The organism is Streptomyces sp. SID5643, assembly GCF_009872555.1.
GTDB classification, from domain to species: domain Bacteria; phylum Actinomycetota; class Actinomycetes; order Streptomycetales; family Streptomycetaceae; genus Streptomyces; species Streptomyces iakyrus.
Genome location: NZ_WWIC01000140.1, coordinates 1 through 49,699, shown reverse-complemented (window position 1 = coordinate 49,699; position 49,699 = coordinate 1). Strand labels below are relative to the sequence as shown.

Here is a 49,699-nt window from a genome sequence, read left to right as displayed (position 1 = left end):
GCCCCGTCGTGCAGGTCCCGCTCGATGCGCCGCAGGTCGGCCGCGGCCGTGTCGACCACGACCCCCCGGTCCGACTCCAGCTCGGCGATCCGCCGCTCCAGCTCGTCGGAGGGCGACAACAGCGCCCGCACCATGGCCCGGTCGGCGTTGGACAGCCCCCGTGCGATGAACGGCAGCACCGGCCACAGCACGAACAGCGAAACCAGCGTGACGGTGAAGGTGAGCACGCCCCACGGCAGCCGGATGAACTCATACAGCACCGTGCGCCAGCCCACCGGGTCCTTCAGCTGCATCCACAGCCGCTGGAAGAAGCCGCCCCCGCCGCGCAGCCGCAGCCGGCTCGGCTCCTCGATCCGCACCCCGAGCAGCGCCCGGGCCCGCGCCCGCTCCATCCTGCCCAACTGCCGCGCACCCACGAGTCCGGCCGCGAGCAGCGGGAACCCGACCACCGTGACGGTCAGCCCGAAACCGATGGACATCATCGTCACGACGTAGGTGAAACCGAGCAGCGCGACCGGCAGGTTGGCCAGCAGGTGCGCGATCTCTTTCCAGGTGTGCCGGTCATAGGCGAGCCGGGCGGGCGGCGGACGGTCGTCCGGCCCGGCGGCCCCCCGGGCCGCCGTCGTCCCCGGGGACGTGATGCGTTGGGTCATATGCGTTAGCGTGCCCGGCGGCGGACGACGGCGCCATGAGGTGGGCCGCCAGGATCAACTGAGGAAAACCCCACCCTCGCGTGCAGGGCCGGTGACGGGCTGCTTACCCTGCCTTTATCAGGGCCTAGACTCCCGTGCGTACAGATCGTCGAACGGCGGCGTCCCCGTGAGCCGCAGCATCGTCGCAGGATCCAGGTCCGAGTTTCAGGGAGCGAGGGACGGACGTGCCGGAACCGACCGTCGTCACCACGACCGTCGTCGCGGCTGACTACTTCCAGTCCTACTCGGTCGTCGGACTGCTCGCCGTCGTCGGTGTGCTGTTCGTCGCCGTCGCCTTCGGGGCCGGACGCCTGCTGCGGCCCGTGGTCCCCACCCCCGAGAAGCTCCTGACGTACGAGTGCGGCGTCGACCCGGTCGGCGAGGGCTGGGCCCACACCCAGGTCCGCTACTACGTCTACGCCTTCCTCTACGTGATCTTCGCCGTCGACTCGATCTTCCTGTTCCCCTGGGCGACCGTCTTCGCCGCCCCCGGCTACGGCGCGACGACCCTGGTCGAGATGTTCATCTTCCTCGGCTTCCTGGCCGTCGGCCTGCTCTACGCATACAAGAAGGGCGTCCTGACATGGACGTGAACCCCTCGGCGCCCGAGCCCGTCCTGCTGCCCGAGCCCAAGCGGCTGGGCGCCCTGGCCCGCCTCGCGCCCGAGCCGATGAAGGTCGTCCTCAACTGGGGCCGCCGCTACTCGCTCTGGGTCTTCAACTTCGGCCTCGCCTGCTGCGCGATCGAGTTCATCGCCGCGTCGATGGCCCGCCACGACTTCATCCGCCTCGGCGTCATCCCGTTCGCCCCGGGCCCGCGCCAGGCCGACCTGATGGTGGTCTCCGGCACCGTCACGGACAAGATGGCCCCGGCCGTGAAGCGCCTCTACGAACAGATGCCGGAACCGAAGTACGTCATCTCCTTCGGCGCGTGCAGCAACTGCGGCGGCCCCTACTGGGACTCGTACTCCGTCACCAAGGGCGTCGACCAGATCATTCCGGTGGACGTCTACGTGCCTGGCTGCCCGCCGCGCCCCGAGGCACTGCTCCAGGGCATCCTCAAGCTTCAGGAGAAGATCGCCCGCGAGTCGCTGGGGGAGCGGTACGGCAGCGGCGCCGGCCGGCCTTCCGCGGCGGCACTGCAGAGCGGACTGGTGCAGCCGCCGGCCCCGGAGTCGACCTCGGGGGAGGGGCGATGACCGCCGTCGGCTGGCTGCCCGCCACCGCCGAGGAGCTCTTCGGCCCCGACGCCACGGCCGAGGAGTCCTACGAGGTCCTGACCGTCGACGTACCCCCGGCCGCCTGGATCACCGCCCTGGAGACCGCCCGGGACCGCCTCGGCTGCACCTACTTCGACTGGCTGAGCGCGGTCGACGAACCGGGCACGGGGTTCCGCGTCTCGGCCCACGTCGCGGCCCTGTCACCGCTGCGGCGCCTCCTCCTGCGTACGACGGTCCCGCACGAGGCCCCCGCTCTGCCCTCCGCCGTCGGCGTCTACGCGGGTGCCGCCTGGCACGAACGCGAGACGTACGAAATGTTCGGCATCACCTTCGAAGGCCACCCGGCGCTGGACCACCTGCTCCTGCCGGAGAACTTCGAGGGCCACCCCCTGCGCAAGGACTTCGTCCTGGCCGCCCGCGTCGCCAAGGCCTGGCCCGGCGCGAAGGAACCGGGCGAGTCGGAACACGGCGGCCCCAAGCGCCGCCAGATGCTCCCGCCCGGCGTCCCCGATCCCAACGAATGGGGCCCCCTCAAGGGGCAGCTCCCCCCGGCCCCCGCCCGCCCGGCCCGCGGCGCGGCACGTGCGGCCGGCGCGGCGGGCGAACGCCCCGCCCGAGGCGCGGCCCGCCCCGCGGGAGAACGTCCGGTACGGCGGACCCGCTCGGCTTCGGAGGGCTCGGCAAGCCAGTCCGGTGCGTCCGGTGCGGGGGAGGGGACCTCGGCTGCCGGGCCGGGTGCTGCGGGTGCTGGTACGGAGACGCCGGCTGTTGGTGCGGGGACGCCGGCTGTCGGAGCGGAGGCTCCAGGCGCTGGTGCGGAGGCACCGGCCGCGGCACGGCGCTCGCGTACGGCGGCGGAGGGTTCCGCGAGTCAGTCCGCCGGTGGTGCGGAGGCTCCGGCCGCGGCACGGCGCTCGCGTACGGCGGCGGAGGGTTCCGCGAGTCAGTCCGCCGGTGGTGCGGAGGCTCCGGCCGCGGCACGGCGCTCGCGTACGGCGGCGGAGGGTTCCGCGAGTCAGTCCGCCGGTGGTGCGGAGGCTCCGGCCGCGGCACGGCGCTCGCGTACGGCGGCGGAGGGTTCCGCGAGTCAGTCCGCCGGTGGTGCGGAGGCTCCGGCCGCGGCACGGCGCTCGCGTACGGCGGCGGAGGGTTCCGCGAGTCAGTCCGCCGGTGGTGCGGAGGCTCCGGCCGCGGCACGGCGCTCGCGTACGGCGGCGGAGGGTTCCGCGAGTCAGTCCGCCGGTGGTGCGGAGGCTCCGGCCGCGGCACGGCGCTCGCGTACGGCGGCGGAGGGTTCCGCGAGTCAGTCCGCCGGTGGTGCGGAGGCTCCGGCCGCGGCACGGCGCTCGCGTACGGCGGCGGAGGGATCGGCGAGCCGGACCCCGCCCGACGAGCCGACCGCTCCGGCCCCGACGGGACCACGGCGCAACCGCTCGGCGTCGCAGGGCTCGGCGTCGCAGGGCTCGGTGTCGCAAGGGGCGGCGCAGCAGCAGCCCGGCGGCGACCGGACCTCCGAGCCCCCGACGCCCGGGGCATCGGCTCCGTCGCCGGGACCGCGCCGGTCGCGCAGCGCGTCGGAGGGCAGTGCGAGCCAGCAGACCCGGTCCGACCGTGGCGCCAGCCGGCCGGGCAGGGCTTCCACCACCCCCCACAGCTCGGACGCCCCCTGGCACCACGCCCGTCCGGCCTTCGGCGAACCGGCTCCCGAACGGTCGCCGGAGGCAGCGCAGTTGCCGGATCCAGAACCGTCGAACGGGGCACAGCCCTCCGACCCCGCGGACACCCCGGAGCCCTCGGACGACTCGAAGGCGGCCTCGGACGTTCCCGACAGCCCGGACACGGACACCTCCGACAGCCCAGACATCCCCGAGGACCCCGCAGGAGGCCCGCGGTGAACGACGTGCTCGACGTCGCCCTGCGACTCCTGATCGTCTTCGTCGTCTTCCTCACCTTCCCCCTGGTCATCGGCCAGACCGAACACAAGGTGATGGCCCACATGCAGGGACGCCTCGGCCCCATGTACGCCGGCGGCTTCCACGGCTGGGCCCAGCTGATCGCCGACGGCGTGAAGTTCGCGCAGAAGGAGGACGTCGTCCCCGCGGGCGCCGACCGCCGCATCTTCCAACTGGCCCCCGCCGTCGCCCTTCTGCCCTACCTCCTCGTCCTGCTCGCCATCCCCATCGGCCCCGGCGAGGGAGCCGTCGGCCAGGTCGTCGACGCGGGTGTCTTCTTCGTCCTGGCCGTCATGGGCGTCGGCGTCCTCGGCTCGCTCATGGCCGGCTGGGCGTCCGCGAACAAGTTCTCCCTGCTCGGAGGCCTGCGCACCGCCGCCCAGCTCCTCGCCTACGAACTCCCGATGCTGCTGACCGCGGCCTCCGTGGCGATGGCGGCCGGCACCGTGTCCCTCCCCGGCATCCTCGACGCCTTCGAGTGGTGGTGGCTGCCCTGGCAGATCGTCGGCGCCATCGTCTTCTTCGTGGCCGGTCTCGCCGAACTCCAGCGCCCGCCCTTCGACATGCCGGTCGCCGACTCGGAGATCATCTTCGGTGCCTACACCGAGTACACCGGCCTACGCTTCGCGCTCTTCCTCCTCGCCGAGTACGCCGGAATCGTCGTCCTGTGCGGACTCACCACCGTCCTCTTCCTGGGCGGCTGGCACGGCCCCTGGGGCGCCGAGGGCCTCGGCTGGGTCTGGACCCTGCTGAAGACCGCGGTCCTCGCCTTCCTCGTGATCTGGCTGCGCGTCACCTATCCCCGGCTGCGCGAGGACCAGCTCCAGAAGCTCTCCTGGACCCTCCTCGTCCCCCTCTCCCTCGCCCAGATCGCCCTCACCGGCGTCGTCAAGGTGGTGATCCAGTAACCATGGCCGAGTCGCTCCCGCCCACCCGGTCCCGCTTCCCGGGCTCCGGGCTCGCCAAAGGCCTGGCCGTCACCCTGCGCACGATGACGAAGAAGTCCGTCACCGCGCAGTACCCGGACGCCCAGCCCGACCTCCCGCCCCGCACCCGCGGTGTGATCGGCCTGTTCGAGGAGAACTGCACGGTCTGCATGCTGTGCGCCCGCGAGTGCCCCGACTGGTGCATCTACATCGACTCCCACAAGGAGACGGTCCCGGCGGCGACCCCGGGCGGCCGCGAGCGCAGCCGCAACGTCCTCGACCGCTTCGCCATCGACTTCTCCCTGTGCATGTACTGCGGTATCTGCATCGAGGTCTGTCCTTTCGACGCGCTGTTCTGGTCCCCCGAGTTCGAGTACGCCGAGACCGACATCCGCGAGCTCACGCACGAGCGGGACAAGCTCCGCGAGTGGATGTGGACCGTCCCGGCCCCGCCGGCCCTCGACCCCGGCGCGGAGGAACCGAAGGAACTGGTCACCGCCCGCAAGACCGCCGACAAGCTGGCCGCCCAGCAGGCACCGCCGGTCACCGAACCGCACGCCGACGAGCAGGCCCGCGCAGCCGAACAGCCCACCCGCCCCGAGGGCGACTCCCAACAGCAGACCGACCAGCCCGAGCCGGGGCAGGAGGGCTCGGAATGACCCTCGCCGCAACCGCCGCCCACCTCGCGACCGGCCCGGCCACCGGGGCCGCCAGCGGAACCCACGGCTTCCTCTCCCCGACCGGCGTCGAGATCGCCTTCCTCCTCGTCGGCCTGGTCACCCTCGGCGCCGCGCTCGTCACCGTCACCACCCGGCAGCTGGTGCACGCCGCCCTGTGGCTGGTGGTGACCCTCGGCGGCCTCGCCGTCGAGTACCTCCTGCTCACCGCCGAGTTCATCGCCTGGGTGCAGGTCCTCATCTACGTCGGTTCCGTGGTCGTCCTCCTCCTGTTCGGACTGATGCTCACCAGGGCCCCCATCGGCCGCTCCCCGGACGCCGACTCGGGCAACCGCTGGGCCGCCCTCACCGTGGCCGTCGCCGCCGCGGCCGCCCTGGTCTGGGTCGTCGTGGACGCGTTCCGCACCACCTGGATCGACCTGGACGGCCCCGCCGCCGGCTCCACCGAGGCCACCGGCGCGAGCCTCTTCCAGAACTGGGTCCTCCCCTTCGAGGCTCTCTCCGTCCTCCTCCTCGCCGCCCTGGTCGGGGCGATCGTCCTGTCCCGCAAGGCGAAGGCCGACGCCGCCACCCCGGCCGGCCAGGACACCGGGCGTGACACGGAAGGGGCCCGCTGATGCACCTCGCCTATCCCGCCGTGCTCTCCGCCCTCCTCTTCTGCACGGGCCTGTACGGCGTCCTCGCCCGCCGCAACGCGATCCTGGTCCTGATGTCGGTCGAGCTGATGCTCAACGCCGTCAACCTCAACCTGGTCGCCTTCGACGTCTGGCTCAGCAGGACCGCCGAGGAGACCCTGCACTCCGGACAGGCCCTGACCCTGTTCACCATCGCCATCGCCGCCGCCGAGATCGGCATCGGCCTGGCGATCGTCCTCGCAGTCCACCGCAACCGCGGCACCGCGGACATCGACAGGCTCCGCGACACCTCTGAACGGCACGACCCCGACGGCACCGACCACGACGCCCGCGCGGCCGAGCCGTCCGACGGGGCCCAGAAGGCTGAGGCCACCGCGTGACCACGACCACCCTCGCCGTCCTCGTCCCCCTCCTTCCGTTCCTCGGTGCCGTCGCCGGGCTGCTCCTGGGCCGCACGGCACCCGGCTTCGTCCGCCCGCTCGCCGTCCTGCCGACCCTCACCTCCCTCGTACTCGCCGCGCTCGTCGCCGTACGCCAGGGCGGCGACGCGGCCGTCGACCCGGCCACGGAACTCACCCCCACCGGCTCGGTCCCGATCGAGCTCGCCCTGCACATCGACGGCTTCGCCGCCCTCGTCGCCGTTCTGGTCGGCCTGGTCGCCTCCTGCGTGCAGATCTACTCGACGGGTTATCTGCGCGACGACCCGCGCTACCCCTCCTACGCCGCCCTGGTCTCTCTCTTCACCTCCGCGATGCTCCTCGTCGTCTACTCGGGCGACCTGATCGTGCTGCTGGTCGGCTGGGAGGTCATGGGCATCTGCTCCTACTTCCTGGTCGGCCACTACTGGGAGACCCCGGAGGCCCGCGCCGCCTCCCTCAAGGCCTTCCTGGTGACCAAGCTCGGCGACGTCCCCTTCCTGATCGGCCTGTTCGCCCTGGCCACCGACGCCGGATCGTTCCGCGTCATGCGGATCCTCGGCACCGTCGCCGGCGGTGGGCTCGACCACCCGACGCTGATCGCCCTGCTCCTCCTCGCGGGCGTGGCGGGCAAGTCGGCGCAGTTCCCGCTGCACACCTGGCTCCCCGACGCGATGGCGGGCCCCACACCGGTCTCCGCGCTGATCCACGCCGCGACGATGGTCGCCGCCGGTGTCTACTTCATCGCCCGGCTCCTCCCGGTCTTCGAGGCCTCCCGGGCCGCGATGGTCGTCCTCGCCGTCATGGCCGCCGTCACGATGGCCGGCTCGGCGCTCGCCGCGCTCGCCCAGGACGACATCAAGCGCGTCCTGGCCTATTCGACGATCGGCCAGCTCGGCTACATGACGGGCGCCCTCGCCGTCGGCGACCGCGGGGCCGCCGTCTTCCACCTCCTGTCCCACGGCGCCTTCAAGGCGCTGCTGTTCCTCGCGGCGGGCGTGATCATCCACGCCGCCGGCACCAACTCGCTCGCCGCCATGTCCCGCATGCGGAACCTGCGCGACCGCATCCCGGACGCGTACTGGACGATGACGGTGGCGCTGCTCGCGCTCGCCGCGATTCCGCCGTTCAGCGGCTTCTTCTCCAAGGAGGCCGTCCTCGGTGTGGCCGAGCACGTCGTCACCGGCCACACCGAGCACGCCCCCGCCGCGGCGGGCTGGATCGTCCTCGTCGCCGGCCTGCTCACGGCCGTGCTCACCGCCGCCTACGCCATGCGCCTGTGGCTGCTGGCCTTCCGGGGCCGGGGCACCGAAGCCCCCGACCACGGCAGGCAGCCACTGACGATGACCGTCGTGCTGTGGGTGCTGGCCGTGCCGTCGCTGGCCCTCGGCGCATTCGCCTTCCGCCTGCTGCCCGACTGGTTCGACGGCCGGGACCTCAGCCCGACCCTGACCACCTCCGTGCTCGGCACGGGCGTGGCCCTGGTCGGCGGCATCGTCACCTACGCGGCCTGGCGGCACACCACCGCGCTCACCGCCCGCGTCCCGCTCGGCGCGGTCGCGGCCCACCCCGAGGGCGACGCCGCCCGGGTCGAGGCCGAGGCCATCGCCAGCCACGAGCCGGCCTACGGCGACATCGCCTACGCGCCCGACCCCGCCGACCCCGGACGGCTGCTGCTCGGCCCCCTGCACCGGCACGCGGCCGCGGGCTTCCACCTGGACGCCGTGTACACGACCCTCTTCGTCCGCCCGGTCCAAGCCGGAGCGAGCCTCGTCCGGTTCCTCGACCGGGAGGTCGTCGAGACCTATGTGCGGGGCGCGGGTGCGCTGCCGCGCTGGCTCGGCACCGCCGTACGGCGCGCCCAGACCGGCAACGTCCAGACCTATGTGAGCGCGCTGCTCGCCGGCACCGTCGTCCTCGCGGTCGCCGTCGTCCTCGTCGCCACGGGAGCGTGAGCAGGCGTGATCGATATCAGCGAGTCCGTGATGCAGTTCCTTCTGGCGTTCATCGTCGTCGGCCCGCTCCTCGGCGCCGCCGCGGCCCTCCTGCCGGCCCCTCCTGGGCTGAAGGGGAAGTCACCCGAGCAGGCCGTGCTCCGGCACGGGGTCACCGTGACCGGCGCGGTCCTCATCGCGGCGATCGTCCTCGCGCTCGGCTTCGACCACGACCAGCCGTCGAAGATGCAGGCCAGTACTGACATCAGCTGGATCCCCGCACTCGACGTACGCATCCACCTCGGCATCGACGGCATCTCCCTCCCCCTTCTGGTCCTGACCGCGCTGCTGACCTTCCTCTGCGCGCTCTACTCGTACTTCAAGATGCCTGCGGGGCCGACTCCCAAGGCCTTCGTCGCCCTGCTGCTCGTCCTCGAATCCGGCACCCTCGCGACCTTCGCCGTCCTCGACCTGCTGCTGTTCTTCCTGGCCTTCGAGATGGTCCTCATCCCGATGTACTTCCTGATCGCCCGCTGGGGCGGCGAGGGCCGGAGCCAGGCCGCCTGGCGGTTCATCCTCTACACGCTGCTCGGCTCCGTGGTCATGCTGCTCGGCCTGCTCCTGATCGGGATCAAGGCGGGCACGTTCGACATGATGGCACTCGCCACTGACAACGGCCGGTCGCTGACCGCATCCGTGCAGGTCATCGCCGTTCTGGCGATCGGGATCGGGCTCGCGGTGAAGACGCCGATGTGGCCGCTGCACAGCTGGCTGCCCGACGCCCACACCGCAGCGCCGACCGTCGGCTCGGTCCTCCTGGCCGGCGTCCTGCTGAAGATGGGTACCTACGGGTTCGTCCGGATCCTGCTCCCCATCGCGCCGGACGGGTTCCGCACCTTCGCGCCCTACCTCGCCGCCCTCGCCGTCGTGGGCATCATCTACGGATCCCTCGCCTGCCTGGCCCTCGCCAAACAGGGCGCGAAGGGCGACCTCAAGCGCCTCATCGCCTACTCCTCCGTCGGCCACATGGGCTTCGTGCTGCTCGGCATCTCGACGATGACCCCGACCGGAGTGAACGGCGCCCTCTTCGCCAACATCGCCCACGGTCTCATCACCGGCCTGCTGTTCTTCCTGGTCGGCGCGCTCAAGGACCGCACCGGCACCACCGACCTCGACACCCTCGCCGAGGAAACCGGCGCCGCCCTCTACGGCAAGGCCCCGCGCCTCGGCGGCCTGCTCGCCTTCGCCGCCGTCGCCTCGCTCGGCCTGCCGGGCCTGGCCGGATTCTGGGGCGAGATGCTGGCCCTGTTCGGCGCGTTCCAGCCCGCCGCGGGCCTCAACCGCGCAGCCTTCCTCACCTTCATGGCGATCGGCGCGTTCGGCACGCTGCTGACGGCCGCGTACCTGCTGATCGTGGTCCGCCGCGTCTGCATGGGCGCCCTGCCCCACGACGCACCCGGGCTCACCGACGTCCGCTCGTACGAGTTCGCGGCGTGGACGCCGCTCGTCGTTCTCACCGTCGTCGCGGGCCTGTGGCCCAAGGCTCTCCTCGGCCTGAGCGACCCGGCCGTCCAGCAGCTCCTCGCAGGAGGCACCCGATGAGCTCCCCGGCCCAGCCCCTGGCCGCCTCGCTGGTCCAGTCCGTCGACTGGCTCGCGATCGCGCCCCCCACCATCGCGGCGGTCGCCGCACTCGTCGTCCTGGTCGCCGACCTGTTCCTTCCCGAGCACCGCAAGTCCCTGCTCGGCTGGACGTCGGTGGCGGGCCTGGCCGCCGCGACGGCGATGCTGCTGCCCCTGCTGGACGGCGACCGCAGCACCTTCTGCCTGACCGGCGACGCCGCCGTGTGCAGCTACACGGCCGACCGCTTCACCCTGGTCATCCAGTTCCTGGTCCTCGGCGGCGCCCTGCTCTCCGCGCTCCTGTCGGTCACCGCCCTGAGGGACGCCCGCAAGGAGCTGCCCGAAGGGGAGTACTGGTTCCTGCTGCTGTCCTCCGCGGCCGGGGCCGCCCTCCTGCCCGCCTCCCGCGACCTCGCGACCCTGATCGTCGCCCTGGAGGTCGCCTCCCTGCCCGCCTTCGCGCTGGTCGGCCTGCGGTACGGCGACCGGAAGTCCTCCGAAGCGGCCCTGAAGTTCTTCCTGTCCTCGGTCACCGCGACCGCGGTCAGCCTCATGGGCATCAGCTTCGTGTACGCCACCACGGGCACCCTCTACCTGACCCAGGTCGCCGACCGTATCCAGGACGTCGACGGGCAGTTCCAGACGCTCGCCCAGACCGGCGTCGTACTCACCCTCGTCGGCTTCGCCTTCAAGACGGCCGCCGTGCCCTTCCACTTCTGGGTGCCCGACACCTATGTGGGAGCGCCCCTGCCGATCGCGGCGTACCTGTCGGTCATCGGCAAGGCGGTCGGCTTCAGCGGCCTGATCCTGGTCACGGTCGTGGCCCTGCCGTCCTACGCCGACGTCTGGGGCCCCGCCCTGGCGGCCCTCGCCGCGCTGACCATGACCGTGGGCAACGTCGGAGCCCTCCGCCAGCAGGCCACGCGCGCGTACAGCGCGGTACGCCTCCTCGCCTGGTCCTCCGTCGGCCAGGCCGGCTACCTCCTGGTCCCGATCGCCGCCGCCGCGTACTCCGGGGACGCCGAGAAGTCGATCGGCTCCACTGTCGCCTACGCCTTGATGTACGGCGCCGTGAACCTGGGCGCCTTCGCCGTGGCCGCCCTCGTCGGCCGGACCAAGTCCCTCAACCGCGTCGCCGACTACCGCGGCCTGTACGCCTCCAGCCCCCTGTCCGCGCTGCTCCTGGGGTTCTTCCTGCTCTGCCTCGCCGGGCTGCCGCCGGGCATCATCGGCCTCTTCGCCAAGGTCACCGTCTTCTCGGCGGCCGTCGACGCCGGCCTCGGCTGGCTGGCCGTGATCATGGCTGTCAACGTCGTCATCGCGCTGTTCTACTACCTCCAGTGGACGGCCCTGCTCTTCCGCGCCCCCGAAGGGGAGCCCGAGAAGCACCGCGTCCCCGGCCCGGTCACCGCCGCGATCGCCCTGACCGGCGTCCTCGGCATCGCCCTGTCCGGCGCACCCCAGCTGGTCCTGCGCTTCACCGACACCGGGCTCTTCTGAACGAGCCCGTCTTCCCCGAGAACCGGCCGCTTACACACCGCGCGCGTGGGGCACTCGATCCCACGCGTGCGTGCCGCGGCCGGTTGCCGTCACCCGGACGGTCCGCCCACGCCGCCGCGCGCACCAGGGAACTTGAGCCTCCCGCCTGGCGTTGACCAGTACGGGAAGGTCCACTGGACGTGAGGACGCGGCACCAGTGGCACCGCAGATTCGACAAGCAAGGGTCCCCCTGCCGCACCACTTGGAGGGCGCACCGTGCACCGCCGGCACAACGGGCTCAGGACAGCGATCCTCCTGGGTGGACTGTCCGCACTCATCATCGTCATCGGCAGCTTCTTCGGCCGCATGGGGCTCGTCATCGCCGTCCTGGTAGCGCTGGCCACCAACGCGTACGCCTACTGGAACAGCGACAAACTGGCCCTGCGCGCGATGCGTGCCCGCCCGGTGAGCGAGTTCGAGGCGCCGGCGCTCTACCGCATGGTCCGCGAGCTCTCCACCCAGGCTCGCCAGCCCATGCCGCGCCTGTACATCTCCCCGACGGAGGCCCCCAACGCCTTCGCCACGGGCCGCAACCCACGCAACGCCGCCGTGTGCTGCACCGACGGCATCCTCCGCCTGCTGGACGAACGCGAGCTGCGCGGCGTCATCGGACACGAGCTGAGCCACGTCTACAACCGCGACATCCTCATCTCGTCGGTCGCGGGCGCCCTGGCCTCCGTCATCATGTTCCTGGTCAACTTCGCCTGGCTGATCCCCATCGGGCGCTCGGACGACGATGACGGCCCCGGGTTGCTCGGCATGCTGCTGATCATGATCCTGGGCCCGCTCGCAGCCTCGCTCATCCAACTGGCCATCAGCCGCTCCCGGGAGTACCAGGCGGATGCCTCCGGCGCCCAGCTCACCGGTGACCCGCTCGCCCTGGCCAGCGCCCTGCGCAAGCTCGAAATCGGCACGAAGCAGCTCCCGCTGCCGCCCGAGCCGCGCATCGAGACCGCCAGCCACATGATGATCGCGAACCCGTTCCGGCCCGGGCAGGGCCTCTCGAAGATGTTCTCCACACATCCGCCGATGGCGGAACGCATCGCCCGGCTCGAGAAGATGGCAGGTGGGAACCAATGAGGACCGTACTCAACGTCATATGGCTCGTGCTGAGCGGCTTCTGGCTGTTCCTCGCCTACATGCTCGCGGGCCTGCTCCTCTGCATCACCGTCATCGGCATCCCGTTCGGCATCGCGGCCTTCCGCATCGGCGTCTACGCCCTGTGGCCCTTCGGGTACACGACGGTCGAGCGCCACGACGCCGGCGCACCGTCCTGCGTGGGCAACGTGCTCTGGCTCGTCCTCGCGGGCTGGTGGCTCACCCTCGGCCACATCGCCACCGGCATCGCCCTGTGCGTGACGATCATCGGCATCCCGCTGGGCATCGCCAACTTCAAGCTCATCCCGGTCTCGTTGCTCCCGCTCGGCCGCGACATCGTGCGGACGAACGAGCCGTTCGCGGTGCGCTGACGCGAGGGAGCCTCTCCTCCCGCGCTGTCCACAGGCCCGTGGTTGTCCACAGGTCCGCCCGGCTGTCGGCGGCGGTCTGCATGATGAACCCATGACCGCGATCGAGCAGTTGCCGACCCGAGTGATGGCCGAGCCCTGCAACTCCCGCTTGCGGGCCCGACCGTCGCGTTCGGGCCCCGGCCCTGTCGCGCCCGTGAGAAGCGGCGAGAGACCTGAGCCGAGAGGTCCCGACAGCTCCGAGCCGAGATGCTCACGCAGGCCACGGGCCAAGGCATGGACGGCGGCGTGGTGGTGGTTGGGGAGCCGGTAACGGGCTCTATTTCCTCGCTGTCCCGCCCTCCACCCGCCGCCGCACCGCGTACGCAACCGCCCCCGCCACCAGCACCCCCGCGCCCACGACCACCGACACCCCGGGCAGCGAGAAAGCCAGCACCACACACCCGGCCAGCCCCACCGCCGGCACCATCCGCGCCGCCGGCGCCGAAGACAGCGTCCACGCCGACGCGTTGGCCACGGCGTAGTACGCCAGCACACCGAAGGAGGAGAAGCCGATCGCGCCGCGGACATCCACCGTGGCGGCCAGAACCGCGACCACCGCACCCACGGCCAGCTCCGCCCGGTGCGGCACCTGGAAACGCGGATGCACCGCGGCCAGCACCCCCGGCAGATGCCGGTCCCGGGCCATGGCCAGCGTCGTTCGTGACACCCCCAGGATCAGTGCCAGCAGCGAGCCCATCGCGGCCACCGCAGCACCGATCCGCACCACCGGCACGAGCCAGGGCGCTCCCGCCGCCCGCACCGCGTCGGCCAGCGGCGCCGTCGCGTCTCCGAGCCTGCCCGGCCCGAGCACCGAAAGGACTGCCACAGCCACACACGCGTACACCACCAGCGTGATGCCCAGCGCCAGCGGGATCGCGCGCGGAATGGTGCGCGCCGGATCCCGCACCTCCTCGCCGAGGGTGGCGATCCGGGCGTACCCGGCGAAGGCGAAGAACAGCAGACCGGCCGCCTGCAGCACGCCGTCCGCACCACCCGAGGCTCCGATGTCCAGCCGCCCCGCGTCGGCCTCACCGGAGACCAGACAGACGACCACCACGAAAGCCAGGACAGCCAGAACCAGCGCCACGATCACCCGCGTCAGCCACGCGGACTTCTGGACACCGCCGTAGTTCACCGCGGTCAGCGCCACCACGGCCCCGACCGCCACCGCGTGCGCCTGCCCCGGCCAGACGTACGTGCCCACGGTGAGCGCCATCGCCGCACAGGAGGCCGTCTTCCCGACCACGAACGACCAGCCCGCGAGATACCCCCAGAACTCCCCGAGCCGCTCCCGGCCGTACACGTAGGTGCCGCCCGAGGCGGGATACAGGGCGGCGAGGCGAGCCGACGACATGGCGTTGCAGTACGCGACGACGGCGGCGACGGCGAGCCCGATGAGCAGCCCGGTTCCGGCCGCGTGCGCGGCCGGCGCGAGGGCGGCGAAGATCCCGGCCCCCACCATCGAGCCGAGTCCGATGACGATGGCGTCACCCACGCCGAGGGTGCGGCGCAGGCCGGGTGCGGAGGCTGTCATGCGTCGCACCCTACTGATCAGTGCAACCAGCGGGTGCAGCCTGTACGTCCTCCCCACCAACAGGGCGTGAAGGAGCGCGGCGAGGAGGCCGCGCGCGGAACGCCCGACGTACGACGCACGGGCACGGCCTGCCGGGAGCAGGATCACAGGGCCGGGACAGTGCGGGCACAGCGTGAAAGGGCAGGTTCACGGCATGACCATCATCAGCTGGATCATCCTCGGGCTGTTGGCCGGAGCCATCGCGAAGTTCCTGCTGCCGGGGCGTGACCCGGGTGGCCTCATCGGCACGACCCTGATCGGCGTCGCGGGCGCGTTCATCGGCGGCTGGATATCCGCCCGCTGGATGGACCACCCGATCACCAAGGACTTCTACGACGGTGCGACCTGGGCGGCGGCCATCGGCGGATCGCTCGTCCTGCTGATCGCCTACCGCCTGCTGTTCGGCAACTCGCGGGACTGACCGCGCCCACCGACGGCCGACCGGCCGACCGGCCGACCGGCCGGCAGCCGGCAGCCGAGGCGATGGCGGCAGGTGGGCGACACATGGGCGGCCGCTGGCAGCCGGCGACGAGCCCGATAGCGGCAGCGGGCGGGACCGACGGCGGAGGCGGGCAGGCGGGGCGAGAAGGGCGGGCACCGGTGGTACCCACCCCTCCCCGTATCCGTACGGGCGGGAGCCCGGGGACCGGACCTACCGGTAGTTCACGAACTGGATCGCGAAGTCGAAGTCCTTGCCCTTCAGCAGGGTGATGACGGCCTGCAGATCGTCACGGCTCTTGGAGCTGACCCGCAGCTCCTCGCCCTGCACCTGCGCCTTCACGCCCTTGGGGCCCTCGTCGCGGATGGTCTTCGCCACCTTCTTGGCGTTCTCCTGGGAGATCCCCTCCTTGATCGAAGAGAAGATCTTGTACTCCTTGCCGGAGAGCTGGGGCTCGCCCGCGTCCAGAGCCTTCAGCGAGATGCCCCGCTTGATCAGCTTGGACTGGAAGACGTCGAGGATGGCCTTCACCCGGTCCTCGGAGTTCGCCTCCATGAGGATCTGCTCGCCGGACCACGAGATCGAGGCACCCACGCCCTTGAAGTCGTAGCGCTGCGAGATCTCCTTGGCGGCCTGGTTGAGTGCGTTGTCGACCTCCTGCCGCTCGACCTTCGAGACGATGTCGAAACTGGAGTCGGCCATGTCCTGTGGCTCCTTGTATCGGGGTGCGTATCGTGCGTACCGGCGTATGCGGGCGGTCGCAGGGCCCGTTCAGGTCCCGGGCCGCATCCGGACAAGCCTAGCCACCCCCGGCCCTCCGGGCGCCGATCAATCGAGTGGCGGAGCACCCCTCCACATCAGGTATTGTTTACGTCGTTGCCACGGAGCGCCGCGGAAGAGCGGCTCACCAGGCAGCAACCCCGGCGGTGTGCCCGAGCGGCCAAAGGGAGCAGACTGTAAATCTGCCGGCTCAGCCTTCCCAGGTTCGAATCCTGGCGCCGCCACACTGGGGAAGACCCCCTCTCACCTGCGGAGACGCAGCTGAGAGGGGGTTTTTCATTGTCTCCATGCGTGTCCCCCGGGATGCCCCCGCCTCCCGGTCGTCCCCCGCCGGGCGCCCCCGAGGGGGTGAGCATGATCACTCCACCTCGCGGCCATCACGTGGCACGTACGGACCTCCACCCACGAGCCCACCGCGAGCCCACCCGAGTAAGCACGCCAACGACTGCTCACCGATGGGTGGTTCACACCTACTGCGGGGAGCTCGTCGAGGGGCATGAACTCGTCAGATACGCTGCCGCCTCTTGTAACGGCATTCTCCTGATGAGGTGTGAAGGAAAACAGGCAGACGAACCGTCGCGGTGGCCACGCTCGTGGGGGCGTTGGGGCTCTCGGTGCTGAACGCGCCGGCGGCTCAGGCGGCGGACACCGGCATCACCGTGTCGGGCATCGTCATCAACAAGGGCAAGCCGATCGTCGTCGGTACGACGCACACGGTGGAGCCGCCCATCAGTTTCAACATCGCGTTGCCTTCGGGGTACAGCACCTCCGACCCCTCCCGCTACGACGCTTATCCCTTCCTCTACCGCGGCACCATCAAGACGGCGGCCGACACGGGAGAGAACTTCATCGAGCCGGGCGGTTACACCTGCTACGAGACCGACTCCAAGCACGCTCGCTGCGAGGGCAACCTCTACATCGACCCGCACCCTGGCCAGGAGCACGTCGACTCCAACAGCGACGCCACGACCTGGAAGGCCGGCGTCTCGCTGCGGCTGTGGAAGGCCGACGGCGGCCTCAAGGCCGGGGAACTGGAGACGCGGTCCGCGACCGCCCAGCTCAAGCGTGCGGCCAAGGTCGCCACCAACGCCTCGCCGGAGCCGGTCACCAAGGGCAAGCCGATCACCGTCACGGGCAAGCTGACCCGGGCGAACTGGAGTACGAAGAAGTACGACGCCTACAGCGGCCGTACAGTCAGCCTCCAGTTCCGCGCCAAGGGCACCGACACCTACAAGACGGTCAAGAAGGCCACCACCAGCAGCACGGGGGTCTGAAGACCACGGTCACGGCCTCGGTCGACGGCTACTACCGCTGGGTGTACTACGGCAATTCCACGACCGGCGCGGCCACCGGCGCGGCCGACTACGTCGACGTGAGCTGACGGCGATCTCCCGGTTCCGCCGGTTCTGCCGGTTCTGCTGGTGCTGCTGACTCAGGCGGCTGCCGAGATGGCCCGGAACGGCAGTCCGCCGAAGGTCGTCGTTTGGCCGGTGTGGGGGGTACCGCCGTGGCGCACCCCCACACCCGATGAACCGACTAACGGACCGCGTCTCCGTCCCGCCGTGGCTGAGCTCGATTCGTGCTCAGCCACGCCGGTGTTCAAGAGCGTGAGCTGTACCGCTCGGGGCGGGTAGCCGGCCGCGATGACCGCGTACGCGCCGGTGTCCAGGTCGGAGAAGGCGTATGCCCCGTCGGCGCCGGTGCGTGTCGTGGCAGCCGCGTTGCCCGCCGCATCCATCGAGTCACCAGCAACCTGATGGAGGTGCGCGCACGGCGAGCGCGGCACACTGGCCCCATGTCCTCCCGTCGCAGAGTCTGCCCCGAGTGCCGTCGCGAGATCGCCGTCGTCGCCGGGCGGTACGCGCGCCACGACCCGCCCGGTGCCCGTGAGCACGGCGAACTCACCTCGTGCCCGGGCTCCCGCCGTCAGGCCCGCCCGGGCCCCGAGCAACCGTCCCTGGACGGCTACACGGTCCCGGACTTCCCCGGCCAACTGCCCCTGTTCTAGGCCCCGACCGCACGGCCGGCAGCGAACCTCAGTTCCCCGCCACCGACTTCACCGCCACCGAGACCGGCACCGATCCGCTGATGAGTTCCAGAGTGAGCCCGGCCGTCGCCGGGGTGTCCACCAGCTCGGCCAGCACGGCGGCCACGTCGTCGCGCGGGATCGGGCCGCGGCCGGTGCCGGCCTCCAGACGGACCAGACCGGTACCGGCGTCGTCGGTGAGCTGTCCGGGGCGCAGGATCGTCCAGTCCAGGGCGTCCAGCCCGCGCACGTATGCGTCCGCCTCGCCCTTGGCACGCAGGTAGACGTCGAAGATCTCGTCGCCCTCGTGGTGCGGATCGGCACCCATGGACGACACGATCACGAAGCGCCGTACGCCCGCCTGCACCGCCGCGTCCGCGAAGAGGACCGCCGCGGCCTTGTCCACCGTGTCCTTGCGGGTCGCCCCGCTGCCCGGGCCGGCGCCCGCCGCGAAGACCGCGGCGTCGGCGCCCCTCAGCCGCTCCGCGACCTCGTCCACGGACGCCGACTCCAGGTCGAGCACGACCGGTTCGGCACCGGCCTGCCGCAGGTCGTCCGCCTGCTCGGCCTTCCGGATGATTCCCGCCACCTCGTCCCCGCGCGCGGCGAGCAGCCGCTCCAGCCGCAGCGCGATCTGACCATGACCACCAGCGATGACAATGCGCATGCCTTCGACCGTACGCCTCGACAGCACCGTCCGCCGCACGGCCTGGGCCACGCCGACCGGGCTCGCGGAACACCCCACCCCAGGACTTACGGCACCTCATCACGCACCACCGACCCGCCCCAGCCGCGGCAGGCCCAACGCACCTCACCGGCCTCGCACCAGCAGGCCCCACGGCACCTCTCCGGCCCCTGCAACAACCGCAGCTCCAACGGCACCTCTCCGGCCCCTGCACCCGCAGGCCCTACGGCACCTCCCCCCGCCCCTGCCGCGGCAGCCCCAGCTCGACCGAAGCCGCCGAGCTGCAGTACTCCCGTACCGCGCTGGTCCGCGCCACCACGCGCCCCTGGTGCACGACGATCCGGCTGTACGCCAGGGACAGCACCCCGGCCAGCCGGTCCCCGCGCACCGCGAGCAACTCGGCCGGGAAACCCGCCTCCACCCGCACCTCGGGCAATCCCAGCACCGCGCGCGCCGACGAGCTCACCGCGTCGTACGCCTCCTCGGGCGGCAGCCCGTAGCGCGAGGCCAGCAGGAAGGCCGCCTCCAGCGGGTCACCGCGCCCCACCGGATTGGACACGTCCCGCAGCGCCCCGCTCCCGGCGGCCACCCGCACCCCGGCCGCGCGCAACAGCCGTACAGGGGCCGCCCCGCGCCGGTCGACCCCGCCGCAGCCGCCCTGCGGCAGGCACACCACCGCCACCCCGGCCGCCGCGAGCTGGTCGGCCGTCCGCGAGGCCACCTCGGAGGGCAGCCGGCCGAGATCGCCGCAGGGGCTGAGGGACACCCCGGGGCGCAGCCCGCCCGCCATGGCCGCCAGCCGGGCCAGCCGCGCCGGATCCCCGGCGTCCGTGTGCAGGTCGACGGGGCAGCCGTGCTCCGAGGCCATCTCCAGGACCGCCTCCACGTACCCGGTCGGGTCGGGGTCGAGGTCCGGCCGGCCGCCCACTACCGAGGCGCCCATCTTCACCGCGTCCCGCAGCATCGCGAGCCCGTCCGCACCGGCCACCCCGGTCAGCACCCGGGGCACCGCCACCGTCGTCAGCTCCGCCAGCCCACGCAGCGCGCGCCGCGCCTGCAACACGGCACCGAGCGCGCCCAGGCCCTGGACGTCCCCCACACGCACGTGTGCCCGCAGCGCCGTCGCCCCGTGCCCGAGCTGGAGCAGTGCGGCCTCCGTCGCCCGGCGCTGCACGTCCTGCGGCTCGTACGAGACCGGCCCCCCGGTGTCCGCCGACAGGGCCGTGTCGGCGTGGGCGTGCGGCTCGGCGGGAGCCGGCAGCAGCAGGTAGCCCCTGAGGTCCACGCGTGTCCCGCACGCGCGCGTGCCGCCCGCCCCCAGGCTGCCGGCCGTGCCGACCGCCTCGATACGCCCGCCGCCCAGCCGTACGTCCACGGTCCTGCCGTCGGTGAGCCGCGCCCCGCACAGCAGCAGCGACGACGGGTCGGCCGGACCCGGCGAGGACGACGGGGGCGGGGGTGGCTGCGGCCGGCTGTCGGGCATCGCACTCCAGGGGCTCGTGCTGACACGGGAGGACGCATGATCACGCAGAGTGAGACGAGCCTAGGACGGCCCCCCGCCCACGGCGGGGAGGAGCGCAATAGTCGTACCGGCGTGGTCCGCTCACGGAACGGGAGGGGTCCACGGGGCCGCCGGGAGGACGGTCCGGGCGCCCGGGGCGAGTGCCTCGAAACGGATTTGGGCGAACGGCGGCGGAGCGTGTAATGTCTTCATCGCTCGCCCCAATAGCTCAGTCGGCAGAGCGTCTCCATGGTAAGGAGAAGGTCAACGGTTCGATTCCGTTTTGGGGCTCTGGTGTGACTGGCTCCCGTCGCAAGACGGGGTCCGGACCACATCAAAGCGGTGTAGCTCAGTCGGTAGAGCAAGCGGCTCATAATCGCTGTGTCACCGGTTCAAGTCCGGTCACCGCTACTGACAGTAGCCGATTGCGGGGTCGGTCCTTCGATCGGCTACTCTTCTTGCGTTAAATGCCCATCCGTTCGTCTTAGGAGCACTCACGTGGCTGCCACCGACGTCCGCCCGAAGATCACGCTGGCCTGCGTGGAGTGCAAGGAGCGGAACTACATCACCAAGAAGAACCGGCGTAACAACCCGGATCGTCTGGAGATGAAGAAGCACTGCCCGCGTTGCAACGCGCACACCGCGCACCGCGAAACGCGATAAATCAGGCTCGTACGCGAGGCCGTTCCCGAGTGATCGGGGGCGGCCTCGCGTCGTTGAGGGACCCGTACCGGTCAGTAGAGCTACCAGGAGGTGCCGAGCCATGGCGCTCGACCAGTCCTTCGTGGGGCGGACGTACCCGCCCACCGCGCCGTACGAGGTGGGCCGGGAGAAGATCCGTGAGTTCGCCGAGGCGGTCGGGGACGCCAACCCGGCGTACACGGACGCGGAAGCCGCCAAGGCACTCGGGCACCCCGATGTGATCGCCCCTCCGACCTTCGTCTTCGCGATCACCTTCAAGGCCGCCGGCCAGGTCGTCCAGGACCCGCAGCTCGGCCTGGACTACAGCCGCGTGGTGCACGGCGACCAGAAGTTCGCCTACCGCCGCCCGGTCCGGGCCGGCGACCGGCTCTCGGTCACCTCGACCATCGAGGCCGTCAAGTCCCTCGCGGGCAACGACATCGTGGACATCCGCGGTGAGGTGCACGACGAGGCGGGCGAGCACGTCGTGACCGCCTGGACCAAGCTCGTGGCCCGCGCGGCCGAGGAGGCGTGAGCGACCCCATGACCGCGAAGATCTCCTACTCCGACGTCGAGGTCGGCACCGAACTGCCCGCGCAGACCTTCCCCGTGACCCGCGACACCCTCGTCCGGTACGCGGGCGCCTCCGGCGACTTCAACCCGATCCACTGGAACGAGAAGTTCGCCAAGGAGGTCGGCCTGCCGGACGTCATCGCGCACGGCATGTTCACCATGGCCGAGGCGATCCGTGTGGTCACCGACTGGACCGGCGACCCGGGCGCGGTGGTCGAGTACGGCGTCCGCTTCACCAAGCCGGTCGTCGTGCCGAACGACGACCAGGGTGCCGTGATCGAGGTCGCCGGCAAGGTCGCCGCCAAGCTCGACGACAACACGGTCCGCGTGGACCTGACCGCGACCAGCGCCGGGCAGAAGGTGCTGGGCATGTCGCGGGCGGTCGTGCGACTGGCCTGAGACAGCAGCGACACGACGTAAGGGGCGTCCTCCATTGCGGGGCGCCCCTTACGTGTGTCTCGGGCACGCCATCGCTTGACGTAGTTAGTGATTGAGTACTAACTTTTCAGGCATGGCAAGGATGAGTGCGGAAGAGCGACGCGAGAGCGTCATCCGGGCCGCGACGACCGAGTTCGCCCGCGGTGGCTACCACGGCACCTCGACCGAGGCGATCGCCCGTCGGGTCGGTGTGTCGCAGCCGTACCTCTTCCGGCTCTTCCCCGGCAAGAAGGCGATCTTCCTGGCGGCGGCGGAGCGCTGCGTGGAAGACACCATCCGCACGTTCGCGGAGGCCTCCGAGGGGCTCGAGGGTGAAGAGGCCCTGCATGCCATGGGGGAGGCGTACACCAAGGTCATCGAGGAGCGTCCCGAGCGGCTCATGATGCAGATGCAGATGTACGTCGCCGTGAAGGCCGCCGAGGAGGAGGGTGACCATGAGTTCGGCGAGTCGGTGCGGGCCGGCTGGATGCGCCTGTGGGACACCGTCCACCTCCCGCTGGGGGCCGACGCCGGTGAGACCACGATGTTCATGGCGTACGGAATGCTCATCAACTGCCTGACGGCCATGGGATTCCCGCCCGGGCACCGCGTCTGGGAGGGCATGTACCCCTCGGCGCGCCGCAAGGCCCAGCCGGAAGGCTGACAGGGAAGGGTGGGGGGCGGGGCATTCTCATGATCACGGAAGTTAGTAATCAATAACTAATCGATCACGGCACACACTCCATGGGGGAGCGATGTCACAGCAGACCGCACGTCCCGGGGGAGCCGCCTGGGCCCTCGTCATCACCAGCGTCGCCGGATTCATGGCGGCCCTCGACAACCTCGTCGTCACCACCGCCCTGCCCTCCATCCGGGAGGACCTCGGCGGCGGGCTGCACGACCTGGAATGGACGGTGAGTGCCTACACGCTCACCTTCGCCGTCCTGCTGATGTTCGGCGCGGCTCTCGGCGACCGTTTCGGCCGCCGACGGCTGTTCATCGCCGGGCTCGCCGTCTTCACCGGAGCCTCCGCCGCCGCGGCCATGGCGCCCGGCATCGACTCCCTCATCGCCGCCCGCGCGGTCCAGGGCGCCGGCGCCGCGGTGATGATGCCGCTGACGCTGACCCTGCTGACCGCCGCCGTGCCCGTCGCCAAGCGCGGGATGGCGTACGGCATCTGGGGCGCCGTCAACGGACTCGCCGTCGCCTCCGGACCGCTCGTCGGCGGCACCCTCACCGAGCACATCTCCTGGCAGTGGATCTTCTGGCTGAACGTCCCGCTGGGGCTGGCCCTGCTGCCGCTCGCCCGCCTCCGCCTCGCCGAGTCCCACGGCACCGGAGCGCCGCTCGACGTCCCCGGCACCCTGCTCGCCAGCGGCGGCCTGTTCGGCATCGTCTACGGGCTGGTGCGCGGCCCCGCCGACGGCTGGACCTCCGCCCTCGTCCTGACCGGGCTGTTCGCGGGCGGAGCGCTGCTCGTCGGCTTCATCCTCTACAGCACGCGCGCCAAGAACCCCATGCTGCCGATGCGGCTGTTCCGCTCCCGGGCGTTCTCCGGCATCAACGCGGCGAGCCTGCTGATGTTCCTCGGCATGTTCGGCTCGATCTTCCTGCTCAGCCAGTACATGCAGGGCGTCCTCGGCTACTCGCCCACCGAGGCGGGCCTGAGGATGCTGCCCTGGACCGGTATGCCGATGCTGGTCGCCCCGATCGCCGGCATCCTGGCCGACCGCATCGGCGGCCGCCCGGTCGTCGCCGCGGGCCTCTTCCTGCAGGCGCTGGGCCTCGGCTACATGGCGGTGGTGGCCACGGCCGACGCCTCCTACCTGTCCCAGCTGCCCGCCCTGATCATCAGCGGCGTCGGCATGGCGCTGTTCTTCGCCCCCGCATCGCACCTGGTCATGTCCAGCGTGCGGCCCTCGGAGCAGGGCATCGCCTCCGGCGCCAACAACGCCCTGCGCGAGGTGGGCGGGGCGCTCGGCATCGCCGTCATGGGGTCGATCTTCGCGGCCCAGGGCGGCTACGAGACCGGCCAGACCTTCGTCGACGGCATGCGGCCGGCCCTGGTGACGGGCTCCGCGGTGGTCGCCGTCGCGGGCATCGCCGCCCTGCTCATACCGACCCGGCGGAGCACGGAACGGCAGGCGCAGCCGGACGAACCGGCGCCGGTGCTGGAGAAGGCCGCCCACTGACCCCGAAGGACCCGAACAAGGAGAAGCGGCCATGCCCACTCTTCCCTGGACCGTCCCGAACACCCCGCCCCGCGACACCGAGGTGCACGTCTTCGCCTCGCGCTTCGAGACCCGCACGCTCTGGGGAGCCCTGAGGTTCCTCGCCGGAACGCCCGCCGTCTGGCGGCAGGTCCGCCGGAGCCCCGGCGCCTACGGAGCCACCCTGAGGGCGAAGCCCTTCAAACGGACCTTCTGGACCTTGTCGGCCTGGGAGTCCAAGGACGCGCTGCACGCCTTCGTCCGCGCGGGCGCCCACGGCCACTCCTCCCGGGGCCTCGCCCCGCAGATGAAGGACTCGGCCTTCACCACCTGGCAGGTGAGCAGCGACAACCTCCCGCTCTCCTGGTCCGAGGCGCTCCGCCGTCTGCCCTGAGAGGCACCACGCACGCGTGCGGCCCCCTTTCCCCGGCGAAAGGGGGCCGCACCCACACGTGCCCGGAGCCGTCAGTGCCGTCTCGTACTCTTGAGCCCGTGCAGGAACTCCACGACGCCCCCCTCGCCCCGCTGACGACCTTCCGGCTGGGCGGTCCCGCGACCCGGCTGGTCACCGCGACGACGGACGACGAGGTGATCGCCGCCGTCCGCGAAGCCGACGAGGCGGGCACCCCGCTGCTGCTCATCGGCGGCGGCTCGAACCTGGTCATCGGCGACAAGGGCTTCGAGGGCACCGCCCTCGTCATCGCTACGAAGGGCTTCTGCCTCGACGGCACCGGCCTGGAGCTCGCGGCCGGCGAGATCTGGACCGACGCGGTCGCCCGCACGGTCGAGGCGGGTCTGGCCGGCATCGAGTGCCTGGCCGGCATCCCCGGCTCGGCGGGCGCGACCCCCATCCAGAACGTCGGGGCGTACGGCCAGGAGGTCTCCTCGACGATCACCGAGGTCGTCGCCTACGACCGCAGCTCCGGCGAGACGGTCACCCTCGCCAACGAGGACTGCGCCTTCTCCTACCGCCACAGCCGCTTCAAGTCCGACCCCGAGCGCTACGTGGTCCTGCGCGTCCGCTTCGCCCTGGAGGACGCCGAGGGCCTCTCCGCCCCCCTCCGGTACGCCGAGACGGCCCGGGCCCTCGGAGTGGAGCCCGGCGACCGCGTCCCGCTGACGCAGGCCCGGGAGACGGTGCTCAAGCTGCGCGCCGGCAAGGGCATGGTCCTGGACCCCGAGGACCACGACACCTGGTCGGCGGGCTCCTTCTTCACCAACCCGATCCTCACGGACACGGACTTCGCGGCGTTCCGCGCCCGCGTGCATGAGCGGCTCGGCGTCGGGGTGGAGCCCCCGGCGTACCCGGCGGGTGAGGGCCGCACCAAGACCTCCGCGGCCTGGCTGATCGACAAGGCGGGCTTCACGAAGGGGTACGGCGACGGTCCGGCCCGCATCTCCACGAAGCACACGCTGGCGCTCACGAACCGGGGGAGCGCGACGACGGAAGACCTCCTCGCCCTGGCCCGCGAGGTCGTGGCAGGAGTCCGTGACGCCTTCGGAATCACCCTGGTCAACGAGCCGGTCACGGTGGGCGTCAGCCTCTAGTAGGCGAGACCCACGCCCTGCTTCACGGTGGCCGCGTCGCCGACCATCGCCAGCATCGCGTGCGCGACGTCGGCACGTCCCAGGGAGCGGGCCCTGGGCGGAGTCCCCCCGACGGCCACCCGGTACATCCCGCTGACCGGCCGGTTCAGCAGTCTCGGGGGCCGTACCACCGTCCAGTCGGTGGCACTGCGGGCGATCCCCGCCTCCATCGCGCGCAGGTCGGCGTAGACGTCCTGGTAGATCCGCGAGACGACGGCGCGCGCCACCCGGTCGAGCGCCGCGTCGCCCTCGGGCACGGGCCCGATCGGGGCGGCGCTGATCGCCAGCAGCCGCCGCACGCCCTCCGCCTCCATGGCGTCCAGCACCGTCCGGGTCAGCCGGGTCGCGTCTCCGGCGTGCTTACGGCTGCGGGCCCCGAGGCCCGACAACACGGCGTCCCGCCCGGTCACGGCAGGGCGCAACGCCTCGGCGTCGGTCAGGTCCGCCCGGCACACCTCCAGGCCGGCGCCGGTCACGGTCAGCCGGGCCGGGTCCCGGACGACCGCCGTGACCTGGTGGCCCGCCGTCAGCGCCTGCCGCACGATTTCCCGCCCGACGCCGCCGGTGGCACCGAACACAGTCAGCTTCATGAGGTACGTCCCCTGCCGGATAGGTTGGTGGGTGTTCACTCACCTCTGGTCTTCTCCGTAGGGTGAGTGAGTACTCACCCACCCGTCAAGCCATTAAGGATCCGCCATGCAGCCACCGGCCCGGGAGCGCGTCCTGGACGCTGCGCATCAGCTGATGCTCACCGTCGGGCTCGCCCGCGCCACCACGAAGGAGATCGCCCGGGCAGCCGGTTGCTCCGAGGCCGCGCTCTACAAGCACTTCACGAGCAAGGAGGACCTGTTCATCCGCGTCCTCTCGGAGCGGCTGCCCCAACTCGGCCCGCTGCTGCGGGGACTGGCCGCGGAGCCCGGGCAGGGCACGCTGGAGGCGAACCTCAGGGAGATCGCCCACCAGGCGGCCCTGTTCTACGAGCAGAGCTTTCCGATCGCCGCGTCGCTGTACGCCGAGACGCAGTTGAAGCGGCGGCATGACGAGATGATGCGCGAGCTGGGTACGGGCCCGCATGTGCCGATCGCGTACCTGGACGACTACCTGCGGGCCGAGCGGGCCGCCGGGCGGGTGAGGGCCGACGTGGACACGTTCACCGCGGCGTCGTTGCTGATGGGGGCGTGCGCGCAGCGGGCGTTCGCGTACGACGCGGCACCGGGGGGCCGCCCCCCGGTGGAGTCGTTCGCCGCGGGTCTGGCCCGCACGCTGCTGGCGGGTATCGCGAGCTGACCCGCGTCCTGCCGGTGCCGGGGCGGGTCAGCAGCCCGCCGGAGCGGCGGAGGCCGCCGCAGGCACCCGGCACCGGCATACCGCCCCTCGAGAAGCGACCCGCACCCCTAGGACATCAACCAGTCGTCAACGCCCGACAGCAGCTTGGCCTTCACGTCCTCCGGGGCCGCCGAACCCCGGACCGACTGCCGGGCCACCTCCGCCAGCTCGGCGTCCGTGAACCCGTGATGCCGTCGGGCGATCTCGTACTGCGCGGCAAGACGCGACCCGAACAGCAACGGGTCGTCCGCGCCCAGCGCCAACGGCACGCCCGCCTCGAACAGCGTCCGCAGCGGCACGTCCTCCGGCTTCTCGTACACCCCGAGCGCCACGTTCGACGCGGGGCACACCTCGCAGGTCACCTGCCGGTCCGCCAGCCGTTTCATCAGCCGCGGGTCCTCCGCGGCCCGCACCCCGTGACCCACCCGGCTCGCCCCGAGGTCGTCCAGACAGTCCCGCACCGACGACGGGCCCGCCAGCTCACCGCCGTGCGGCGCCGACAGCAACCCGGCCTCGCGGGCGATCCCGAACGCCCGGTCGAAGTCCCGCGCCATCCCCCGCCGCTCGTCGTTCGACAGTCCGAACCCGACCACGCCCCGGTCCGCGTACCGCACGGCCAGCCGGGCCAGCGTCCGCGCGTCCAGCGGGTGCTTCATCCGGTTCGCCGCGACCAGCACCCGCATCCCGAGCCCGGTCTCCCGCGACGTCGTCTCCACCGCGTCCAGGATGACCTCCAGCGCCGGGATCAGCCCGCCCAGCCGGGGCGCGTACGACGTCGGGTCGACCTGGATCTCCAGCCACCCCGACCCGTCCCGCACGTCCTCCTCCGCGGCCTCCCGCACCAGCCGCTGGATGTCCTCCGGCTCCCGCAGGCACGAACGCGCAGCGTCGTACAGCCGCTGGAAGCGGAACCAGCCCCGCTCGTCCGTGGCCCGCAGCCTCGGCGGCTCCCCGCCGACCAGCGCCTCGGTCAGCGCCTCGGGCAGCCGTACCCCGTACTTGTCGGCCAGTTCCAGCACGGTCGAGGGCCGCATCGACCCGGTGAAGTGCAGGTGCAGATGGGCTTTCGGCAGCTCAGAGACATCACGTACACGCTCCATCCAAAGATCCTGCCGTACGTCCCAGCCGTCCCGGTAGCTCTTTCCCCGAACGTGGTCTTGCTCGCACGCGTACACGAGAAAGGCGAGCCGCTCCCCGCAAGGGGAACGGCCCGCCACCGCCTCACGTGAGGCACAGCTCTCAGTCCCTGGCCTCCGCCAGCAGCTTCTGGATCCGGCTCACGCCCTCGACCAGGTCCTCGTCACCCAGCGCGTACGACAGCCGCAGGTACCCGGGCGTGCCGAACGCCTCACCGGGCACCACCGCGACCTCGGCCTCCTCCAGGATCAGCGCGGCCAGCTCGACCGTGTCCTTCGGCCGCCTGCCCCGGATCTCCTTGCCGACCAGGGCCTTCACCGACGGGTACGCGTAGAACGCGCCCTCCGGCTCCGGGCACAGCACGCCGTCGATCTCGTTCAGCATCCGCACGATGGTCTTGCGGCGCCGGTCGAAGGCCTCACGCATCGTCGCCACGGCGTCCAGGTCACCGGAGACGGCGGCCAGTGCGGCGGCCTGGGCGACGTTGGACACGTTGGACGTGGCGTGCGACTGGAGGTTCGTCGCGGCCTTGACGACGTCCTTCGGGCCGATGATCCACCCGACACGCCAGCCGGTCATCGCGTACGTCTTCGCGACGCCGTTGACCACGACGCACTTGTCGCGCAGCTCCGGCAGTACCGCCGGCAGCGACACGGCGGAGGCATCGCCGTAGACGAGGTGCTCGTAGATCTCGTCGGTCATCACCCACAGGCCGTGCTCGACGGCCCAGCGACCGATGGCCTCGGTCTCCTGCTCGCTGTAGACCGCGCCGGTCGGGTTGGACGGCGAGACGAAGAGGACGACCTTCGTCTTCTCCGTGCGGGCCGCCTCCAGCTGCTCGACGGTCACCCGGTAGCCGGTCGTCTCGTCGGCGACGACCTCCACCGGGACACCCCCGGCCAGCCGGATCGACTCCGGGTACGTCGTCCAGTACGGCGCGGGCACGATGACCTCGTCGCCCGGGTCGAGGATCGCGGCGAAGGCCTCGTAGATGGCCTGCTTGCCACCGTTGGTGACCAGGATCTCCGAGACGTCCGGCTCGTAGCCCGAGTCGCGCAGCGTCTTCGCGGCGATCGCGGCCTTCAGCTCGGGGAGGCCGCCGGCCGGCGTGTAGCGGTGGTACTTCGGGTTCGAGCAGGCATCGATGGCCGCCTGCACGATGTAGTCCGGAGTCGGGAAGTCGGGCTCACCGGCGCCGAAGCCGATCACCGGCCGCCCGGCGGCCTTGAGGGCCTTGGCCTTGGCGTCCACGGCGAGGGTGGCGGACTCGGAGATCGCGCCGACTCGGGCGGAGACCCGGCGCTCGGTGGGAGGGGTTGCAGCGCTCATGGGCCCCATCGTTTCAGACCGGAAACGCGCGCGGCACGGGGGTTTCACAGACTGAACAACCTCGGGCAAACCCCTGAACAACAGTGCGGATCTCCTGCACGGCCTGCGCGATCTTCAGCGGATTCCCGTCAGTCCGCCCCCCGCCCCGGAGGCGATCTTCCGCCAACGAGCCTTCCCGCGGCCCCTTTCTGTTCGACGACCGGCCGCGGAGCACGTACACTCTCACCTCGTTGGCCTCTCACAGGCCGCGCCCGTTCGGTGCACACCAAGCATCCGGACGGATGCGGTACGTTGGGGGACACACAAAGGGTCGTAGCTCAATTGGTAGAGCACTGGTCTCCAAAACCAGCGGTTGGGGGTTCAAGTCCCTCCGGCCCTGCTACACACACCTTCGCCAGGATGTGTGCGCATGTACGTACAGCAATGCACCGCCGTGCGGCTCAGACCGGGCGCGGCACGGCCACGACCCGGAATCAGGTGAGGACGAGTGACGGACGCCGTGGGCTCCATCGACATGCCTGATGCCCAGGACGAGGCGCCGGAGTCGAAGAAGACCCGCAAGGGTGGTAAGCGTGGCAAGAAGGGCCCGCTGAAGCGCCTTGCCCTCTTCTACCGTCAGATCGTCGCGGAACTGCGCAAGGTCGTCTGGCCGACGCGCAACCAGCTGACGACCTACACGACCGTGGTGATCATCTTCGTCGTCATCATGATCGGCCTGGTCACCGTGATTGACTATGGGCTCAGCAACGCCGCCAAGTACGTGTTCGGCTGAGCAGTCCGCGAAGAGCGCCGAGGTACCCGGCGCTCCTTTCGCATGTTCCACCCCCTTGTATCCAGGAAGAAGCAGCCACCGTGTCTGACCCGAACGTGAACGACGCCATCGAGCCGGTCGAGTCCGTCGAGGACGAGCTCGACATCGTCGAGGGCGCGGACAACGAGGACACCGAGGCCTCCGCCGAGGTCGAGGCTGCCGACGCCGTCGCGGACGACGCCGCCGAGGCGGAGACCGAGGACGGCGAAGAGGCCGCGGAAGAACTCGTCGAGGAAGAGCCCGAGGACGACCGCGACCCGATCGAGAAGCTCCGCGAGGAACTGCGCGTCCTGCCCGGCGAGTGGTACGTCATCCACACCTACGCCGGCTACGAGAACCGCGTGAAGACCAACCTGGAGCAGCGCGCCGTCTCGCTGAACGTCGAGGACTACATCTTCCAGGCCGAGGTGCCGCAGGAAGAGGTCGTCCAGATCAAGAACGGCGACCGCAAGACGATCAAGCAGAACAAGCTCCCGGGCTACGTCCTCGTCCGCATGGACCTGACGAACGAGTCCTGGGGCGTCGTCCGCAACACCCCCGGCGTCACCGGCTTCGTGGGCAACGCCTACGACCCGTACCCGCTGACCCTGGACGAGATCGTCAAGATGCTCGCCCCGGAGGCCGAGGAGAAGGCCGCCCGTGAGGCCGCCGAGGCCGAGGGCAAGCCGGCTCCGCAGCGCAAGGTCGAGGTCCAGGTGCTGGACTTCGAGGTCGGCGACTCGGTCACCGTCACCGACGGCCCGTTCGCCACGCTTCAGGCGACCATCAACGAGATCAACCCGGACTCGAAGAAGGTCAAGGGCCTCGTCGAGATCTTCGGTCGCGAGACGCCGGTCGAGCTCTCCTTCGACCAGATCCAGAAGAACTGACTTCCGGACTCACCGCTTCCGCGCAGGTCAGGCGATCGCTCCGGCGCTTGCCTGACCTGCTCGGTTTTTGGCCGCGCATCTATACCCGTTATCGTTGTGCGGTATGCCTGCATCCGGGTGGTCCCCGTATGCGGGCAGGACCCGAATCGAAAGGACCCGGAGAGCTATGCCTCCCAAGAAGAAGAAGGTCACGGGGCTCATCAAGCTCCAGATCCAGGCCGGTGCCGCCAACCCGGCCCCGCCGGTCGGCCCCGCGCTGGGTCAGCACGGCGTGAACATCATGGAGTTCTGCAAGGCCTACAACGCCGCGACCGAGTCGCAGCGTGGCTGGGTGATTCCGGTGGAGATCACGGTCTACGAGGACCGTTCCTTCACCTTCATCACCAAGACGCCGCCGGCCGCGAAGATGATCCTGAAGGCCGCGGGCATCGAGAAGGGCTCGGGCGAGCCGCACAAGACCAAGGTCGCGAAGATCACGCGTGACCAGGTCCGTGAGATCGCCACGACCAAGATGCCCGACCTCAACGCCAACGACCTGGACGCCGCCGAGAAGATCATCGCCGGCACCGCCCGTTCCATGGGCGTCACGGTCGAGGGCTGAGCCCCAACCTCCATCAGCAGAAGTGGCAGGGCCTGCTCGGCCCGGACCACGACTCCTAAGAATCCACAGGAGCAGTAGTGAGCAAGCGCAGCAAGTCCCTTCGCGCTGCGGACGCCAAGGTCGACCGGGAGAAGCTCTACGCCCCGCTCGAGGCCGTCCGTCTCGCCAAGGACACCTCCACGACCAAGTTCGACGGCACCGTCGAGGTCGCCTTCCGCCTGGGTGTCGACCCGCGCAAGGCCGACCAGATGGTCCGTGGCACCGTGAACCTTCCGCACGGCACCGGCAAGACCGCCCGGGTCCTGGTCTTCGCGACCGGTGACCGTGCTGCGGCCGCGGAGGCCGCGGGCGCCGACATCGTCGGCTCCGACGAACTGATCGACGAGGTGTCGAAGGGCCGTCTGGACTTCGACGCCGTCGTCGCCACCCCGGACCTCATGGGCAAGGTCGGCCGCCTCGGCCGCGTGCTCGGTCCGCGTGGTCTGATGCCGAACCCGAAGACCGGCACCGTCACCCCCGACGTGGCCAAGGCCGTCACCGAGATCAAGGGCGGCAAGATCGAGTTCCGCGTCGACAAGCACTCGAACCTGCACTTCATCATCGGCAAGTCGTCCTTCGACGACACCAAGCTGGTGGAGAACTACGGCGCCGCGCTGGAGGAGATCCTCCGTCTGAAGCCGTCCGCCGCCAAGGGTCGCTACATCAAGAAGGCCGCCATCAGCACCACGATGGGCCCCGGCATTCCGGTCGACCCGAACCGCACCCGCAACCTCCTCGTCGAGGAGGACCCGGCTGCGGTCTGAGCCTGAGGCTCACCCAACCGGTCACGGGCCCCGCACCTCTTACAGGTGCGGGGCCCGTTCCCTTTTCCGGTACGTACGCCGGTGGCCTGGGTTAACGTGCGGGAACCGGATACGAACGGGGGACGTATGCAGGGCACGACCGTGCGCCGCGTGGGCCTGGTGCTCGCGGCGGCGACCGCGCTGACGGGGGTGGCGGCCTGCACGTCCCAGGACTCCTCCGGCGACCCGGGCCGGGACGACCGCGCCGCCCGTGGCCGCTCCCTGGCGGCCCTGCGCTCCGCCGAGCGCGCGACCGAGCACGCCGCGTCCGCCCGGGTCGAGTCCACGACCACCATGGGCTCGCTGATGTCCATGACCGCCGACGGGATCCTCGGCTGGGGTGACGGCCTCACCGGCACCCTCACCATCACGTACACCGGCGGCACCGTGGGCGACACCATGCGCCGGCTCGGCACCACCTCCATGGAGGCCCGCTACCTGCCCGACGCGTACTACGCGCGCCTGGGCGAGAAGTTCGCCGAGCAGACCGGCGGCAAGCACTGGATCCGGTACGCGTACGACGACCTCCAAGCCCTCGCCGGCAGCTCCGGTCCCCACCTCGGCGACCAGATGCGCAGTACCACCCCCAACCAGTCGGTGAAGCTCCTGCTGTCCGCCGGCGACGTCAGGAAGGTCGGCGAGGAGACCGTCCGCGGCAAGGCCGCCACGCACTGGTCCGGCACCGTGGCGGCGGCCGACGTCGCCGACGCCGGACTGCGCAAGCAGCTCACCGGGGCCGGAGTCACCACGGAGACCGTCGACATCTGGATCGACAAGCGGAACCTGCTGGTCAAGAAGGTCGAGAAGGCGCGGATGACCACGGGCCTGATGACCCAGACCGCGCATTACGCCGACTACGGCGCCGCGGTCCGGGCCGAGCGGCCCCCGGCGTCCGACACCGGGGACTTCGAGGACCTGATGAGGAAGCGGACCGGAACGCCCTGAGGCCTCCGTCAATCCCGATAGATCACTTGTGCCCCGCTGGGATAGGCTCACGGCCTTGCTGTGAAGCAAGCATGTATTCCTTGGGGGGAATCAAATGAGAACATCCATACCTGCCGCCGGGCTGGGCGCTCTGCTTCTCGCCGCCGGCGCTGTCGGCTGCGGCTCCGAGGAGTCGCCCGAGATGACGCCCGCGGCGGCCGTCGCCAAGGCGGCGAAGAACACGGAGGACATCACGTCTCTCCAGTACCGCATGAAGGGCACGGTCCCGGAGTCGGGCCGCGTCGAGGGCGAGGCGGCCATGCGCCTGAAGCCCACGATCGCCATGAGCATGAAGATGCAGGCGCCCGATCAGGCCGCCGGTGAATCCGTGGAGATCCGGCTCGTCGACAAGGCCATGTATCTCGGTGGGGGAGCCGAGATGGCCAAGCAGATGGACGGCAAGCGCTGGCTGAAGTTCGACCTCTCCGGTTCCGACGCGGCCAAGGACCTGGACAAGATGGGGTCCACGAGCCAGGCCGAGCAGAACCCGGCGGCGCAGTCCACCTTCCTCACGGGCGCCAAGGACGTGAAGAAGGTCGGCAGCGAGAAGGTCGACGGCGTCGAGACCACCCACTACACGGGCACGGCCACCCTCGCCGATCTGCGTGCTTCGCTCAAGGACAGCAAGGGCGAGACCCGCGAGCAGCGCGAGAAGAGCCTCAAGCAGTTCGAGAAGCTCGGCGTCGACAAGCTCACGATGGACATGTGGGTCGACGGCGACGAGCACACCAAGCAGTTCCGCATGAAGGGCCAGGCCGACAAGGGCCCGATGGACATGACCATCACCTTCCTCGACTACAACAAGCCGGTCACCGTCAAGGCCCCGCCGGCCGGCGAGGTCGCGGACCTGGGCGAGATGTTCAAGGAGCTGGACCAGGGCTGAACCGCCCCGCGCTGATCAGCCGTACGGGCGGATTTGCTTGACGGCGATCCGTTCCCGTACTCTCCTAACGAAGCCAAAGACCGCTGGTCGTTACCGCGCGCTCATCTGAGGGCGCGGTGGCCGAAGGATCCGCTGAACGGCGGACGACCCGCGCAGGTGACACTGGAGAAGCTCCCGGAAACCGCCCGCCCCGTGCGTGCGTGAGACCGGTCGAGCTACGCCCCGTGCGCTTGCGCCGGGGCGTTTCGTTTTCCCCAGTCCTCCTTCGGGTCCGCGCGGTCCGAATCACCCGGAAGGAGGCCGAGGCTCATGGCGAGGCCTGACAAGGTCGATGCCGTCGAGGAGATGCGGGACAAGTTCCGCAACTCCAACGCTGCTGTCGTTACCGCGTACACCGGTCTCACCGTCGCGCAGCTCCAGCAGCTGCGTCGTTCACTCGGTGAGAACGCTCAGTACCGTGTGGCGAAGAACACGCTGACCAAGATTGCGGCCAACGAGGCCGGGATCACGACGCTGGACGACCTCTTTGCGGGTTCGTCGGCCGTCGCCTTCGTGACCGGTGACCCGGTCGAGGCGGCGAAGGGTCTCCGTGACTTCGCCAAGGACAACCCCAACCTCGTCATCAAGGGCGGCGTCCTTGACGGCAAGGCGTTGTCCGCCGATGAGATCAAGAAGCTTGCGGACCTCGAGTCCCGCGAGGTTCTGCTCTCCAAGCTGGCCGGTGCCATGAAGGGCAAGCAGTCCCAGGCTGCCTCTGTCTTCCAGGCGCTGCCGTCGAAGCTCGTCCGCACCGTGGACGCGCTCCGTGCCAAGCAGGACGAGCAGGGCGGTGCCGAGTAACTCGGCTCGCATCCCGGCCGCCGCTGCCTGAACGCGGCGACCGTCGCGGGCCAGTAGTACGCCCGCCTCACATGTACATCCGGCACCTGCCGATTTAGTGGAAGGACCGCCAATCATGGCGAAGCTCAGCCAGGAAGACCTGCTCGCGCAGTTCGAGGAGATGACCCTCATCGAGCTCTCCGAGTTCGTGAAGGCGTTCGAGGAGAAGTTCGACGTCACCGCCGCCGCTGCCGCGCCGGTCGTCGTCGCCGGTGGTGCCGCTGGTGGCGCCGCCGCCGAGGCCGCTGAGGAGCAGGACGAGTTCGACGTCATCCTCACCGGTGCCGGCGACAAGAAGATCCAGGTCATCAAGGTCGTGCGTGAGCTGACCTCCCTGGGTCTGAAGGAGGCCAAGGACCTCGTGGACGGCGCCCCGAAGCCCGTTCTCGAGAAGGTCGCCAAGGACGCCGCCGAGAAGGCCGCCGAGTCCCTCAAGGGCGCCGGCGCCTCCGTCGAGGTCAAGTAAGACCCTCGGATCCGTCAGGATCCACAACACGTCCCCCTGGACGTGTAACGCGTAAGCGCGGAAGAGCGATCATCCATCCGGGTGGTCGCTCTTCGGCGTTCTCGGGGGTGGGCCACGGTTGCCTGGAAGCCCCGGTGGCGGGGGGTATGGTGATCTTCGTCGTGTCTTCGGGCGGCCCCGGATCGGGCAGAGGGGCCTTGACGAACCGCACGCAGCGCGCAATTCTCAGGACGCGTCGTCACAGGATCCGAATCCGAGGCATGGATCGACGACGAAGAGGGCAGTACTAACGTGCGTTGAGGGCAGCGCCTTGTCGCAGGAGTGGAACAACGAGGGTGAACACGGGTTCCAGGACCCGCACTGGACATCAGTGTGCCAAGTGGCTACACTGACCCTTTGCGCTGCCTGTTAGCTGTCCCCTGCCCGTCACCAGGGGTCTGCCCTCACCCGAGCATCGATGACAAGACATGCCTGACCTGGCCTTTCGGCCCTCAAGGCACAGCTTGTCTCCGTGTACGGGAGAGGGGCCGGTACGCGCGTAGTGAGTCCGAGCCCTCGGAAGGACCCCCTCTTGGCCGCCTCGCGCAACGCCTCGACCGCGAATACGAACAACGCCGCCAGCACTGCCCCGCTGCGCATCTCTTTTGCAAAGATCAAGGAGCCTCTCGAGGTTCCGAACCTGCTCGCGCTGCAGACCGAGAGCTTCGACTGGCTGCTCGGCAACACCGCCTGGCAGAGTCGGGTCGAGGAGGCTCTCGAGAACGGTCAGGACGTCCCCACCAAGTCCGGGCTCGAGGAGATCTTCGAGGAGATCTCCCCGATCGAGGACTTCAGCGGGTCGATGTCGCTGACCTTCCGCGACCACCGCTTCGAGCCGCCGAAGAACTCCATCGACGAGTGCAAGGACCGCGACTTCACGTACGCGGCCCCGCTCTTCGTCACCGCTGAGTTCACGAACAACGAGACCGGCGAGATCAAGTCCCAGACGGTCTTCATGGGCGACTTCCCGCTCATGACGAACAAGGGCACCTTCGTCATCAACGGCACCGAGCGTGTCGTGGTGTCGCAGCTCGTCCGTTCGCCCGGTGTCTACTTCGACTCCTCCATCGACAAGACGTCCGACAAGGACATCTTCTCCGCGAAGATCATCCCGTCCCGGGGTGCCTGGCTGGAGATGGAGATCGACAAGCGCGACATGGTCGGTGTCCGCATCGACCGCAAGCGCAAGCAGTCCGTCACCGTCCTGCTCAAGGCGCTCGGCTGGACCACCGAGCAGATCCTGGAGGAGTTCGGCGAGTACGAGTCGATGCGCGCCACCCTGGAGAAGGACCACACCCAGGGCCAGGACGACGCGCTGCTCGACATCTACCGCAAGCTGCGTCCGGGCGAGCCCCCCACGCGTGAGGCCGCGCAGACGCTGCTGGAGAACCTGTACTTCAACCCCAAGCGCTACGACCTGGCCAAGGTCGGCCGCTACAAGGTCAACAAGAAGCTGGGTGCGGACGCTCCGCTGGACGCGGGCATCCTGACCGTCGAGGACATCATCTCGACGATCAAGTACCTGGTGAAGCTGCACGCGGGCGAGACCGAGACGGTCGGCGACAGCGGTACGGAGATCGTCGTCGAGACCGACGACATCGACCACTTCGGCAACCGCCGCCTGCGCAGCGTCGGCGAGCTCATCCAGAACCAGGTCCGTACGGGTCTGGCGCGTATGGAGCGAGTCGTCCGCGAGCGGATGACGACCCAGGACGTCGAGGCGATCACGCCGCAGACCCTGATCAACATCCGGCCGGTCGTCGCCTCCATCAAGGAGTTCTTCGGCACCAGCCAGCTGTCGCAGTTCATGGACCAGAACAACCCGCTGTCGGGCCTCACCCACAAGCGCCGCCTGTCGGCTCTTGGTCCGGGTGGTCTCTCCCGTGAGCGGGCCGGCTTCGAGGTCCGTGACGTGCACCCCTCGCACTACGGCCGCATGTGCCCGATCGAGACGCCCGAAGGCCCGAACATCGGTCTGATCGGCTCGCTCGCCTCCTACGGCCGGGTCAACGCGTTCGGTTTCGTGGAGACCCCGTACCGCAAGGTGTTCGAGGGCCAGGTCACCGACGAGGTCGACTACCTGACCGCCGACGAGGAGGACCGCTTCGTCATCGCGCAGGCCAACGCGCAGCTGACGGACGACCTCCGCTTCGCCGAGGCCCGGGTGCTCGTCCGCCGTAAGGGCGGCGAGGTCGACTACGTCGGTGGCGAGGACGTGGACTACATGGACGTCTCGCCGCGCCAGATGGTGTCGGTCGCGACGGCCATGATCCCCTTCCTGGAGCACGACGACGCCAACCGTGCCCTCATGGGCGCGAACATGATGCGTCAGGCCGTGCCGCTGATTAAGTCCGAGTCCCCGCTCGTCGGCACCGGCATGGAGTACCGCTCCGCGGTCGACGCCGGCGACGTGGTCAAGGCCGAGAAGCCCGGTGTGGTCCAGGAGGTCTCCGCGGACTACATCACCACCGCCAACGACGACGGCACGTACATCACGTACCGCCTGGCCAAGTTCGCCCGCTCCAACCAGGGCACCTCGGTCAACCAGAAGGTCATCGTCAACGAGGGCGACCGGATCATCGAGGGCCAGGTCCTGGCCGACGGTCCGGCCACCCAGAACGGCGAGATGGCGCTGGGCAAGAACCTGCTCGTGGCGTTCATGCCGTGGGAGGGTCACAACTACGAGGACGCGATCATCCTGTCGCAGCGCCTCGTGCAGGACGACGTCCTCTCCTCGATCCACATCGAGGAGCACGAGGTCGACGCCCGTGACACCAAGCTCGGCCCCGAGGAGATCACCCGGGACATCCCGAACGTCTCCGAGGAGGTCCTCGCCGACCTCGACGAGCGCGGCATCATCCGTATCGGTGCCGAGGTCGTCGCCGGCGACATCCTCGTCGGCAAGGTCACGCCCAAGGGTGAGACCGAGCTGACGCCGGAAGAGCGCCTGCTGCGCGCCATCTTCGGTGAGAAGGCCCGTGAGGTCCGTGACACCTCGCTGAAGGTGCCGCACGGCGAGATCGGCAAGGTCATCGGCGTCCGCGTCTTCGACCGCGAGGAGGGCGACGAGCTTCCCCCCGGTGTGAACCAGCTGGTGCGCGTCTACGTCGCGCAGAAGCGCAAGATCACCGACGGTGACAAGCTCGCCGGCCGTCACGGCAACAAGGGCGTCATCTCGAAGATCCTGCCGATCGAGGACATGCCGTTCCTGGAGGACGGCACCCCGGTCGACATCATCCTCAACCCGCTCGGTGTGCCGTCCCGAATGAACCCGGGACAGGTGCTGGAGATCCACCTCGGCTGGCTCGCCAGCCGCGGCTGGGACGTCTCCGGCCTCGCGGACGACTGGGCGCAGCGCCTCCAGGCCATCGAGGCCGACCAGGTCGCGCCGGGCACCAACGTCGCCACCCCCGTCTTCGACGGTGCGCGTGAGGACGAGCTGGCCGGTCTGCTCAACCACACCATCCCGAACCGCGACGGCGAGCGCATGGTGCTCCCGACCGGTAAGGCGCCGCTGTTCGACGGCCGCTCCGGCGAGCCGTTCCCGGAGCCGATCTCCGTCGGCTACATGTACATCCTCAAGCTGCACCACCTGGTCGACGACAAGCTGCACGCCCGGTCGACCGGTCCGTACTCGATGATCACCCAGCAGCCGCTGGGTGGTAAGGCCCAGTTCGGTGGCCAGCGCTTCGGTGAGATGGAGGTGTGGGCGCTGGAGGCTTACGGCGCCGCGTACGCCCTCCAGGAGCTGCTGACCATCAAGTCCGACGACGTGACCGGCCGCGTGAAGGTCTACGAGGCCATCGTCAAGGGCGAGAACATCCCCGAGCCCGGCATCCCCGAGTCCTTCAAGGTGCTCATCAAGGAGATGCAGTCCCTGTGCCTCAACGTGGAGGTGCTGTCCTCGGACGGCATGTCCATCGAGATGCGCGACACCGACGAGGACGTCTTCCGCGCTGCGGAGGAGCTTGGCATCGACCTGTCCCGGCGTGAGCCGAGCAGCGTCGAAGAGGTCTGACGGGAGTCCGGAGGCCTTCGCGATGAAGGCCTCCGGCCCCAGGACCCCCGTATCAGACCCCATGACTTACAACCCTGAGAGGGATTGACGCATAGTGCTCGACGTCAACTTCTTCGACGAGCTCCGGATCGGTCTGGCCACCGCTGACGACATCCGTCAGTGGAGCCACGGCGAGGTCAAGAAGCCCGAGACGATCAACTACCGCACGCTCAAGCCCGAAAAGGACGGACTCTTCTGCGAGAAGATCTTCGGTCCGACCCGGGACTGGGAGTGCTACTGCGGCAAGTACAAGCGTGTTCGCTTCAAGGGCATCATCTGTGAGCGGTGTGGCGTCGAGGTCACCCGCGCCAAGGTGCGCCGTGAGCGGATGGGCCACATCGAGCTGGCCGCGCCCGTCACGCACATCTGGTACTTCAAGGGTGTTCCGTCGCGCCTGGGCTACCTGCTCGACCTGGCGCCGAAGGACCTCGAGAAGGTCATCTACTTCGCGGCGTACATGATCACGTACGTCGACGAGGAGCGCCGCACCCGCGACCTGCCCTCGCTGGAGGCCCACGTCTCCGTCGAGCGCCAGCAGATCGAGCAGCGCCGCGATGCCGACCTGGAGGCCCGCGCCAAGAAGCTCGAGACCGACCTGGCCGAGCTGGAGGCCGAGGGCGCCAAGGCCGACGTGCGCCGCAAGGTGCGCGAGGGCGCCGAGCGGGAGATGAAGCAGCTGCGCGACCGTGCGCAGCGCGAGATCGACCGCCTCGACGAGGTGTGGAACCGCTTCAAGAACCTCAAGGTCCAGGACCTGGAGGGCGACGAGCTGCTCTACCGCGAGCTGCGTGACCGCTTCGGCACGTACTTCGACGGCTCGATGGGTGCCGCGGCGCTGCAGAAGCGCCTGGAGTCCTTCGACCTCGACGAGGAGGCCGAGCGCCTCCGCGAGATCATCCGTACCGGCAAGGGCCAGAAGAAGACCCGTGCGCTCAAGCGCCTGAAGGTCGTCTCCGCGTTCCTGCAGACCAGCAACAGCCCCAAGGGCATGGTGCTCGACTGCGTGCCGGTCATCCCGCCGGACCTCCGCCCGATGGTGCAGCTGGACGGTGGCCGCTTCGCGACCTCCGACCTGAACGACCTGTACCGCCGTGTGATCAACCGGAACAACCGCCTGAAGCGGCTTCTCGACCTCGGTGCGCCCGAGATCATCGTGAACAACGAGAAGCGCATGCTCCAGGAGGCCGTCGACGCGCTGTTCGACAACGGCCGCCGCGGTCGCCCGGTCACCGGTCCCGGTAACCGCCCGCTGAAGTCCCTCAGCGACATGCTGAAGGGTAAGCAGGGCCGCTTCCGTCAGAACCTGCTCGGTAAGCGTGTGGACTACTCCGCGCGTTCCGTGATCGTCGTCGGTCCGCAGCTGAAGCTGCACCAGTGCGGTCTGCCCAAGGCGATGGCGCTGGAGCTCTTCAAGCCGTTCGTGATGAAGCGCCTGGTCGACCTGAACCACGCGCAGAACATCAAGTCGGCGAAGCGCATGGTCGAGCGCGGCCGCACGGTCGTGTACGACGTGCTGGAAGAGGTCATCGCGGAGCACCCGGTTCTGCTGAACCGTGCGCCCACGCTGCACCGCCTCGGCATCCAGGCCTTCGAGCCGCAGCTGGTCGAGGGCAAGGCCATCCAGATCCACCCGCTCGTCTGCACCGCGTTCAACGCGGACTTCGACGGTGACCAGATGGCCGTGCACCTGCCGCTGTCCGCGGAGGCGCAGGCCGAGGCCCGCATCCTGATGCTGTCCTCGAACAACATCCTCAAGCCGGCCGACGGCCGCCCGGTGACGATGCCGACCCAGGACATGGTCCTCGGTCTGTTCTTCCTCACCACCGACGGCGAGATGCGCGACCTCAAGGGTGAGGGCCGTTCCTTCGCCTCGGTCGCCGAGGCGATCATGGCCTTCGACGCGGGCGAGCTGTCGCTCCAGTCGAAGATCGACGTCCGCTTCCCGGTCGGCACCATCCCGCCGCGTGGCTGGACCCCGCCGGCGCGCGAGGAGGGTGAGCCCGAGTGGCAGCAGGGTGACAGCTTCCGGCTGAACACCACGCTGGGCCGTGCGCTCTTCAACGAGCTGCTGCCCGAGGACTACCCGTTCGTCGACTACGAGGTCGGCAAGAAGCAGCTCTCCGAGATCGTCAACGACCTCGCCGAGCGCTACCCCAAGGTCATCGTGGCGGCGACGCTCGACAACCTGAAGGCGGCCGGCTTCTACTGGGCGACCCGTTCCGGTGTCACCGTGGCCATCTCCGACGTCGTCGTTCCCGAGGCGAAGAAGGAGATCGTCCGCGGGTACGAGGCGCAGGACGAGAAGGTCCAGAAGCAGTACGAGCGCGGTCTGATCACCAAGGACGAGCGCACGCAGGAGCTCATCGCGATCTGGACCAAGGCGACCAACGAGGTCGCCGAGGCGATGAACGACAACTTCCCGAAGACCAACCCGATCTTCATGATGGTGAACTCGGGTGCACGAGGCAACATGATGCAGATGCGTCAGATCGCCGGTATGCGTGGTCTGGTGTCGAACGCGAAGAACGAGACGATCCCGCGTCCGATCAAGGCGTCGTTCCGTGAGGGCCTGTCCGTGCTGGAGTACTTCATCTCCACGCACGGTGCCCGTAAGGGTCTGGCGGACACCGCTCTGCGTACCGCCGACTCGGGTTACCTCACCCGTCGTCTGGTCGACGTCTCCCAGGACGTCATCATCCGCGAGGAGGACTGCGGCACCGAGCGCGGTCTGCGCCTCAAGATCGCGGACCGGAACGCCGAGGGCGGTCTGGTCAAGACCGAGGACGTCGAGACGTCGGTGTACGCGCGCTGCCTCGCCGAGGACATCGTGGTCGACGGACAGGTGCTGGCCCCGGCCGGTACCGACCTCGGCGACGTCCTCATCGAGGAGCTCGTCCAGCGCGGCGTCGAGGAGGTCAAGACCCGCTCGGTCCTGACCTGCGAGTCCGCCGTCGGCACCTGCGCGATGTGCTACGGCCGTTCGCTGGCCACCGGCAAGCTGGTCGACATCGGTGAGGCGGTCGGCATCATCGCCGCCCAGTCCATCGGTGAGCCCGGTACCCAGCTGACGATGCGTACCTTCCACACCGGTGGTGTGGCCGGTGACGACATCACCCAGGGTCTGCCGCGTGTCGTCGAGCTCTTCGAGGCCCGTACCCCGAAGGGTGTCGCCCCGATCTCCGAGGCCCAGGGCCGCGTGCGGATCGAGGAGACCGAGAAGACCAAGAAGATCGTCGTCACCCCGGACGACGGCAGCGACGAGACGGCGTTCCCGATCTCCAAGCGTGCCCGTCTCCTGGTCAGCGAGGGCGAGCACGTCGAGGTGGGCCAGAAGCTCACCGTGGGTGCCACCAACCCGCACGACGTGCTGCGCATCCTGGGCCAGCGTGCCGTTCAGGTCCACCTGGTCGGCGAGGTCCAGAAGGTCTACAACTCGCAGGGTGTGTCGATCCACGACAAGCACATCGAGATCATCATCCGGCAGATGCTGCGCCGCGTGACGATCATCGAGTCCGGCGACGCCGAGCTGCTGCCCGGCGAGCTGGTCGAGCGCTCGAAGTTCGAGCACGAGAACCGTCGTGTGGTCCAGGAGGGTGGTCACCCGGCTTCGGGTCGTCCGCAGCTCATGGGTATCACCAAGGCCTCGCTGGCGACGGAATCCTGGCTGTCGGCCGCCTCCTTCCAGGAGACGACCCGAGTCCTGACGGACGCGGCGATCAACGCCAAGTCCGACAGCCTCATCGGCCTCAAGGAGAACGTCATCATCGGTAAGCTCATCCCGGCCGGTACGGGTCTGTCCCGCTACCGCAACATCCGGGTCGAGCCGACCGAGGAGGCCAAGGCCGCGATGTACTCGGCCGTCGGCTACGACGACATCGACTACTCGCCGTTCGGCACGGGCTCCGGCCAGGCCGTTCCGCTGGAGGACTACGACTACGGTCCGTACAACCAGTAAGCGAGTCGCTTGAGCCAAGGGCGGTCATCCTTCGGGGTGGCCGCCCTTCGGCGTGTCCGCCGTCCGGCCGACACGCGGTGCCCGTTGTGGACGCACCGGTGTCGGAACCGCGGCTTCGGCGCATCATGGAAGGACTCCGGCCCCGGGGAGGTGCTCCGTGTCGCAGCCCTATCCGTCCTGGCAGCCCTGGCAGGGCTCCGGCGCCCCTTCGATGCTCGCGTCGCACGCAGACCGGGAGCGGGCCGTGGACGTGCTCAGAGCCGGGTACGGCGAGGGGCGCCTGGAGCACGGAGAATTCGAGAAGCGGGTCGGGCGGGCGTATGCCGCGCGGACCGTGGGGGAGCTGGCGCTGCTCGTCGCTGATCTGCCCCAGGGGCCGCTGCCGCGGCCGGCCTCGTACGCGCCCGTGTCGGCCTCGTTCCTGCCCGTGCCGCGGCCGCGGACCAACGGGAAGGCCGTGGCGGCCGGGGTGTGCGGGCTGCTGTGCGTGCCCACCATGGGGCTGACCGGGATCCCTGCGGTCGTGCTGGGGCATGTGGCCCGGGCCGAGATCCGCAGCCGGGGAGAGCTGGGGGACGGGCTCGCGCTGACCGGTCTGGTGCTCGGATGGTTGTCGACGGCAGGTTGGGCACTCGTTCTGGTGTTGCTGACGGTGGTGTCCGTCGTAGCATCCTGAAGGTATGCATATCGGACACTCGCCGACGAATTGAAGATCGACAACGGCTGAGGGGCTTGACATGTCCCGCCCGGCGATGCGGGCGGTGCCCATTTGTTTTGACCGCAGCGAATGCGGTAGGTACGCTCAGACCTTGTGCCTGGGGTGTGCCCTGGCCCGCGTGTGTGCCATGAACCGCACGGCGGGCCGACACTGGCCACCGTAATCTGCGCTGTTTCTGCCTCGCGGCGGGAGTCCGCGGGTTCGACACACCCGACCGCGTGGGTCGGAGATGTTCCAGGTTAGCTTCACCATTCGGCACACAGAAACCGGAGAAGTAGTGCCTACGATCCAGCAGCTGGTCCGGAAGGGCCGGCAGGACAAGGTCGAGAAGAACAAGACGCCCGCACTCGAGGGTTCGCCTCAGCGTCGTGGCGTCTGCACGCGTGTGTTCACGACCACCCCGAAGAAGCCGAACTCGGCCCTGCGTAAGGTCGCGCGTGTGCGTCTGACCAGCGGGATCGAGGTCACCGCTTACATTCCGGGTGAGGGACACAACCTGCAGGAGCACTCCATCGTGCTCGTGCGCGGCGGCCGTGTGAAGGACCTGCCGGGTGTTCGCTACAAGATCATCCGTGGTTCGCTCGACACCCAGGGTGTCAAGAACCGCAAGCAGGCCCGCAGCCGCTACGGCGCCAAGAAGGAGAAGTAAGAATGCCTCGTAAGGGCCCCGCCCCGAAGCGCCCGGTCATCATCGACCCGGTCTACGGTTCTCCTCTGGTGACCTCCCTCATCAACAAGGTGCTGCTGAACGGCAAGCGCTCCACCGCCGAGCGCATCGTCTACGGCGCCATGGAGGGTCTGCGTGAGAAGACGGGCAACGACCCGATCATCACGCTGAAGCGCGCGCTGGAGAACATCAAGCCGACCCTCGAGGTCAAGTCCCGCCGTGTCGGTGGTGCGACGTACCAGGTTCCGATCGAGGTCAAGCCCGGTCGCGCCAACACGCTCGCGCTGCGCTGGCTGGTCGGTTACTCCCGCGCCCGTCGCGAGAAGACCATGACCGAGCGCCTGCTCAACGAGCTTCTCGACGCCTCCAACGGCCTCGGTGCCGCTGTGAAGAAGCGCGAGGACACCCACAAGATGGCCGAGTCCAACAAGGCCTTCGCGCACTACCGCTGGTAGTCGCTACCCACATCGAGACCGAGAGAAGACTGAAGCCTTATGGCTACCACTTCACTTGACCTGGCCAAGGTCCGCAACATCGGGATCATGGCCCACATCGACGCGGGCAAGACGACCACCACCGAGCGGATCCTGTTCTACACCGGCGTGTCGTACAAGATCGGTGAGGTCCACGACGGCGCTGCCACCATGGACTGGATGGAGCAGGAGCAGGAGCGTGGCATCACGATCACGTCTGCTGCGACCACCTGTCACTGGCCGCTCGAGGACAACGACTACACCATCAACATCATCGACACCCCGGGCCACGTCGACTTCACCGTCGAGGTGGAGCGCTCCCTGCGTGTGCTCGACGGTGCCGTGACGGTGTTCGACGGTGTCGCCGGTGTCGAGCCGCAGTCCGAGACGGTGTGGCGTCAGGCCGACCGTTACGGCGTGCCGCGTATCTGCTTCGTCAACAAGCTGGACCGTACCGGCGCCGAGTTCCACCGCTGCGTGGACATGATCTCGGACCGCCTGGGCGCGCAGCCGCTGGTCATGCAGCTGCCGATCGGTGCGGAGGCGGACTTCAAGGGCGTCATCGACCTCGTGACGATGAAGGCCCTGGTCTGGTCGGCCGAGGCGACCAAGGGCGAGATGTACGACACCGTCGACATCCCGGACACCCACGCCGAGGCTGCCGAGGAGTACCGCGGCAAGCTGCTCGAGGCCGTCGCCGAGAACGACGAAGAGCTGATGGAGCTGTACCTGGAGGGCACCGAGCCCACCGTGGAGCAGCTCTACGCCGCGATCCGCCGTATCACGATCGCGTCCGGCAAGGGCGGCGGCACCACCGTCACCCCCGTGTTCTGCGGCACCGCGTTCAAGAACAAGGGCGTTCAGCCCCTGCTCGACGCGGTCGTGCGCTACCTGCCCACCCCGCTCGACGTCGAGGCCATCGAGGGCCACGACGTCAAGGACCCGGAGCAGGTCATCGCGCGCAAGCCGTCGGAGGACGAGCCCCTCGCCGCGCTCGCGTTCAAGATCATGAGCGACCCGCACCTCGGCAAGCTCACCTTCGTCCGGGTCTACTCGGGCCGCCTGGAGTCCGGCACCGCCGTGCTGAACTCCGTCAAGGGCAAGAAGGAGCGCATCGGCAAGATCTACCGTATGCACGCGAACAAGCGTGAGGAGATCGAGTCGGTGGGCGCCGGCGACATCGTCGCCGTCATGGGCCTGAAGCAGACCACCACCGGTGAGACGCTGTCCGACGACAAGAACCCGGTGATCCTGGAGTCCATGGACTTCCCGGCGCCGGTCATCCAGGTCGCCATCGAGCCCAAGTCCAAGGGCGACCAGGAGAAGCTGGGCGTCGCCATCCAGCGCCTGGCCGAGGAGGACCCGTCCTTCCAGGTCCACTCGGACGAGGAGACCGGCCAGACCATCATCGGCGGTATGGGCGAGCTGCACCTCGAGGTGCTGGTCGACCGTATGCGCCGTGAGTTCAAGGTCGAGGCCAACGTCGGCAAGCCGCAGGTCGCCTACCGTGAGACGATCCGCAAGGCCGTCGAGCGCGTCGACTACACGCACAAGAAGCAGACTGGTGGTACCGGCCAGTTCGCCAAGGTGCAGATCGCGATCGAGCCGATCGAGGGCGGCGACGCCTCCTACGAGTTCGTGAACAAGGTCACCGGTGGCCGCATCCCGAAGGAGTACATCCCTTCGGTGGACGCCGGTGCGCAGGAGGCCATGCAGTTCGGCATCCTGGCCGGCTACGAGATGACGGGCGTCCGCGTCACGCTCATCGACGGTGGCTACCACGAGGTCGACTCCTCCGAGCTCGCGTTCAAGATCGCCGGTTCGCAGGCCTTCAAGGAGGCCGCGCGCAAGGCGTCCCCCGTGCTCCTTGAGCCGATGATGGCCGTCGAGGTCACCACGCCCGAGGACTACATGGGTGAGGTCATCGGCGACATCAACTCCCGCCGTGGTCAGATCCAGGCCATGGAGGAGCGGGCCGGTGCCCGCGTCGTGAAGGGCCTCGTGCCCCTCTCGGAGATGTTCGGTTACGTCGGCGACCTGCGCAGCAAGACGTCCGGCCGTGCGAGCTACTCCATGCAGTTCGACTCCTACGCCGAGGTTCCCCGGAACGTCGCCGAGGAGATCATCGCGAAGGCCAAGGGCGAGTAACGCACAGCGTCTACACGCCGTAGGCTTGACTCCGGAGCCTTGAGGGGCATTCCACCGCTCTCGCGGTGAGAGTGCCCCGGGGCCCGGGCTTTCCAGCAAAGATCACCTGGCGCCGATGAAGTAAGGCGTACCAGAACCACTCCCAGGAGGACCCCAGTGGCGAAGGCGAAGTTCGAGCGGACTAAGCCGCACGTCAACATCGGCACCATCGGTCACATCGACCACGGTAAGACGACCCTCACGGCCGCCATTACCAAGGTGCTGCACGACGCGTACCCGGACCTGAACGAGGCCTCGGCCTTCGACCAGATCGACAAGGCTCCTGAGGAGCGCCAGCGCGGTATCACCATCTCCATCGCGCACGTCGAGTACCAGACCGAGACGCGTCACTACGCCCACGTCGACTGCCCCGGTCACGCGGACTACATCAAGAACATGATCACGGGTGCGGCGCAGATGGACGGCGCCATCCTCGTGGTCGCCGCCACCGACGGCCCGATGCCGCAGACCAAGGAGCACGTGCTCCTGGCCCGCCAGGTCGGCGTTCCGTACATCGTCGTCGCCCTGAACAAGGCCGACATGGTGGACGACGAGGAGATCCTGGAGCTCGTCGAGCTCGAGGTCCGTGAGCTCCTCTCCGAGTACGAGTTCCCGGGCGACGACGTTCCCGTCGTCAAGGTCTCCGCTCTGAAGGCCCTTGAGGGCGACAAGGAGTGGGGCAACTCGGTTCTCGAGCTCATGAACGCCGTCGACACGGCGATCCCCGAGCCCGAGCGTGACGTCGACAAGCCGTTCCTCATGCCGATCGAGGACGTCTTCACGATCACCGGTCGCGGTACGGTCGTCACCGGCCGTATCGAGCGTGGTGTCCTGAAGGTCAACGAGACCGTCGACATCATCGGCATCAAGACCGAGAAGACCACCACCACGGTCACCGGTATCGAGATGTTCCGGAAGCTCCTCGACGAGGGCCAGGCCGGTGAGAACGTCGGTCTGCTCCTCCGTGGCATCAAGCGCGAGGACGTCGAGCGCGGCCAGGTCATCATCAAGCCGGGCTCGGTCACCCCGCACACCGAGTTCGAGGCGCAGGCCTACATCCTGTCCAAGGACGAGGGTGGCCGCCACACGCCGTTCTTCAACAACTACCGCCCGCAGTTCTACTTCCGCACGACGGACGTGACCGGCGTGGTGACCCTCCCCGAGGGCACCGAGATGGTCATGCCGGGTGACAACACCGAGATGAAGGTGGAGCTCATCCAGCCCGTCGCCATGGAAGAGGGCCTGAAGTTCGCCATCCGTGAGGGTGGCCGGACCGTGGGCGCCGGCCAGGTCACCAAGATCAACAAGTGAGTCTTCGGACTGGCTTGAGGGTCTCATGACCTGAGTGGCTCGAAGGGGCCCGTACGACTTCGGTCGTGCGGGTCCCTTTGCCGTTTCCGGGGGTGGTCACCTGCGGCAGGTCGGTGCGCGGGCGGGCCGAGGTCTGGGGTGTGCTTCCTGTAGTCGGTCAGAAGCCCAGGTACGTGATCTGGACGATGTAGATCCGCTCGCTGCGGACGACGACCTGATACGTGAACATGCCGCCGGGGACGATGATGTCGCCGCCCTCCGGATCGACGGCGTCATGGGCCTTTCCAGCTCACCCGCGGACTGCCTTCATGGCTTCGTCCAGGACAGCGCTCAGTTCACGCAGGGAGTGCCCGGCCAGGCTGTCCCGCTGGGGTCGCGGGGCAGCGAGACGACGTGTGCGGCCGTTGCCCTCCTCATACGGCTTCCAAGGGTTCGGTTCGGCCGGAGCGGCAGTCGCGGCAGTGGCCGGGGTCCGGGGCGCGGAAGGCTCGGTCGCAGCCGTCGCAGGTCTGGAGGGGGTGCCGCGCGGGTGGTCGGGGCGTCGGTGGGGCGAAGGGCGGTGGGGGTGGCAGT

44 protein-coding genes, 4 tRNA genes and 3 pseudogenes are annotated in these 49,699 nt (G+C 69.5%); 42 read left to right on the top strand and 9 right to left on the bottom strand.

The window, feature by feature from the left end:
* Positions 1-653 (bottom strand): annotated as a pseudogene (gene abrC1 / locus GTY56_RS17830) (sensor histidine kinase AbrC1); the annotation flags it as partial.
* A gap of 224 nt (positions 654-877) precedes the next feature.
* Between abrC1 and GTY56_RS17825 the strand changes: the two are divergent.
* The 12 genes from GTY56_RS17825 (at position 878) to GTY56_RS17770 (ending at position 13,081) form a co-directional block, all read left to right on the top strand.
* The gene (locus GTY56_RS17825; RefSeq protein WP_031116983.1) at positions 878-1,285 is read left to right on the top strand and encodes an NADH-quinone oxidoreductase subunit A; all 408 of its coding nucleotides are present in this window, start codon (positions 878-880) and stop codon (positions 1,283-1,285) included.
* On the top strand, positions 1,276-1,890 hold the full coding sequence (locus GTY56_RS17820; RefSeq protein ID WP_161366356.1) for an NADH-quinone oxidoreductase subunit B: 615 nt from the start codon (positions 1,276-1,278) through the stop codon (positions 1,888-1,890). Before GTY56_RS17825 ends, GTY56_RS17820 begins: the two co-directional genes overlap by 10 nt.
* Positions 1,887-3,806, top strand: coding sequence for an NADH-quinone oxidoreductase subunit C (locus GTY56_RS40620; RefSeq protein ID WP_237524905.1), 1,920 nt, complete (start codon positions 1,887-1,889; stop codon positions 3,804-3,806). The genes GTY56_RS17820 and GTY56_RS40620 overlap by 4 nt, the downstream gene beginning before the upstream one ends.
* Positions 3,803-4,771: an NADH-quinone oxidoreductase subunit H gene (locus tag GTY56_RS17810; RefSeq protein WP_161366355.1), complete on the top strand. Its 969-nt coding sequence runs from the start codon at positions 3,803-3,805 to the stop codon at positions 4,769-4,771. The genes GTY56_RS40620 and GTY56_RS17810 overlap by 4 nt, the downstream gene beginning before the upstream one ends.
* Positions 4,772-4,773: 2 nt before the next feature.
* A complete protein-coding gene (locus tag GTY56_RS17805) occupies positions 4,774-5,448 on the top strand; it encodes a NuoI/complex I 23 kDa subunit family protein (protein WP_161366354.1) in 675 nt (224 codons plus the stop codon).
* Positions 5,445-6,083 carry an NADH-quinone oxidoreductase subunit J family protein gene (locus tag GTY56_RS17800; RefSeq protein ID WP_161366353.1) on the top strand — a complete coding sequence of 213 codons (639 nt, stop codon included), beginning with the start codon at positions 5,445-5,447 and terminating at the stop codon, positions 6,081-6,083. The genes GTY56_RS17805 and GTY56_RS17800 overlap by 4 nt, the downstream gene beginning before the upstream one ends.
* Positions 6,083-6,481 (top strand): NADH-quinone oxidoreductase subunit NuoK, encoded by a 399-nt coding sequence (gene nuoK, locus GTY56_RS17795; RefSeq protein WP_161366352.1) that lies wholly within the window; start codon positions 6,083-6,085, stop codon positions 6,479-6,481. Before GTY56_RS17800 ends, nuoK begins: the two co-directional genes overlap by 1 nt.
* Complete coding sequence (locus tag GTY56_RS17790) at positions 6,478-8,472, top strand: NADH-quinone oxidoreductase subunit L (protein WP_161366351.1); 1,995 nt, start codon at positions 6,478-6,480, stop codon at positions 8,470-8,472. The genes nuoK and GTY56_RS17790 overlap by 4 nt, the downstream gene beginning before the upstream one ends.
* A gap of 6 nt (positions 8,473-8,478) precedes the next feature.
* The gene (locus GTY56_RS17785; protein ID WP_161366350.1) at positions 8,479-10,053 is read left to right on the top strand and encodes an NADH-quinone oxidoreductase subunit M; all 1,575 of its coding nucleotides are present in this window, start codon (positions 8,479-8,481) and stop codon (positions 10,051-10,053) included.
* Complete coding sequence (locus tag GTY56_RS17780; protein ID WP_161366349.1) at positions 10,050-11,573, top strand: NADH-quinone oxidoreductase subunit N; 1,524 nt, start codon at positions 10,050-10,052, stop codon at positions 11,571-11,573. Before GTY56_RS17785 ends, GTY56_RS17780 begins: the two co-directional genes overlap by 4 nt.
* Positions 11,574-11,828: 255 nt before the next feature.
* On the top strand, positions 11,829-12,692 hold the full coding sequence (htpX, locus tag GTY56_RS17775) for a zinc metalloprotease HtpX (protein ID WP_161366348.1): 864 nt from the start codon (positions 11,829-11,831) through the stop codon (positions 12,690-12,692).
* Positions 12,689-13,081, top strand: coding sequence for a YccF domain-containing protein (locus GTY56_RS17770; protein WP_161366347.1), 393 nt, complete (start codon positions 12,689-12,691; stop codon positions 13,079-13,081). Before htpX ends, GTY56_RS17770 begins: the two co-directional genes overlap by 4 nt.
* 316 nt (positions 13,082-13,397) lie before the next feature.
* Here GTY56_RS17770 and GTY56_RS17765 read toward each other — a convergent pair whose 3' ends face one another.
* A complete protein-coding gene (locus GTY56_RS17765) occupies positions 13,398-14,654 on the bottom strand; it encodes an APC family permease (protein WP_161366346.1) in 1,257 nt (418 codons plus the stop codon).
* A gap of 193 nt (positions 14,655-14,847) precedes the next feature.
* Here GTY56_RS17765 and GTY56_RS17760 point away from each other — a divergent pair, with 193 nt between their 5' ends.
* Positions 14,848-15,114 carry a GlsB/YeaQ/YmgE family stress response membrane protein gene (locus tag GTY56_RS17760; protein WP_053674488.1) on the top strand — a complete coding sequence of 89 codons (267 nt, stop codon included), beginning with the start codon at positions 14,848-14,850 and terminating at the stop codon, positions 15,112-15,114.
* 231 nt (positions 15,115-15,345) lie between these two features.
* Here GTY56_RS17760 and GTY56_RS17755 read toward each other — a convergent pair whose 3' ends face one another.
* On the bottom strand, positions 15,346-15,834 hold the full coding sequence (locus GTY56_RS17755; protein WP_102910742.1) for a YajQ family cyclic di-GMP-binding protein: 489 nt from the start codon (positions 15,832-15,834) through the stop codon (positions 15,346-15,348).
* A 220-nt stretch (positions 15,835-16,054) separates the two neighbouring features.
* Between GTY56_RS17755 and GTY56_RS17750 the strand changes: the two genes are divergently transcribed.
* The 3 genes and pseudogenes from GTY56_RS17750 (at position 16,055) to GTY56_RS17740 (ending at position 17,920) form a co-directional block, all read left to right on the top strand.
* Positions 16,055-16,136 (top strand) — tRNA-Tyr (locus GTY56_RS17750).
* 357 nt (positions 16,137-16,493) lie between these two features.
* Positions 16,494-17,293: pseudogene (locus GTY56_RS17745) on the top strand (hypothetical protein).
* 414 nt (positions 17,294-17,707) lie between these two features.
* On the top strand, positions 17,708-17,920 hold the full coding sequence (locus GTY56_RS17740) for a hypothetical protein (protein WP_030839769.1): 213 nt from the start codon (positions 17,708-17,710) through the stop codon (positions 17,918-17,920).
* Positions 17,921-17,948: 28 nt separating this feature from the next.
* Here GTY56_RS17740 and GTY56_RS17735 read toward each other — a convergent pair whose 3' ends face one another.
* On the bottom strand, positions 17,949-18,605 hold the full coding sequence (locus GTY56_RS17735) for an NAD(P)H-binding protein (RefSeq protein WP_161366345.1): 657 nt from the start codon (positions 18,603-18,605) through the stop codon (positions 17,949-17,951).
* A gap of 241 nt (positions 18,606-18,846) precedes the next feature.
* Positions 18,847-20,106 (bottom strand): amidohydrolase family protein, encoded by a 1,260-nt coding sequence (locus tag GTY56_RS17730; RefSeq protein ID WP_161366344.1) that lies wholly within the window; start codon positions 20,104-20,106, stop codon positions 18,847-18,849.
* Positions 20,107-20,342: 236 nt separating this feature from the next.
* Here GTY56_RS17730 and GTY56_RS17725 point away from each other — a divergent pair.
* The 9 genes from GTY56_RS17725 (at position 20,343) to GTY56_RS17685 (ending at position 25,553) form a co-directional block, all read left to right on the top strand.
* Positions 20,343-20,415: transfer RNA gene (locus GTY56_RS17725), tRNA-Thr, on the top strand.
* A gap of 47 nt (positions 20,416-20,462) precedes the next feature.
* Positions 20,463-20,535 (top strand) — tRNA-Met (locus GTY56_RS17720).
* Between the two features lie 87 nt (positions 20,536-20,622).
* On the top strand, positions 20,623-20,787 hold the full coding sequence (rpmG, locus tag GTY56_RS40615) for a 50S ribosomal protein L33 (RefSeq protein ID WP_003948671.1): 165 nt from the start codon (positions 20,623-20,625) through the stop codon (positions 20,785-20,787).
* A 100-nt stretch (positions 20,788-20,887) separates the two neighbouring features.
* Positions 20,888-21,340 (top strand): MaoC family dehydratase N-terminal domain-containing protein, encoded by a 453-nt coding sequence (locus tag GTY56_RS17710; protein WP_161366343.1) that lies wholly within the window; start codon positions 20,888-20,890, stop codon positions 21,338-21,340.
* Positions 21,341-21,348: 8 nt separating this feature from the next.
* Positions 21,349-21,777: a MaoC family dehydratase gene (locus GTY56_RS17705; protein ID WP_161366358.1), complete on the top strand. Its 429-nt coding sequence runs from the start codon at positions 21,349-21,351 to the stop codon at positions 21,775-21,777.
* A 112-nt stretch (positions 21,778-21,889) separates the two neighbouring features.
* Positions 21,890-22,459, top strand: a complete 570-nt coding sequence (locus tag GTY56_RS17700) for a TetR/AcrR family transcriptional regulator (protein WP_202510351.1) — start codon at positions 21,890-21,892, stop codon at positions 22,457-22,459.
* Positions 22,460-22,550: 91 nt separating this feature from the next.
* Positions 22,551-23,987: an MFS transporter gene (locus GTY56_RS17695; protein ID WP_161366342.1), complete on the top strand. Its 1,437-nt coding sequence runs from the start codon at positions 22,551-22,553 to the stop codon at positions 23,985-23,987.
* Positions 23,988-24,018: 31 nt separating this feature from the next.
* A complete protein-coding gene (locus GTY56_RS17690) occupies positions 24,019-24,399 on the top strand; it encodes a DUF3291 domain-containing protein (RefSeq protein WP_161366341.1) in 381 nt (126 codons plus the stop codon).
* 98 nt (positions 24,400-24,497) lie between these two features.
* Positions 24,498-25,553, top strand: coding sequence for a UDP-N-acetylmuramate dehydrogenase (locus GTY56_RS17685; protein ID WP_161366340.1), 1,056 nt, complete (start codon positions 24,498-24,500; stop codon positions 25,551-25,553).
* On the opposite strand, the gene GTY56_RS17680 is transcribed toward GTY56_RS17685, so the two are convergent.
* Positions 25,550-26,182: an NAD(P)-dependent oxidoreductase gene (locus tag GTY56_RS17680; RefSeq protein WP_161366339.1), complete on the bottom strand. Its 633-nt coding sequence runs from the start codon at positions 26,180-26,182 to the stop codon at positions 25,550-25,552. The two genes, GTY56_RS17685 and GTY56_RS17680, sit on opposite strands and share 4 nt — an antisense overlap.
* A gap of 106 nt (positions 26,183-26,288) precedes the next feature.
* Here GTY56_RS17680 and GTY56_RS17675 point away from each other — a divergent pair, with 106 nt between their 5' ends.
* Complete coding sequence (locus GTY56_RS17675; protein WP_161366338.1) at positions 26,289-26,879, top strand: TetR/AcrR family transcriptional regulator; 591 nt, start codon at positions 26,289-26,291, stop codon at positions 26,877-26,879.
* Positions 26,880-26,986: 107 nt separating this feature from the next.
* Here the strand turns inward: GTY56_RS17675 and GTY56_RS17670 are convergent, their stop codons facing one another.
* Both GTY56_RS17670 and GTY56_RS17665 read right to left on the bottom strand, forming a co-directional pair.
* Positions 26,987-28,018: an adenosine deaminase gene (locus tag GTY56_RS17670; RefSeq protein WP_161366337.1), complete on the bottom strand. Its 1,032-nt coding sequence runs from the start codon at positions 28,016-28,018 to the stop codon at positions 26,987-26,989.
* A 139-nt stretch (positions 28,019-28,157) separates the two neighbouring features.
* Positions 28,158-29,384 carry a pyridoxal phosphate-dependent aminotransferase gene (locus tag GTY56_RS17665; protein ID WP_161366336.1) on the bottom strand — a complete coding sequence of 409 codons (1,227 nt, stop codon included), beginning with the start codon at positions 29,382-29,384 and terminating at the stop codon, positions 28,158-28,160.
* Between the two features lie 306 nt (positions 29,385-29,690).
* Between GTY56_RS17665 and GTY56_RS17660 the strand changes: the two genes are divergently transcribed.
* From GTY56_RS17660 to tuf, 16 genes are all read left to right on the top strand, one after another.
* Positions 29,691-29,763, top strand: a tRNA-Trp gene (locus tag GTY56_RS17660).
* 108 nt (positions 29,764-29,871) lie between these two features.
* On the top strand, positions 29,872-30,156 hold the full coding sequence (gene secE, locus GTY56_RS17655) for a preprotein translocase subunit SecE (protein ID WP_030839741.1): 285 nt from the start codon (positions 29,872-29,874) through the stop codon (positions 30,154-30,156).
* 80 nt (positions 30,157-30,236) lie between these two features.
* Positions 30,237-31,064 (top strand): transcription termination/antitermination protein NusG, encoded by an 828-nt coding sequence (nusG, locus tag GTY56_RS17650; protein WP_033308988.1) that lies wholly within the window; start codon positions 30,237-30,239, stop codon positions 31,062-31,064.
* A 166-nt stretch (positions 31,065-31,230) separates the two neighbouring features.
* A complete protein-coding gene (rplK, locus tag GTY56_RS17645) occupies positions 31,231-31,665 on the top strand; it encodes a 50S ribosomal protein L11 (protein ID WP_003992325.1) in 435 nt (144 codons plus the stop codon).
* A 77-nt stretch (positions 31,666-31,742) separates the two neighbouring features.
* Complete coding sequence (gene rplA / locus GTY56_RS17640; protein ID WP_033308987.1) at positions 31,743-32,468, top strand: 50S ribosomal protein L1; 726 nt, start codon at positions 31,743-31,745, stop codon at positions 32,466-32,468.
* A gap of 126 nt (positions 32,469-32,594) precedes the next feature.
* Positions 32,595-33,452, top strand: coding sequence for an SCO4651 family lipoprotein (locus tag GTY56_RS17635; protein ID WP_161366335.1), 858 nt, complete (start codon positions 32,595-32,597; stop codon positions 33,450-33,452).
* Positions 33,453-33,546: 94 nt separating this feature from the next.
* Positions 33,547-34,374: an SCO4651 family lipoprotein gene (locus GTY56_RS17630; RefSeq protein WP_161366334.1), complete on the top strand. Its 828-nt coding sequence runs from the start codon at positions 33,547-33,549 to the stop codon at positions 34,372-34,374.
* A 309-nt stretch (positions 34,375-34,683) separates the two neighbouring features.
* Positions 34,684-35,214 (top strand): 50S ribosomal protein L10, encoded by a 531-nt coding sequence (rplJ, locus tag GTY56_RS17625; protein ID WP_033308984.1) that lies wholly within the window; start codon positions 34,684-34,686, stop codon positions 35,212-35,214.
* Between the two features lie 115 nt (positions 35,215-35,329).
* Positions 35,330-35,719 (top strand): 50S ribosomal protein L7/L12, encoded by a 390-nt coding sequence (gene rplL, locus GTY56_RS17620; protein ID WP_033308983.1) that lies wholly within the window; start codon positions 35,330-35,332, stop codon positions 35,717-35,719.
* Positions 35,720-36,290: 571 nt separating this feature from the next.
* Positions 36,291-39,776 (top strand): DNA-directed RNA polymerase subunit beta, encoded by a 3,486-nt coding sequence (gene rpoB / locus GTY56_RS17615; RefSeq protein WP_161366333.1) that lies wholly within the window; start codon positions 36,291-36,293, stop codon positions 39,774-39,776.
* 94 nt (positions 39,777-39,870) lie between these two features.
* Complete coding sequence (locus tag GTY56_RS17610; RefSeq protein ID WP_161366332.1) at positions 39,871-43,770, top strand: DNA-directed RNA polymerase subunit beta'; 3,900 nt, start codon at positions 39,871-39,873, stop codon at positions 43,768-43,770.
* Between the two features lie 157 nt (positions 43,771-43,927).
* Entirely contained in the window at positions 43,928-44,446 is a 519-nt protein-coding gene (locus GTY56_RS17605; protein ID WP_161366331.1) for a DUF1707 domain-containing protein, read from the top strand.
* Between the two features lie 319 nt (positions 44,447-44,765).
* The gene (rpsL, locus tag GTY56_RS17600) at positions 44,766-45,137 is read left to right on the top strand and encodes a 30S ribosomal protein S12 (protein ID WP_003948652.1); all 372 of its coding nucleotides are present in this window, start codon (positions 44,766-44,768) and stop codon (positions 45,135-45,137) included.
* A gap of 2 nt (positions 45,138-45,139) precedes the next feature.
* Positions 45,140-45,610: a 30S ribosomal protein S7 gene (gene rpsG / locus GTY56_RS17595; protein ID WP_003992340.1), complete on the top strand. Its 471-nt coding sequence runs from the start codon at positions 45,140-45,142 to the stop codon at positions 45,608-45,610.
* Positions 45,611-45,649: 39 nt separating this feature from the next.
* Complete coding sequence (gene fusA, locus GTY56_RS17590; protein ID WP_033308979.1) at positions 45,650-47,776, top strand: elongation factor G; 2,127 nt, start codon at positions 45,650-45,652, stop codon at positions 47,774-47,776.
* Between the two features lie 156 nt (positions 47,777-47,932).
* Positions 47,933-49,126, top strand: a complete 1,194-nt coding sequence (gene tuf, locus GTY56_RS17585) for an elongation factor Tu (RefSeq protein WP_033308978.1) — start codon at positions 47,933-47,935, stop codon at positions 49,124-49,126.
* 413 nt (positions 49,127-49,539) lie between these two features.
* On the opposite strand, the pseudogene GTY56_RS40610 reads toward tuf, so the two are convergent.
* A pseudogene (locus GTY56_RS40610) lies at positions 49,540-49,699 on the bottom strand (helix-turn-helix domain-containing protein); the annotation flags it as partial.

Excerpts from the sequence above, each read along its gene's own strand:
- GTY56_RS17735 (WP_161366345.1), bottom strand. The coding sequence starts at position 18,605 with ATGCGCATTGTCATCGCTGGTGGTCATGGTCAGATCGCGCTGCGGCTG.
- GTY56_RS17680 (WP_161366339.1), bottom strand. The coding sequence starts at position 26,182 with ATGAAGCTGACTGTGTTCGGTGCCACCGGCGGCGTCGGGCGGGAAATC.
- fusA (WP_033308979.1), top strand. The coding sequence starts at position 45,650 with ATGGCTACCACTTCACTTGACCTGGCCAAGGTCCGCAACATCGGGATC.
- GTY56_RS17770 (WP_161366347.1), top strand. The coding sequence starts at position 12,689 with ATGAGGACCGTACTCAACGTCATATGGCTCGTGCTGAGCGGCTTCTGG.
- GTY56_RS17760 (WP_053674488.1), top strand. The coding sequence starts at position 14,848 with ATGACCATCATCAGCTGGATCATCCTCGGGCTGTTGGCCGGAGCCATC.
- GTY56_RS17705 (WP_161366358.1), top strand. The coding sequence starts at position 21,349 with ATGACCGCGAAGATCTCCTACTCCGACGTCGAGGTCGGCACCGAACTG.
- GTY56_RS17665 (WP_161366336.1), bottom strand. The coding sequence starts at position 29,384 with ATGAGCGCTGCAACCCCTCCCACCGAGCGCCGGGTCTCCGCCCGAGTC.
- GTY56_RS17700 (WP_202510351.1), top strand. The coding sequence starts at position 21,890 with ATGGCAAGGATGAGTGCGGAAGAGCGACGCGAGAGCGTCATCCGGGCC.
- GTY56_RS17820 (WP_161366356.1), top strand. The coding sequence starts at position 1,276 with ATGGACGTGAACCCCTCGGCGCCCGAGCCCGTCCTGCTGCCCGAGCCC.
- GTY56_RS17675 (WP_161366338.1), top strand. The coding sequence starts at position 26,289 with ATGCAGCCACCGGCCCGGGAGCGCGTCCTGGACGCTGCGCATCAGCTG.
- GTY56_RS17740 (WP_030839769.1), top strand. The coding sequence starts at position 17,708 with ATGTCCTCCCGTCGCAGAGTCTGCCCCGAGTGCCGTCGCGAGATCGCC.
- rpsG (WP_003992340.1), top strand. The coding sequence starts at position 45,140 with ATGCCTCGTAAGGGCCCCGCCCCGAAGCGCCCGGTCATCATCGACCCG.
- GTY56_RS17710 (WP_161366343.1), top strand. The coding sequence starts at position 20,888 with ATGGCGCTCGACCAGTCCTTCGTGGGGCGGACGTACCCGCCCACCGCG.
- GTY56_RS17805 (WP_161366354.1), top strand. The coding sequence starts at position 4,774 with ATGGCCGAGTCGCTCCCGCCCACCCGGTCCCGCTTCCCGGGCTCCGGG.
- GTY56_RS17780 (WP_161366349.1), top strand. The coding sequence starts at position 10,050 with ATGAGCTCCCCGGCCCAGCCCCTGGCCGCCTCGCTGGTCCAGTCCGTC.
- GTY56_RS17635 (WP_161366335.1), top strand. The coding sequence starts at position 32,595 with ATGCAGGGCACGACCGTGCGCCGCGTGGGCCTGGTGCTCGCGGCGGCG.
- GTY56_RS17695 (WP_161366342.1), top strand. The coding sequence starts at position 22,551 with ATGTCACAGCAGACCGCACGTCCCGGGGGAGCCGCCTGGGCCCTCGTC.
- GTY56_RS17800 (WP_161366353.1), top strand. The coding sequence starts at position 5,445 with ATGACCCTCGCCGCAACCGCCGCCCACCTCGCGACCGGCCCGGCCACC.
- GTY56_RS17755 (WP_102910742.1), bottom strand. The coding sequence starts at position 15,834 with ATGGCCGACTCCAGTTTCGACATCGTCTCGAAGGTCGAGCGGCAGGAG.
- nuoK (WP_161366352.1), top strand. The coding sequence starts at position 6,083 with ATGCACCTCGCCTATCCCGCCGTGCTCTCCGCCCTCCTCTTCTGCACG.
- rplJ (WP_033308984.1), top strand. The coding sequence starts at position 34,684 with ATGGCGAGGCCTGACAAGGTCGATGCCGTCGAGGAGATGCGGGACAAG.
- GTY56_RS40620 (WP_237524905.1), top strand. The coding sequence starts at position 1,887 with ATGACCGCCGTCGGCTGGCTGCCCGCCACCGCCGAGGAGCTCTTCGGC.
- GTY56_RS17670 (WP_161366337.1), bottom strand. The coding sequence starts at position 28,018 with ATGGAGCGTGTACGTGATGTCTCTGAGCTGCCGAAAGCCCATCTGCAC.
- rplK (WP_003992325.1), top strand. The coding sequence starts at position 31,231 with ATGCCTCCCAAGAAGAAGAAGGTCACGGGGCTCATCAAGCTCCAGATC.
- GTY56_RS17730 (WP_161366344.1), bottom strand. The coding sequence starts at position 20,106 with ATGCCCGACAGCCGGCCGCAGCCACCCCCGCCCCCGTCGTCCTCGCCG.
- rplL (WP_033308983.1), top strand. The coding sequence starts at position 35,330 with ATGGCGAAGCTCAGCCAGGAAGACCTGCTCGCGCAGTTCGAGGAGATG.
- GTY56_RS17765 (WP_161366346.1), bottom strand. The coding sequence starts at position 14,654 with ATGACAGCCTCCGCACCCGGCCTGCGCCGCACCCTCGGCGTGGGTGAC.
- GTY56_RS17690 (WP_161366341.1), top strand. The coding sequence starts at position 24,019 with ATGCCCACTCTTCCCTGGACCGTCCCGAACACCCCGCCCCGCGACACC.
- GTY56_RS17630 (WP_161366334.1), top strand. The coding sequence starts at position 33,547 with ATGAGAACATCCATACCTGCCGCCGGGCTGGGCGCTCTGCTTCTCGCC.